This is a genomic window from Haloferax sp. Q22 (assembly GCF_001482285.1).
In the GTDB taxonomy this organism is placed as follows: domain Archaea; phylum Halobacteriota; class Halobacteria; order Halobacteriales; family Haloferacaceae; genus Haloferax.
In genome coordinates, this window is record NZ_LOEP01000007.1 from 1 (window position 1) to 54,194 (window position 54,194).

General features: G+C 66.1%; 61 protein-coding genes, 1 tRNA gene and 1 pseudogene (1 of these 63 running past the window's edge). 34 read left to right on the plus strand and 29 right to left on the minus strand.

Annotated features, from left to right (window positions below; genetic code table 11):
- The first annotated feature begins 103 nt into the window (after positions 1–103).
- A complete protein-coding gene (locus AM590_RS20310; protein ID WP_157575411.1) occupies positions 104–1,495 on the plus strand; it encodes a hypothetical protein in 1,392 nt (463 codons plus the stop codon).
- 35 nt (positions 1,496–1,530) lie between these two features.
- Positions 1,531–2,229, plus strand: coding sequence for a hypothetical protein (locus AM590_RS20315; RefSeq protein ID WP_157575412.1), 699 nt, complete (start codon positions 1,531–1,533; stop codon positions 2,227–2,229).
- 219 nt (positions 2,230–2,448) lie between these two features.
- Here the strand turns inward: AM590_RS20315 and AM590_RS20320 are convergent, their stop codons facing one another.
- Complete coding sequence (locus AM590_RS20320; RefSeq protein ID WP_157575413.1) at positions 2,449–3,219, minus strand: hypothetical protein; 771 nt, start codon at positions 3,217–3,219, stop codon at positions 2,449–2,451.
- A gap of 513 nt (positions 3,220–3,732) precedes the next feature.
- The gene (locus AM590_RS02255; RefSeq protein ID WP_058826027.1) at positions 3,733–4,431 is read right to left on the minus strand and encodes a glycosyltransferase family 2 protein; all 699 of its coding nucleotides are present in this window, start codon (positions 4,429–4,431) and stop codon (positions 3,733–3,735) included.
- Positions 4,432–4,552: 121 nt separating this feature from the next.
- Between AM590_RS02255 and hpt the strand changes: the two genes are divergently transcribed.
- The 6 genes from hpt (at position 4,553) to AM590_RS02285 (ending at position 9,736) form a co-directional block, all read left to right on the plus strand.
- A complete protein-coding gene (gene hpt / locus AM590_RS02260) occupies positions 4,553–5,098 on the plus strand; it encodes a hypoxanthine/guanine phosphoribosyltransferase (RefSeq protein ID WP_058826028.1) in 546 nt (181 codons plus the stop codon).
- A 166-nt stretch (positions 5,099–5,264) separates the two neighbouring features.
- A complete protein-coding gene (locus tag AM590_RS02265; protein ID WP_058826029.1) occupies positions 5,265–6,635 on the plus strand; it encodes a uracil-xanthine permease family protein in 1,371 nt (456 codons plus the stop codon).
- Between the two features lie 130 nt (positions 6,636–6,765).
- Entirely contained in the window at positions 6,766–7,581 is an 816-nt protein-coding gene (locus AM590_RS02270) for a hypothetical protein (protein WP_058826030.1), read from the plus strand.
- A gap of 80 nt (positions 7,582–7,661) precedes the next feature.
- Positions 7,662–8,504, plus strand: coding sequence for an ion transporter (locus AM590_RS02275; protein WP_058826031.1), 843 nt, complete (start codon positions 7,662–7,664; stop codon positions 8,502–8,504).
- Positions 8,505–8,701: 197 nt separating this feature from the next.
- Positions 8,702–8,926: a hypothetical protein gene (locus AM590_RS02280; protein WP_058826032.1), complete on the plus strand. Its 225-nt coding sequence runs from the start codon at positions 8,702–8,704 to the stop codon at positions 8,924–8,926.
- A gap of 90 nt (positions 8,927–9,016) precedes the next feature.
- Entirely contained in the window at positions 9,017–9,736 is a 720-nt protein-coding gene (locus AM590_RS02285; protein WP_058826033.1) for a fumarylacetoacetate hydrolase family protein, read from the plus strand.
- Positions 9,737–9,796: 60 nt separating this feature from the next.
- Here the strand turns inward: AM590_RS02285 and AM590_RS02290 are convergent, their stop codons facing one another.
- A complete protein-coding gene (locus AM590_RS02290; RefSeq protein ID WP_058826034.1) occupies positions 9,797–10,015 on the minus strand; it encodes a hypothetical protein in 219 nt (72 codons plus the stop codon).
- A 139-nt stretch (positions 10,016–10,154) separates the two neighbouring features.
- Between AM590_RS02290 and AM590_RS02295 the strand changes: the two genes are divergently transcribed.
- Positions 10,155–10,763, plus strand: a complete 609-nt coding sequence (locus AM590_RS02295; RefSeq protein ID WP_004975572.1) for a translation initiation factor IF-2 subunit beta — start codon at positions 10,155–10,157, stop codon at positions 10,761–10,763.
- Between the two features lie 141 nt (positions 10,764–10,904).
- Here the strand turns inward: AM590_RS02295 and AM590_RS02300 are convergent, their stop codons facing one another.
- Positions 10,905–11,138 carry a hypothetical protein gene (locus AM590_RS02300; protein WP_058826035.1) on the minus strand — a complete coding sequence of 78 codons (234 nt, stop codon included), beginning with the start codon at positions 11,136–11,138 and terminating at the stop codon, positions 10,905–10,907.
- A 167-nt stretch (positions 11,139–11,305) separates the two neighbouring features.
- Between AM590_RS02300 and AM590_RS02305 the strand changes: the two genes are divergently transcribed.
- Positions 11,306–11,917, plus strand: coding sequence for a cyclopropane-fatty-acyl-phospholipid synthase family protein (locus tag AM590_RS02305; protein WP_058826121.1), 612 nt, complete (start codon positions 11,306–11,308; stop codon positions 11,915–11,917).
- Positions 11,918–11,971: 54 nt separating this feature from the next.
- Here AM590_RS02305 and AM590_RS02310 read toward each other — a convergent pair whose 3' ends face one another.
- Complete coding sequence (locus tag AM590_RS02310; protein WP_058826036.1) at positions 11,972–12,991, minus strand: NAD-dependent epimerase/dehydratase family protein; 1,020 nt, start codon at positions 12,989–12,991, stop codon at positions 11,972–11,974.
- An 83-nt stretch (positions 12,992–13,074) separates the two neighbouring features.
- Here AM590_RS02310 and AM590_RS02315 point away from each other — a divergent pair, with 83 nt between their 5' ends.
- A complete protein-coding gene (locus AM590_RS02315) occupies positions 13,075–13,857 on the plus strand; it encodes a helix-hairpin-helix domain-containing protein (RefSeq protein WP_058826037.1) in 783 nt (260 codons plus the stop codon).
- Between the two features lie 141 nt (positions 13,858–13,998).
- Positions 13,999–14,427, plus strand: a complete 429-nt coding sequence (locus AM590_RS02320; protein WP_004975577.1) for a universal stress protein — start codon at positions 13,999–14,001, stop codon at positions 14,425–14,427.
- Between the two features lie 111 nt (positions 14,428–14,538).
- On the opposite strand, the gene AM590_RS02325 is transcribed toward AM590_RS02320, so the two are convergent.
- From AM590_RS02325 to AM590_RS02350, 6 genes are all read right to left on the minus strand, one after another.
- Positions 14,539–14,811, minus strand: coding sequence for a hypothetical protein (locus tag AM590_RS02325; RefSeq protein WP_058826038.1), 273 nt, complete (start codon positions 14,809–14,811; stop codon positions 14,539–14,541).
- Between the two features lie 330 nt (positions 14,812–15,141).
- On the minus strand, positions 15,142–15,543 hold the full coding sequence (msrB, locus tag AM590_RS02330; protein WP_058826039.1) for a peptide-methionine (R)-S-oxide reductase MsrB: 402 nt from the start codon (positions 15,541–15,543) through the stop codon (positions 15,142–15,144).
- Between the two features lie 62 nt (positions 15,544–15,605).
- On the minus strand, positions 15,606–16,022 hold the full coding sequence (locus AM590_RS02335; RefSeq protein ID WP_004975580.1) for a hypothetical protein: 417 nt from the start codon (positions 16,020–16,022) through the stop codon (positions 15,606–15,608).
- 13 nt (positions 16,023–16,035) lie between these two features.
- Positions 16,036–16,740 carry an ATPase domain-containing protein gene (locus tag AM590_RS02340; protein WP_058826040.1) on the minus strand — a complete coding sequence of 235 codons (705 nt, stop codon included), beginning with the start codon at positions 16,738–16,740 and terminating at the stop codon, positions 16,036–16,038.
- 86 nt (positions 16,741–16,826) lie between these two features.
- Positions 16,827–17,603 (minus strand): aldo/keto reductase, encoded by a 777-nt coding sequence (locus AM590_RS02345; protein ID WP_058826041.1) that lies wholly within the window; start codon positions 17,601–17,603, stop codon positions 16,827–16,829.
- Positions 17,600–18,331, minus strand: a complete 732-nt coding sequence (locus AM590_RS02350; RefSeq protein WP_058826042.1) for an HAD family hydrolase — start codon at positions 18,329–18,331, stop codon at positions 17,600–17,602. Before AM590_RS02350 ends, AM590_RS02345 begins: the two co-directional genes overlap by 4 nt.
- A 156-nt stretch (positions 18,332–18,487) precedes the next feature.
- On the opposite strand from AM590_RS02350, the gene AM590_RS02355 reads away from it, so the two are divergent.
- Positions 18,488–19,522, plus strand: a complete 1,035-nt coding sequence (locus AM590_RS02355) for an NAD(P)/FAD-dependent oxidoreductase (RefSeq protein ID WP_058826043.1) — start codon at positions 18,488–18,490, stop codon at positions 19,520–19,522.
- A gap of 63 nt (positions 19,523–19,585) precedes the next feature.
- Here the strand turns inward: AM590_RS02355 and AM590_RS02360 are convergent, their stop codons facing one another.
- Entirely contained in the window at positions 19,586–21,331 is a 1,746-nt protein-coding gene (locus AM590_RS02360) for a Rieske 2Fe-2S domain-containing protein (RefSeq protein WP_058826044.1), read from the minus strand.
- 206 nt (positions 21,332–21,537) lie between these two features.
- Here AM590_RS02360 and AM590_RS02365 point away from each other — a divergent pair, with 206 nt between their 5' ends.
- A complete protein-coding gene (locus tag AM590_RS02365) occupies positions 21,538–22,407 on the plus strand; it encodes a PHP domain-containing protein (protein WP_058826045.1) in 870 nt (289 codons plus the stop codon).
- 53 nt (positions 22,408–22,460) lie between these two features.
- Here AM590_RS02365 and AM590_RS02370 read toward each other — a convergent pair whose 3' ends face one another.
- Positions 22,461–23,504, minus strand: a complete 1,044-nt coding sequence (locus AM590_RS02370) for an Lrp/AsnC family transcriptional regulator (RefSeq protein ID WP_058826046.1) — start codon at positions 23,502–23,504, stop codon at positions 22,461–22,463.
- Positions 23,505–23,612: 108 nt separating this feature from the next.
- Between AM590_RS02370 and AM590_RS02375 the strand changes: the two genes are divergently transcribed.
- On the plus strand, positions 23,613–24,692 hold the full coding sequence (locus AM590_RS02375) for an anthranilate phosphoribosyltransferase (RefSeq protein WP_058826047.1): 1,080 nt from the start codon (positions 23,613–23,615) through the stop codon (positions 24,690–24,692).
- Positions 24,693–24,726: 34 nt separating this feature from the next.
- Here AM590_RS02375 and AM590_RS02380 read toward each other — a convergent pair whose 3' ends face one another.
- From AM590_RS02380 to AM590_RS02395, 4 genes and pseudogenes are all read right to left on the minus strand, one after another.
- A complete protein-coding gene (locus tag AM590_RS02380) occupies positions 24,727–25,083 on the minus strand; it encodes a hypothetical protein (protein WP_058826048.1) in 357 nt (118 codons plus the stop codon).
- Positions 25,084–25,122: 39 nt separating this feature from the next.
- The gene (locus AM590_RS02385; RefSeq protein ID WP_058826049.1) at positions 25,123–26,148 is read right to left on the minus strand and encodes a succinylglutamate desuccinylase/aspartoacylase family protein; all 1,026 of its coding nucleotides are present in this window, start codon (positions 26,146–26,148) and stop codon (positions 25,123–25,125) included.
- A gap of 75 nt (positions 26,149–26,223) precedes the next feature.
- Positions 26,224–26,463, minus strand: a complete 240-nt coding sequence (locus tag AM590_RS02390; RefSeq protein ID WP_058826050.1) for a DUF2892 domain-containing protein — start codon at positions 26,461–26,463, stop codon at positions 26,224–26,226.
- A 90-nt stretch (positions 26,464–26,553) separates the two neighbouring features.
- Positions 26,554–27,530: pseudogene (locus AM590_RS02395) on the minus strand (bile acid:sodium symporter family protein).
- 207 nt (positions 27,531–27,737) lie between these two features.
- On the opposite strand from AM590_RS02395, the gene AM590_RS02400 reads away from it, so the two are divergent.
- Positions 27,738–28,256: a peptidylprolyl isomerase gene (locus AM590_RS02400; protein WP_058826051.1), complete on the plus strand. Its 519-nt coding sequence runs from the start codon at positions 27,738–27,740 to the stop codon at positions 28,254–28,256.
- Between the two features lie 48 nt (positions 28,257–28,304).
- On the opposite strand, the gene AM590_RS02405 is transcribed toward AM590_RS02400, so the two are convergent.
- Positions 28,305–29,666 (minus strand): hypothetical protein, encoded by a 1,362-nt coding sequence (locus AM590_RS02405; protein ID WP_058826052.1) that lies wholly within the window; start codon positions 29,664–29,666, stop codon positions 28,305–28,307.
- Between the two features lie 116 nt (positions 29,667–29,782).
- Between AM590_RS02405 and AM590_RS02410 the strand changes: the two genes are divergently transcribed.
- Both AM590_RS02410 and AM590_RS02415 read left to right on the plus strand, forming a co-directional pair.
- A complete protein-coding gene (locus AM590_RS02410; RefSeq protein ID WP_058566604.1) occupies positions 29,783–30,127 on the plus strand; it encodes a ferredoxin in 345 nt (114 codons plus the stop codon).
- Positions 30,128–30,168: 41 nt separating this feature from the next.
- Positions 30,169–30,253: transfer RNA gene (locus AM590_RS02415), tRNA-Leu, on the plus strand.
- Between the two features lie 400 nt (positions 30,254–30,653).
- Here the strand turns inward: AM590_RS02415 and AM590_RS02420 are convergent.
- Positions 30,654–31,094: an ester cyclase gene (locus AM590_RS02420; protein WP_058826122.1), complete on the minus strand. Its 441-nt coding sequence runs from the start codon at positions 31,092–31,094 to the stop codon at positions 30,654–30,656.
- Positions 31,095–31,283: 189 nt separating this feature from the next.
- Here AM590_RS02420 and AM590_RS02425 point away from each other — a divergent pair, with 189 nt between their 5' ends.
- The 4 genes from AM590_RS02425 (at position 31,284) to AM590_RS02435 (ending at position 35,591) form a co-directional block, all read left to right on the plus strand.
- Positions 31,284–32,063: a tetratricopeptide repeat protein gene (locus AM590_RS02425; protein WP_058826053.1), complete on the plus strand. Its 780-nt coding sequence runs from the start codon at positions 31,284–31,286 to the stop codon at positions 32,061–32,063.
- A 52-nt stretch (positions 32,064–32,115) separates the two neighbouring features.
- Positions 32,116–32,292: a hypothetical protein gene (locus AM590_RS20720; RefSeq protein ID WP_172795741.1), complete on the plus strand. Its 177-nt coding sequence runs from the start codon at positions 32,116–32,118 to the stop codon at positions 32,290–32,292.
- 115 nt (positions 32,293–32,407) lie between these two features.
- Complete coding sequence (locus AM590_RS02430; protein ID WP_058826054.1) at positions 32,408–34,747, plus strand: methyl-accepting chemotaxis protein; 2,340 nt, start codon at positions 32,408–32,410, stop codon at positions 34,745–34,747.
- Positions 34,748–35,093: 346 nt separating this feature from the next.
- On the plus strand, positions 35,094–35,591 hold the full coding sequence (locus AM590_RS02435; RefSeq protein WP_058826055.1) for a DUF5813 family protein: 498 nt from the start codon (positions 35,094–35,096) through the stop codon (positions 35,589–35,591).
- A gap of 44 nt (positions 35,592–35,635) precedes the next feature.
- Here AM590_RS02435 and AM590_RS02440 read toward each other — a convergent pair whose 3' ends face one another.
- Both AM590_RS02440 and AM590_RS02445 read right to left on the minus strand, forming a co-directional pair.
- Positions 35,636–35,872 carry an Lrp/AsnC ligand binding domain-containing protein gene (locus AM590_RS02440; RefSeq protein WP_058826056.1) on the minus strand — a complete coding sequence of 79 codons (237 nt, stop codon included), beginning with the start codon at positions 35,870–35,872 and terminating at the stop codon, positions 35,636–35,638.
- A gap of 2 nt (positions 35,873–35,874) precedes the next feature.
- Positions 35,875–36,558 carry a TrkA family potassium uptake protein gene (locus AM590_RS02445; protein WP_058826057.1) on the minus strand — a complete coding sequence of 228 codons (684 nt, stop codon included), beginning with the start codon at positions 36,556–36,558 and terminating at the stop codon, positions 35,875–35,877.
- Between the two features lie 108 nt (positions 36,559–36,666).
- On the opposite strand from AM590_RS02445, the gene AM590_RS02450 reads away from it, so the two are divergent.
- Positions 36,667–36,900, plus strand: coding sequence for an Lrp/AsnC ligand binding domain-containing protein (locus AM590_RS02450; RefSeq protein WP_004975609.1), 234 nt, complete (start codon positions 36,667–36,669; stop codon positions 36,898–36,900).
- A gap of 12 nt (positions 36,901–36,912) precedes the next feature.
- On the opposite strand, the gene AM590_RS02455 is transcribed toward AM590_RS02450, so the two are convergent.
- Positions 36,913–37,959, minus strand: a complete 1,047-nt coding sequence (locus tag AM590_RS02455; RefSeq protein WP_058826058.1) for a thiamine pyrophosphate-dependent dehydrogenase E1 component subunit alpha — start codon at positions 37,957–37,959, stop codon at positions 36,913–36,915.
- A gap of 140 nt (positions 37,960–38,099) precedes the next feature.
- Here AM590_RS02455 and AM590_RS02460 point away from each other — a divergent pair, with 140 nt between their 5' ends.
- A complete protein-coding gene (locus AM590_RS02460; RefSeq protein WP_008095861.1) occupies positions 38,100–38,420 on the plus strand; it encodes a hypothetical protein in 321 nt (106 codons plus the stop codon).
- A 19-nt stretch (positions 38,421–38,439) separates the two neighbouring features.
- Here the strand turns inward: AM590_RS02460 and tmk are convergent, their stop codons facing one another.
- On the minus strand, positions 38,440–39,033 hold the full coding sequence (gene tmk, locus AM590_RS02465; RefSeq protein WP_058826059.1) for a dTMP kinase: 594 nt from the start codon (positions 39,031–39,033) through the stop codon (positions 38,440–38,442).
- Positions 39,034–39,118: 85 nt separating this feature from the next.
- Between tmk and AM590_RS02470 the strand changes: the two genes are divergently transcribed.
- The 6 genes from AM590_RS02470 to cofG all read left to right on the plus strand — a co-directional run bounded on the left by AM590_RS02470 (position 39,119) and on the right by cofG (position 44,667).
- Complete coding sequence (locus tag AM590_RS02470; protein WP_058826060.1) at positions 39,119–39,364, plus strand: hypothetical protein; 246 nt, start codon at positions 39,119–39,121, stop codon at positions 39,362–39,364.
- A gap of 141 nt (positions 39,365–39,505) precedes the next feature.
- Positions 39,506–40,411, plus strand: a complete 906-nt coding sequence (locus AM590_RS02475; RefSeq protein WP_058826061.1) for a complex I NDUFA9 subunit family protein — start codon at positions 39,506–39,508, stop codon at positions 40,409–40,411.
- A 211-nt stretch (positions 40,412–40,622) separates the two neighbouring features.
- On the plus strand, positions 40,623–41,810 hold the full coding sequence (locus tag AM590_RS02480) for a tubulin/FtsZ family protein (RefSeq protein WP_172795742.1): 1,188 nt from the start codon (positions 40,623–40,625) through the stop codon (positions 41,808–41,810).
- Positions 41,779–42,573 (plus strand): hypothetical protein, encoded by a 795-nt coding sequence (locus AM590_RS02485; RefSeq protein ID WP_058826062.1) that lies wholly within the window; start codon positions 41,779–41,781, stop codon positions 42,571–42,573. The genes AM590_RS02480 and AM590_RS02485 overlap by 32 nt, the downstream gene beginning before the upstream one ends.
- A gap of 6 nt (positions 42,574–42,579) precedes the next feature.
- Positions 42,580–43,200, plus strand: a complete 621-nt coding sequence (gene cofC, locus AM590_RS02490) for a 2-phospho-L-lactate guanylyltransferase (protein WP_058826063.1) — start codon at positions 42,580–42,582, stop codon at positions 43,198–43,200.
- 330 nt (positions 43,201–43,530) lie between these two features.
- Positions 43,531–44,667 (plus strand): 7,8-didemethyl-8-hydroxy-5-deazariboflavin synthase subunit CofG, encoded by a 1,137-nt coding sequence (gene cofG / locus AM590_RS02495; RefSeq protein WP_058826064.1) that lies wholly within the window; start codon positions 43,531–43,533, stop codon positions 44,665–44,667.
- A 39-nt stretch (positions 44,668–44,706) separates the two neighbouring features.
- Here the strand turns inward: cofG and AM590_RS02500 are convergent, their stop codons facing one another.
- From AM590_RS02500 to cofH, 3 genes are all read right to left on the minus strand, one after another.
- Positions 44,707–45,309: a hypothetical protein gene (locus AM590_RS02500; protein WP_082677633.1), complete on the minus strand. Its 603-nt coding sequence runs from the start codon at positions 45,307–45,309 to the stop codon at positions 44,707–44,709.
- 135 nt (positions 45,310–45,444) lie between these two features.
- Positions 45,445–45,993 carry a hypothetical protein gene (locus AM590_RS02505; RefSeq protein WP_058826066.1) on the minus strand — a complete coding sequence of 183 codons (549 nt, stop codon included), beginning with the start codon at positions 45,991–45,993 and terminating at the stop codon, positions 45,445–45,447.
- Position 45,994: 1 nt separating this feature from the next.
- Positions 45,995–47,365: a 7,8-didemethyl-8-hydroxy-5-deazariboflavin synthase subunit CofH gene (gene cofH / locus AM590_RS02510; RefSeq protein ID WP_058826067.1), complete on the minus strand. Its 1,371-nt coding sequence runs from the start codon at positions 47,363–47,365 to the stop codon at positions 45,995–45,997.
- 109 nt (positions 47,366–47,474) lie between these two features.
- Between cofH and AM590_RS02515 the strand changes: the two genes are divergently transcribed.
- Complete coding sequence (locus AM590_RS02515) at positions 47,475–47,891, plus strand: DUF5518 domain-containing protein (protein ID WP_058826068.1); 417 nt, start codon at positions 47,475–47,477, stop codon at positions 47,889–47,891.
- 54 nt (positions 47,892–47,945) lie between these two features.
- Here AM590_RS02515 and AM590_RS02520 read toward each other — a convergent pair whose 3' ends face one another.
- Entirely contained in the window at positions 47,946–49,970 is a 2,025-nt protein-coding gene (locus AM590_RS02520; RefSeq protein WP_058826069.1) for an ATP-binding protein, read from the minus strand.
- Positions 49,971–50,077: 107 nt separating this feature from the next.
- Between AM590_RS02520 and AM590_RS02525 the strand changes: the two genes are divergently transcribed.
- Positions 50,078–50,326: a hypothetical protein gene (locus AM590_RS02525; RefSeq protein WP_058826070.1), complete on the plus strand. Its 249-nt coding sequence runs from the start codon at positions 50,078–50,080 to the stop codon at positions 50,324–50,326.
- A 22-nt stretch (positions 50,327–50,348) separates the two neighbouring features.
- Here the strand turns inward: AM590_RS02525 and AM590_RS02530 are convergent, their stop codons facing one another.
- Entirely contained in the window at positions 50,349–51,116 is a 768-nt protein-coding gene (locus AM590_RS02530) for a Sir2 family NAD-dependent protein deacetylase (protein WP_058826071.1), read from the minus strand.
- A gap of 138 nt (positions 51,117–51,254) precedes the next feature.
- Here AM590_RS02530 and AM590_RS02535 point away from each other — a divergent pair, with 138 nt between their 5' ends.
- Positions 51,255–52,274, plus strand: coding sequence for a phosphoribosylaminoimidazolesuccinocarboxamide synthase (locus AM590_RS02535; RefSeq protein ID WP_058826072.1), 1,020 nt, complete (start codon positions 51,255–51,257; stop codon positions 52,272–52,274).
- Positions 52,275–52,367: 93 nt separating this feature from the next.
- On the plus strand, positions 52,368–54,149 hold the full coding sequence (locus tag AM590_RS02540; RefSeq protein WP_058826073.1) for a PQQ-dependent sugar dehydrogenase: 1,782 nt from the start codon (positions 52,368–52,370) through the stop codon (positions 54,147–54,149).
- 31 nt (positions 54,150–54,180) lie between these two features.
- Here the strand turns inward: AM590_RS02540 and AM590_RS02545 are convergent, their stop codons facing one another.
- Positions 54,181–54,194: the 3' portion of a VOC family protein gene (locus AM590_RS02545; RefSeq protein ID WP_058826074.1), read on the minus strand. Its footprint extends 484 nt past the window's final position; the window shows 14 of its 498 coding nt (coding positions 485–498); its start codon lies off the right edge, out of view — the gene reads right to left on this strand; the stop codon is at positions 54,181–54,183.

Below are 54,194 nucleotides of genomic sequence, written 5' to 3' on the forward strand. Positions count from 1 at the left end.
AAGCTACGTCTTGCAGGGCGTTGGAGCTGGTGGACACAGTTTCCAAACCCTGCGGCCTCCCTTGGGAGGCTTTCTATGACACGCTCCCAACTTACAAGCATTCGTGACTATTGATCGCCTATTGCAGCCCTCGGTTAACGGACTTACTGAAGATCAACTTGAGATCGCCAGGAGTCTTGAAGATTTGGGGCTACTCCGTGAAATTGAGGAACGAGAATATGTCAAATGCGTCTCGCCAGATGATCAGGATTACTTCGAAGTAAAGGAACGCGGGTGTGAAGAAGAGATATACCTCTTAGAAGAAGCAGGCGTGAACGTAACCTGCCCCGGCTGTGGTCGGAATATTGAATTATTTAAAAAGACCCCCAAGTCTCGTCTAATCACACATCGTAACGACGATGGTATCTATTCACATATTCGTGACGTAATCAAGCAGGAACTTGGTGGCAGAGCCTCAAAAATAAGTAACGGACTTCGGTTCTTAGATACGCGATTGAAACCAGCGTTCAGTGTCAGTCATGGTGCAGATCGAACCCGCGTTCTGATCCAGTTTGAGTACGTGAGCTCAGAAATACTTGATTCGATACAAGTATTTGACCAGCCATTAGTTATTGTTCTCGTTGGTAATGCAGTTCCTCAGGCGAACCAATATGAGCAGAGAGGACTCACAAGTATAGCGGCTTCTGAAATAATTGAAGCCGGGGATAGTAGCACTGATATAGAACAATTGTTTTGTTCTGCCCGGGAATCAAATATTCCTGCCAATCAACTGGCCCAGAAAGGGATTGAGCTCTACAGAGACCATCGGTCGAGATACACTTGGCGTGAATTCGAACACACCGTGCAACACTGTTTTTCAGCATCTTTCGAGACATCTCGACTACTCGGCGGTGAAGAAAGCGGAGAGCAAGTTCCTGAAGGAGTCTTATCGCTTGATTATGAAGATAGCTCACATGCGTATATCTGGGACGCAAAATATGTTCAGGAGCCAGATGAGAGTCGAAGTTTGAGTGGCGAATATGAAAACATGGCAAAGCATCTGGTCAATTTCCGCCGTGAATCGAATGTAAAGGACATCTATGATGATCTTGCAGGGTATATCATCGTCTCTCCGAGCGTTTCAGAGAGTTCAATAGTTCGGCTCGCAGAGCGAATACAGCGGCGACTAACAGAAAATGATGATGACTGGAATGGCGCCGTAACACACTTGCAGTTTGATGCGCTAATCCACATATTCCAAGCTGTACAGTCAAATCGAGATGAGGTACAAGAGAAGCCAAAGGAATTCCGTAAGCACGTTCATAGGCTATTTACAAGGGGGAACTACCATGACCCCGATCCAGACACTTACAGAGAATCTGACCAGCGAGTATTTGACGTTTCTATAGAGGATGTAGATAGGGTATTCTGGGAATTCATCGCTCCGCAAGAACCAGAATCAGATCGCGTCAATATCGAAGGGTATCTCGCAAATATCCGGAGCTTAGACTTCTAATTTACTTCCACAATCGCTACGTATTAGGTAGCGTCATGTTAGATGAGGATATGGTGACCGAGTTTCAGCTTCTTATTTCTCTTCTCGGCGGCGTAATTGGTGGATTCGGAACGAAATTCCTCTGGAATTACTACCGAAGGCCGGTTCTTGATATACGTGGAGTGAACATTCGAAAAGCAACAAATAGGGAGGGCGACATAACCAATGCTCAGTATTCTGTAGAGATATATAACCGCGGCAAGAGTGCGGCCAGTAATTGTCGCGCTCGTCTCCATCTTGAAGGAAGATTCGATCGGACAATAGACACAGCCGAGATTGAGGCACTTGGTGATCAGGAGCATGTTGCTGATGGTTACGAAGCAAGCTATAATCTACCCTGGCGAGAAGGAAGAAATTCAGAAAGCGTGACTATCAATAGAGGGGAAACAATCGAAATTGAGCTTGTCACCGTTGACGCAGGTCAGGACGGGCCAGATTCATACATCGACCTTGTATTCCCACAAGATCCGTCAAGGGCGGATGATACGGGAGCAATCCAGAAGCAAAAGTGGGGAATTGATCAAGGAGATAGTCCAGTAGTAGAGATGGTAAACCGGATTAGTAGAGAAGATTTCGAACAGATCCCTTGGCAAACAATGGTCGTGGAATTTTCAGGGGAGAGAACCTCGATGATCAGACGACAGCTCCAAATCACATGGGAGCAGAGCGTTATCCCCAATATTAATCTGAACTAAGAATTCCTTCTTCGACTACATCCGACCCCATGAGTCCAAATCATATATTGTTAAAATCAAAATTGTATTTGTTTGAGGGAATGGGAATAAAGTATCACATTCTGCCTTTCTCTACGAAACTGAACAGGTGGTATGGTAGGGATAGTGCCCCCTCAGTGTGTCAAGAATCACTTATTTGTATGAGATCAATGAAGTCGAAGCAGCTAGAGAGGCCTATGTTTACGGTTCAACAATCCATTCTACTCCACCAGGATACGAATAAATGACCGATGTTTCCTCACATCGGGACTGTATCTCTGCGATAGCTGCCCTACCACGCTTTTGATGTACTGATGTTGTGTTAACATTCCCGCAGCAGAGGAGGTCAAATGGGGAACAAATCATGAGGTATGCACTTTGGTACGTATTCACGCCAGCAAGATCCTCAAGTTCAGCAATATCGTTAGCAAGACCAAGCTTTTCTAAATTCACGGCATTTTGTAACTCATTCCTTGGAGTGTCAGCAACCACCTCTGGAGAGATCGTCAACGGCACTATCGGATCCTGTGGTCGCTTCAATTCGATTAGTGCGTCAATTGCCTCATCCTCTATCCGGATCTTACCGTTGATCAACCGAGGTGGGCGATCTATCGGCTGATTCAATACAGCGATATCTACAATATTCGCTAAATCGCCTTTGAACGCCTGTGAGATACGTACTTCCGTATGCACTCGTGACATAGGGGAATTCCCGTACGAGTTCTGAAGTCGTTCGAAGTTTTCTCTAATACGTTCATGATATGTCTCCTCTACGTAGTTCCGATTATGGCTCAACCGAATCGGATTATCCGCCCAGTATGGATCCCACTTTGCCTTCAAATTATTTTCCGCCCTAAGCTCATTCCGTAACGCCTCATAAACCCTAGCCTGAATGTCATTCTCGTTAAAGAATTCGAATGGCCTTTCACTGAATTCAAGCGACACCTCCTCTAAGACATCATCTACATTCATATCCTAACTACCGATCATATTATCACATTACTATTAACATCTTGTCTGCGCTCGTCGGTGTGTTCGTCCAAAAAGCGCGCAAATCGGGTTACTTCTATTGGGAAGCGAGGATAACGGCGAGCAGCCGAGAGAGATTCCGAAACATAGGGCACATCTCGGTGGAAATCTCTGCGCCGTCTGTCGGTTTAAGTGTGAATCCAGATTTCTTTCATAAATAGTTTTGTGAGTCGGTGATAATTACTGGTTCGAGTGCGTGTTCGTCCAAAAAGCGAGCAAATCAGTTTACTTCATCTGGGTAGCGCGGATGGTTCCCTTCAATCGAGGGGAGTTCCGCTACATAGGGCGCATTGTTTGATGTATCCCTGCGCAGTCTATCGGTTTGAGTCTGAACCGGGTTTTCTTCTATAAAAAAATTCGTAAGTCGGTAATAGTTACTGGTTCGAGTGCCGAGGCCATCTTCTCCGAAGGTCCGACGGTGGAGGAGACCGTCGAGTCCGGGCGGCTTGACCGAGTTTATTGTGAGTCGAAGTAGCGACCGCGAACCCGCTGGCCGCGGACGTAGTGGCTGACGTACGCCCGCGCGTACGTCAGGAACAGTGACAGGTATCCCTCGTCGCGCTCGCGCCGGGCGGAGGTCGCGACCTCGGTCTCCGGGTCGTAGACGACCTCGCCGCGGTCCTTCAGCCGCAAGGAGAGTTCGGTGTCCTCCATGAACGGGAGCGTCTCGTCGAAGCCGCCGTGGGCCTCGAACGCGTCGCGGCGGTAACTGCAGTTGAACGTCGGCTGTTGGACGAACCCGACGGGCCACGAGACGCGGTACCAGTAGTCCGAGAGGAGTTTGAACAGGGTGCGGTGCCGGAGGGTGTCCTCAAGCGGGCGCGCCGGGCCGCCGACGCCGACGACGTTCGAGTTGTCGTAGTGTCGCCGGTGCGTGCGGACCCACGCGGGGGGAACGACCGTGTCGGCGTCGGTAAAGAGGACGACTTCGCCGGAGGCGGCGTCGACGCCGAGGTTGCGCGCGGCACCGGGACCGCGCCCGTCGTCGCGGACAACGATATCGCAGGCGGGGTGGTCGCGAGCCACCTCCTCGGTGTGGTCCGAACCGGCGGCGACGACGACCACCTCTGCGGGCTGACCATCGAGCGCCGAGAGACATCGCTGGAGGTTCGCGGGTTCTTCGTATGCGGGGACGACAACTGATAGTGTTGTCATTGCTACATTAAAAATAACAATCTATTGAAGGTTTTTCGGATTGCCGCGAGCGCGGCGGCAGCGGTCGGGCGGCGCACGTAGAGAGCGAACCACTTTTGAGTCGATTCGTGAAACGGACCCCATGCAGCGACTCGAGGAGTCCCTACACGAAGCGCCCATCATCGACAAGGACGGCTACTCTTATCTCGTCCACCCCATCAGTAACGGCGTGCCGATGCTCGACCCCCAACTCCTGCGCGAGGTCGTCGTCGGCATCACCCGCGCCGCCGACCTCGACGTGGACAAAATCGTCGCGCCCGAGGCGATGGGCATCCACATCGCCACCGCGCTGTCCCTCCAGACGGACATCCCGCTCGTCGTCATCCGCAAGCGCGAGTACGGCCTCGACGGTGAGGTCGCGCTCCATCAGACGACCGGTTACTCCGAGTCGGAGATGTTCATCAACGACATCGAAGACGGCGACCGCGTGCTCGTCGTGGACGACCTACTTTCAACCGGCGGGACGCTCGCGGCCATCTGCGGCGCGCTCGACGACATCGGCGCGGACATCTCGGACATCGTCGTCGCCATCCGGAAGGTCGGCGAGACCGCCCTCGACGACACCGACTACGAGGCGACGAGCCTCATCGACATCAGCGTGGACGAGGACGGCGTCGAGATTCACTGAGCGGAGCCAGTTGCAGTCGGTACAGTCGGTACAGTCGGTGCGGTGTCAGTTCCCCCACTCGCCCGCCAAGTGTGCACGTCCGTGCCTAATACCACGTATCAGGTGCAGTGAAATACGCTCGAACGCGAAACTATTATTGAACGGGGGTCGCTCGTGGCGAGTACAGATGGCAGACGACAGCGGTGAACTCGGCCTCGAATACGAAATCGACGACCGGCCGCCATTGCTGGAGTCGATTCTCCTCGGAATACAGCACGTCTCGGTGATGATCGTCCCGGCGACCGCCGTGGCGTTCATCGTCGCGGGCGAAGTCGGCCTCGGCGTCGCCGACACGGCCTACGTGGTCCAGATGGTGCTCCTGTTTTCGGGGCTCGCGACCGTGGTACAGGCGTACGCCGTCGGGCCGGTCGGCTCGCGGCTCCCCATCGTGATGGGGACGAGTTTCACCTTCGTCGGCGCGGCGACGACCATCGGCGTCGATTACGGCTTGAGCGCGGTGTTCGGCGCGATTCTCGTCACCGGCTTCCTCGTCGAGGGGGTTATCGGCTGGCAGTTCGACCGAATCAAACCCTTCTTCCCGCCGCTGGTGACGGGGCTCGTCGTCGTCATCATCGGGCTCTACCTCGTCCCGGTCGGCATGGACTACGCCGCCGGCGGGGTCGGAGCCGCCGACTACGGCGCGGCGCACAACATCGGCCTCGCGGCGCTCGTCCTCGGCGTCGCCATCGCGCTCAACCTCTTCACTGACGGCATCACGCGACTCCTGAGCACGCTCGTCGGTATCGCCGTCGGCTACGCCGTCGCCGTCCCGCTCGGCGTGGTGGACTTCGCGCCCATCGGCGACGCGGCGTGGTTCGCGATTCCCCGCCCCGGCGCGTTCGGCGTCACGTTCGAACCCGTCCCCATCATCACCTTCGCGTTCCTCTTTCTCGTCTCCGCGATGGAGACGGTCGGCGACATGTCCGGCATCACCGCCGCCGAGGGGCGCAACCCGACCGACGAGGAGTTCCGCGGCGGCCTGTTCACCGACGGCTTCATGAGTTCTATCGCGTCGGTGTTCGGCGCGTTCCCGGTCACCTCGTTCTCGCAGAACGTGGGAATCGTCAACTTCACCGGCGTGATGAGTCGGTACGTCGTCGGCATCGCGGGCGTCGTCCTCGCCGTCCTCGGCCTCAGCCCGAAGGTCGGCGCGGCCGTCGCGACCATCCCGAGCGCCGTCTTCGGCGGCGCGGTCCTGCTCATGGCCGGCATGGTCGCCGCCAGCGGCGTCCGACTCGTCTTCCTCCACACGAACCTCGATCGCCGCAACATGGTCGTCGTCGCCGCCTCGCTCGGACTCGGCCTCGGCGTCGCCACGCGACCCGACGCGCTTTCGGGGCTCCCGCAGGCCGCCGCGACGTTCTTCAGTCAGCCCGTCATCGTGACCGCGCTGACGGCGCTCGTGCTCAACACGCTCGCGCCGGGCGACCAGAGCCCGCTTTTCGACGCGGCCGACGAGTCGGTCGCCGCGGACGGCCACGTGTCAACCGACGACTGACACGAACCGAGTCAGTCGTAACTGGTTCCGGGTTCAGTAGTCGGTTTATATTTCGTGTCTCGCGACTTTCGGGAAACCGTCCGGATTACCAACGAATTCATTTCTACTCGCCGCATTACATCTTCACGAGATGAGCGAGCAGCGGGTCACATTCAACGGGGATACGCGGGTGCTGTACCGGCAGGCAGTCAGAACGCCGCTGCCGGACGAGGACGCCGAACGGCTGTTCCACGAGAACATGATGAACATCGCGGACGCCCAAGAGCGGAAGGCGGACATGCTCGCCGACCCCAATATCTCCCTGCTCGAAGCCTACGAGACGCAACTCGAAGGCATTGCGAAGAGCTACAAGCGGCGCTGTCGCCACATCGCCGGCGACGATTACGAGGAGATTGCGATGGCGTACAACCGCGGCGAGCGCGACGACCGCGTCGGCGCACTCACGGCCTACTACTTCGAGGGGCTCTGGCGGATGCAACAGCGAATCACCGTCACCGACATGCTGTTTTTCCCCATCATCCTGCGGTATCCCGACTGCTTCACGGTCAACATCCGATTCGCCAGCGGCCACACGACGACGGAGTCCGTCCTCTACGAGTCGCCGGAACACTCCACGGAGGAACTCGACAACAAGTACGCCGAGCGCTACTACAACGAGAGCCTCTACTCGCAGAAGGAGGCTGCCGAGTACATCAGGGACACCGCGGAGATAATCCGCGAGGAGTTCCCCAGCCCCGACGAGTCGACGTTCGAGGAGCGACAGTACGGCGGTATCACCTCCGCCGGCGGCCGGAAGGGTCCGGTGTTCTCGTCGATGCTCAAGCGAGTCGAACCGGACCCGAACCGGTTTTCTGAACCGGTCGAGGAGCCGACGCTCGTCGAGGAAGGCGAGGAGGCGCGGCGAACCGAACGGGAGCTACTCCCCGAGGGCGCAATCGTCCTCTGAAACGGTCGCCGCCGAGTCGCCGCCGTCAGTCCACCGTCCCACGAACGACGGTATAAGTATCTCTCCGCCGAAGACGGGGTATGGACGGTCATGCGCGCGGGTCGCACCGCGAGACGCCCCGGGACGTGGTCAGGTTCTATCTGCTCGACCACCGGACCGCGATCGGCAAGGCCATCGACATCGCGCTCCTCGGGCTCAACCTCCTGTTCGTCGGGGTGTTCGTCGCCGAGACCTACCCGATTTCGGCGTCGGTCCAGTCGATGCTCTGGTCCGTCGAGGTCGCCGTCTCTCTCGTTTTTCTCGCCGAGTACCTCCTCCGTCTCTACGGCGCGCGGGACCGGACTGCCGAACTGTTCAACGTCTACTCGTTCATCGACCTGCTGGCTATCTTGCCGACGCTGGCGGTGCTCGTGTTTCCCGTCTCGTCGCTCGCCGCCAACATCGGCTTCCTGCGGGCGATTCGAGTAGTCCGTGTCCTCCGGTTCTACCGGTTCACGCGCGACGAGGAGTTCTTCTTCGGCACCGTCTCCGTCGGCACGCTCCGCGTGGTGAAACTGCTGTTGACGGTGCTCACCATCTTCTTCGTCGCCGCGGGGATGTTCTACTCGTTCGAACACCGGGTGAACCCCGAAATCGGGACGTTCGGCGACGCGTTCTACTTCGTCGTCGTCGCGCTCTCGACGGTCGGATTCGGCGACATCGTCCCGGTGACCGAGGCGGGGCGGTGGGTCACGGTCGCCGCCATCCTCGCGGGCATCATCCTCATCCCGTGGCAGGCGAGCAAAATCGTCAAGGAGTGGGGCCACCGCGACAAGGTCTCCGTCACCTGCCAGAACTGCGGGCTGGCCTACCACGACGCCGACGCCTCCCACTGCAAGTCCTGCGGCCACGTCATCTATCAGGAGTACGACTCGCGGGAGTGAGTGAGTACGACTCGCGGGAGAACGAACGTGGCTGCGACGCGGTCACAACCGCGGGTCGAACCGCGCCGCTGTTCGAACATGAATATTTATTATAGATTAGTCAGTACTGCCGGGTACAACAATGTCGGTCGTACGCGTACGTCGCTAACTCTTCTCGTCGCCGCATAGCCGTCCGACCGACCCGAACCATCAAAATCGTGAGCACAAACGCCACCCCGACCTACGAACCGACCCTGCGAACAGACCGCGACGCGACCGCCGAGGGCGAGACTCGCCCCAACGCCGACCCCACCGACCCCGCGTCGGGCGTCGCCCGGTGTCAGCGCCAGTTCGAATCGACGCGAACCGAGCGCATCCACAACCTCGTCGACCGCGAGAACCGGTCGATGCCCCGGATGAACCGGGAATCGGCGTCCGACTGAACTCGTCGACGACCCGCGCGTTATTACATAGCCCGCGTTCGGTTGCGGAGACACGTCGCTTGAAGTGAGTGGCCGACCGACGGGAGAGCGATGCGATTGGCACGGATTCGAACCGACGACGGAGTGGTGTCGGGTCGGTACGACGACGGTATCGTGGTGGCCGACGGCGAGGAGTACGAAATCGGCGTCGACGCCGAGTTGCTCGCCCCCTGCGAGCCGACCGCGCTCTACTGCGTGGGCCGGAACTACGCGGCGACGGTCGACCAGATGAACTACGATATTCCCGACCAGCCGGACTGGTTCATCAAGCCGCCGGTGTCGGTGCTCGACCCCGGTGCGGACATCGAGTACCCCGACTGGACCGACGAACTGACCTACGCCGGCGAACTGGCCGCCGTCATCGACCGCGAGTGCTCTGACGTGGCCGAGGAAGACGTGTCGGACGTGGTCCGCGGCTACACGATTCTCAACGACCTCGATGCGCTCGACCAGCCCGGCCGAACGGCTCGAAAAGCGTTCGACGGCTCCGGGCCGCTCGGCCCGTGGATAGAGACCAACGTAGAGCCCGCGAACATCGACATGACGACCCACGTCGGCGGCGAACTCCGGCAGGAAGCCAACACCGAGCTCATGCTCTTTTCGCCCGCGGAGGTCGTCTCGTTCCTCTCGGAGCGCTACACCTTCCAGCCGGGCGACGTGATTTCGTTCGGTAGCCCGGCGAACCCCGGGCTGGTCGAACCCGGTGATGACGTGGAGATCTGGTACGAGGGCGTCGGAACGCTGACGAACCGCGTCGTCGACGGCAAGTAAGGACGCGCGGGGAGACGACGAGGTGCGAGCGAACGACCGACGGTCGTCAGGTCGCCCGACTCAGTTCAGCGCCTCAACCTCGTCGGCGAGGTCACCTGGCTCGTCCACAGGACCGTTGACGAACAGGCCGTGCGCCATCACGACGGCCGCGAGGGCGCTGAAGCCGACGAGCGTCGTCTGCGGCTCCATCGAGGTGAGTCGGCCGGCGACGACGCCGGCGACGAGGCTCCCGAGGATGCCGAGGAGGACGAGGTCATAGTACTGCCACGTGTAGCCCATGGAAAGGCGTTCGAGAGCCAGCGCCGAAGGCGTGGCGCTCGATTCCGCCGACGGAGGCGGTGAAACGAACAGCGGCGCGTCGGTGTCGCGGGAAGGACGGTCACGGAACGGCTATACGTCGCCAGACACTCGAACCCCTATGGAGTATCAGACTGCGCTCGACCGAGCGCTCAACGTCCTACCGGAACGGAACGTCGAACAGGAACGCCTCAAAGTGCCGGACCCGTCCGGCGAGACCGACGGCGCGTTCACCCGCCTCACCAACCTCGGGGAAATCGCGGACGCGCTCTCGCGGACGCCCGCGCACCTCCACAGCGCCATCCAGCGCACCCTCGGGACCAGCGGTCAGCTGGAAGGCGACCGCGCCCGCTACAGCGGATCGTTCTCCATCAACGACTTCGAGGAGGCCATCGACGGCTACGTCGAGGAGTACGTCATCTGCTCGGAGTGTGGCCTGCCGGACACCCGCCTCGTCACCGAGGACGGCGTCGACATGCTTCGCTGTGAGGCCTGTGGTGCGTTCCGCCCGGTCCAGAAGCGCTCCAGCGTGAGCAACAAGCGCCAGCGCGAGGCCGTCGAAGAGGGTCGCACCTACGAGGTCGAAATCACCGGGACCGGCCGCAAGGGCGACGGCGTCGCCCAGCGCGGGAAGTACACCATCTTCGTGCCCGGCGCGCAGGAAGGACAGACCGTCCGCGTCTACATCAAGAACACGAGCGGGTCGCTCGCGTTCGCGCGACTCGCCTGAGCCGGACGCACGCGTCGCACCGACGCGGCGGAACACGAGTCGCTCGGCGACCGATTTCCGCGCACAGTCTCATATTCTCTCGCCGCGGTCGCTTCTTTCGCGGGCCGAGTCACCGGCGTCGGTGACGCCCGCGAGACGCAGTTATTCGTCTTCGTCGGCCTCGCCGTCACCGCCGTCACCGCCGCACCGACCGCGGAGGCCGAACAGCGCGACGAGGAGGAACACCGCTCCCTCGACGCGCGCCGCCGTCACCACCCACGGTTTCACCGTCATCTCGCCGCCGTCCTCGTAGGCGAGGCGCGTCATCACCGCGACCAGTTTGTCCGGGAAGAGCAGTTCCACCAGACCGAACGCCGCCAACAGGGCTCGGAGCATGTCCGAATATCGGTGCGGAATCGGTGAAAAGGCGACGCTCGTTCCTACGACGCGGGAGCGACCGTTGTTCGCGGGGCGTCGCGGGCGTCGTGGGCGTCACGGTCGCCGCGACCGTCGCGGCCGACCGAGCCACAAGTCGTATCAGGCCGCCTCGAATCGGTCACGTCATGCGATTCGAGGAGCTACAGCGGCTGTACGACGGCGCGGACTACTATTGGGGGACGGAACCGAACGAACTCGCGACCCGGACTGCGGACGCCGTCTCGCCGGAGACGCACCCCGAAGTCGTCGACCTCGGGGCGGGTGAGGGGCGCGACGCGGTCCGGTTCGCGGAGCGCGGCCACGACGTGACGGCGGTCGATATCTCGCCGAACGGTCTCGACAAGGCCGAACGACTCGCCGAAGAGCGGGGCGTCGAACTCACGACCCGGTGCGCCGACGTGAACGACCTCGCGTTCGAGTCGCGCTGGGACGTGGTCTACTCCATCGGGACACTCCAGTACGTCCGCCCGGAGAACCGCGAGTCGCAGTTCCGACGGTTCCGCGAGGCGACGCGCCCCGGCGGCGTTCACGCGGTGTGGGCCTTCGTCGACCACCCGGAGGTCGCGCCGGCACCCGATTGGGGTGAAAACGAACACCTCTACGACCCCGGCGAACTGGCAGGCTACTACGACGGTTGGGAAGTCCGCCACAGCGACGAGTATGTCTTTGACGACGACTCCGCGGGCGAATCGCACCGGCACGCCTGTGAGGAGTTGATTCTGCAGAAGCCGGAGTGAGTTCAGGGGACGACTGGTTTCGACTCGGCCGGTTCGGTCACCGCCTCAGGGCGTTCATTCGCCCGACTCGAACCCCGCGACGAACGCGTCGGTCGCGTCCCGCCACGCGGCCGCGAGGTCGTCCGAAAGCGGGTCGGCGTCCCACGGCTCGACCGCGTCGTGGTCGTCCAGCCACGACACTACCCCGCGGACGCCTTCTTCGAACTCGACCGTGTAGCGGAATCCGAGGTCGGCCTTCGCCCGGCTGTTGTCGAAGACGGTGCTGTACCGGAAGTGGTCTCGGAGCATCCGCGTCCGGTCGGGCGCGACCGCGCGAAGCACCTCGGTCGGGACGTGAACGAGGTCGGGGGCAGGCGCGTCGAGCGCGGCCGCGACGCGCTCGTGGTACTGGTTCCACGTCATCGTCTCCTCGCTCGTGACGTTGTAGGCGCGGCCGCCGACGCCCGGGCGCTCGACCGCGCCGACGAACGCCCGCGCCACGTCGTCGCGGTGGCACGGCCCCCACAGCGAGGTGCCGTCCCCGTGGACGACGATTGGCTTCCCCTCGCGGATTCGGTCGATGTACGACGAGTCCGTGCCGAGCGTGTGGACGAGCGTTCCGCCCTCGCCGTAGGTGTTCCACGGGCGGAGGACGACCACTTCGAACTCGTCGGGGTCGTGCGCGTCGAAAAACGCGTCTTCGGCGGCGATTTTCCCGGCCGCGTAGTCGCTGACCGGCGGGTTCCGCGGGCTCGATTCGGTGACGGGATTCTTCGGCGGTGGTCGGTAGTACACGTCGATGGTGCTGCAGAAGACGTAGCGGTCGGCGACGGGCCGGCAGATTTCGACCGCCTCACGGGCGGTCTCGGCGTCGAAACACGCCATGTCGACGACGACCTCGGGGCTCGCGTCCCGAATCGCGCCGCGAAGCACCGAGGGGTCACCGCGGTCACCGGTGACCCGCTCGACGCCTGTTGGGAGGTCGTCGTCGGTCTCGCCCCGCTGGAGGCTGGTCACGTCGTGGTCCGCGGCGAGGAGTCGCCGAACGATTCCCGTGCCGAGCAGTCCGGTGCCGCCGATGACGAACACGTCCATGCGTCGTGAGGCGCTGCGAGCGATGATAAACCCCCGACAGCGGAGCGACAACACTCATCCTGTCCTAAAACCAATAATTGAATATGAAGGTGTATCTCACGGACGGAACCAGCTTCGAGTGCGGCGGTTACAAGGCGCTCGACTCTGGCGGAGTCGTCCTCACCGCCGACAAGAAGCGCAAACAGGTCATCGGGTACGTACCGCGGGAGTCGCTGGTGTACGTCCTCCCCGACGACGTGGCACCGGGCGATTCGCTCGCCGAGGAAGACGGCGGAGACGACGCGGGCGACGTATCCGAAGGCGACGAGGCCGAAGGCGACGAAGACGGAGACGAACACGAGACTGGCGAGAGCGGGACCGACGACCGCGACGACGACACTGACCCGGCCACCGCCGAAGCCGAGGTCGACCCGGACGTTGCGGGCGTAACCACCGTCGCCGACGGGGAGACCGAACACACCCACGAAAACCTCGCGGCGCGCATCGACGAGGTTGAAGGCCGAGTAGACGGCCTCGACGGTCGCGTGGATGCGATGACCGAACAGTTGGCGACAGTCGTCTCGGCGGGCGGCGTCGGTGCCGAGGCGGAACGACACCCCGAGGACCCGCGGAACATCCGCGGCATCGGCGAGGCGTACGCGACCCGGCTCCGAGCGGCGGGCATCGACACCGTGTCGGCGCTCCGCGAAGCGTCCGACGAGGAACTCGCCGCCGCCGCGGACGTGTCGGCGCAGCGGGTCACCGACTGGAAACGGCGAGCCGAGCGGTACGCCGAGCAACAGGCCGCGGACGGTGATACCGAACCGGAGAGCGACGCGGACACCGAAAACGAGACCGACACCGACGACGCGACCGGTGACGGGTAGTCGTGCGCATCGTCGTCGCCTCTGTTGTGGACCTGGGAACGGACTCCCGCGCAGCGGCCGTTCTGCGCACCGCATCTCGTAGTTCCCATCACGCGGGAACTGGCGAAGAGGGTGATACTGTCCCCGCCCAACTCCCAGTTGATGTACGACACAATCCTCGTGCCGATAGACGGGAGCGACTCGATGCAGCCGGTCGTCGAAGATGCCGCGGAACTCGCCGCAGAGCGCGACGCCGCCGTCTCCCTGCTCTACGTCGTCGACGAACGCGCCTTCCTGACGCTCGCCGACGAGCGCGTCGACGAGGTGTACGAGGAACTCAGGTCACAAGGCGAAGCCGCGCTCGCTGAGGCCGCCGAGACGATGGCCGAGTACGGCGTCGACGCCGCCACCGAACTCCGTCGCGGCGACCCGGCCGAGGAGATTCTCGCGTTCGCCGAGGAGATAGACGCGGCGCTCATCTCGATGGGTACCCACGCGCGCTTCGAGGACAACATCCTCGGAAGCGTCTCGCGGTCGGTCGTCGTCCAGTCGAAGATACCCGTCCTCGCCACCCCCATCGAGCGGCGATAACCCGCCCGCGCCGGGCGAGCGAACACGTCACAACACCGAAACGGGGTCCGAGGTCCTGTGTCTCGCGTATTTTTCCGATTCTCGCGGCGTTCACGGAGCCATCCCGCCGATTCAGAGCCGAAGCAGCAACAGGAGGACGCCGAAGAACGTCGATGCGGCGCTGATGAGGAGCAGACCGCCGCTGATGACGAGCGTCCCGCCGTCGAACGTCGGCGTGGCCCCGCCGGCGGCGACGTTCATCACCGACATGCCCGCCGAGAGGTCGGCGACGGGGGCGAGAACGGCGATACAGAACGTCACGAGGCCGGCGACGACGAGGGCGTACGGCGTGAACGGCGGTGTCCGCCGGGTCGGGTGGCGGCGGACCGGATAGCTGCGAGACATACAGCACGTACGTCACCACCCTAATTTGGTACGTGTCGGCTACTCACCGGAGACGGACGTTAGACCCGTCCTACCGCCGCGACACCGGGATTATCGGCGAGGCGATCGCACCGTCGGATAGCCCCCGTCGGGCGAACGTTTTTCGACCTAGGTCGAGCCTAACACCGAGCGGATGCACCGCAAAGTCGTGCTTGTGGGCGCGTTCGGGTTCGAAAAGGGCTTTTCCCCCGTGCGACGGGAAAAACAGAAACGGACCCCAACAGACGCACATCGGCGGTCGGCGTGGGGTGGGTGACGGGTGGCCTCGGTCCGGTCACCGAACTCCGGGTCCTACTGTTCGTCCGCCTCGAAGTCGAGCGCGACCGAGTTGATACAGAATCGCTTGCCGGTCGGCTCCGGGCCGTCGTCGAAGACGTGGCCGAGGTGGCCGCCGCAGGTCGAACAGACGACCTCGGTGCGGTCCATCCCGTGGCTCAGGTCGCGCCGAAGCTCGATGTTCGAGTCCTCGGCGGCGTAGAAGCTCGGCCACCCGCAGTTCGAGTCGTACTTCGTCTCCGAGTCGAACAGCTCGGTCCCACAGCCGGCACAGCGGTAGACGCCGTCGTCGCTCCGGTCGACGTGTTCGCCGGAGAACCGCGGCTCGGTCCCCTGTTCGCGGAGGACGCGGTAGGCGTCCTCCGAGAGTCGCTCGCGCCACTCGGACTCGGAGAGGCTGAAGTCGCTGTCACTCATGCGTCCAGAGAGGGTTCGGACGCCCAAAGGCTCGTCGGCTACTCGCGTCGGAGGTCGGCCGGCTACCCGCGTCGGAGGAACTCCGGCAGCCGTATCCGAGAGAAGTCGTCGCCGCCGCCGTCGAGGACGGACGCTCGGCCGACGGCTTTGGGAATGCCCTGTTTGTCCGTCGGCTTCTGCATCGTCACGTCGGCGCGCCCCGCCGTAGAGGGCGATGTCTCCTCGTCGACGAGCGCCTCCCAGACGTCCTGTTTCGAGTCGTACTCCGACTCGTTGCGGGCGACCCGCTGTTTCCCCTCCTCGAAGGCGAGTTGGAGGACGCTCCGGCCGTAGGCGGTCCCGGCCTGCCGGCGGATGCGCTCGAACTCGCCGCGGTTCGGGTGGCCGAGCGCGCTGGAGACGCCGAGGGCGTACATCCGGCGGATGGCCTCCTCGTCCGAAATCGTCCGCCAGTCCGTTCCGAAGACCCGTTCGTACATTGTTGTGGTCACCTCAGAGGTCGACCTTCGAGCGGGGGTCGACGACTAGTCCGTTGTCGGTGAACTCGAGCGACCGGATGTCGCAGTCGATGTTCGTCCCGCGCATCTTGATGACCTGAATGCCGCGCGTCATGCCCGTCGCCTCCAGATAGTTGTGGAAGAACACCACGCCGTGGGCGAGGAAGTGCTCGTCGGAGTACGACGAGGGGTCGGTCATCTCGGAGATGAGAAGCGTCGTGGCGTCGCCCTGCTTGAGCGCCGTCAGAAACCGCGTCATCTCCTCGGAGCCGTTGGCGAAAAACAGCCGGAGCAACATCGTCGAGTCGATAACGAGGCGGTCGACCTGCCGGGAGTTGACGAACGCGACGATTTTGTCGGTGAGGCTCTGGACGCTCGACGACCCCCCGCTCTGGGAGAACTTGTTGAGAATGTGTTTCCCCTTCGGGCTCACGAGGTTGATGAATCGAAAGCCCTCGGAGCTGGCGAGCGTCTCGAAGCCGAAGTCGAAACTCGACATGTCGTTTATCAGCTCGTCTTCGGTCTCGTGCATGGTGATGTACATGCACTTCTCGCCGTTACGAAGCCCCTCGGCCATGAACTGCGACGTGAACGTCGTCTTCCCGCTGCCCGGCGGCCCGCTCAGTACGTACAGTCGGCGCGGGAGGAAACCCCCCTGGATGAGTTCGTCGAACCCGCTTACCCCACTCGGAATCCGCATGGTCGGACACTCGCCCGTCTTATTATAATCGTTCCGGGACTAGTATCGAAATTGAGACTTCGAGACGGCACCGAGCGCCTGACTCGTCACTCGGGGAACAGTTCGACCTCAGATTCGATACTGTCGATAGTCGCCACGTCGCCCGCGTCGAGTTCCAGCGAGACGGCGTCGAGATTCGCCCGGAGGTGACGCTCGCTCGACGCCTTCGGGATGGGACACAGCCCCTTCGCGGCCAGCCACGCGAGGCTCACCGCTTCGGGCGTCGCGTCGTGTTTCTCCGCGACTGCGACGACCTCGTCCACGTCGCGGACGCGGCCTCCCGAAAGCGGCGAGTACGCGACCACGTCGTAGCCGTGTTCCTCGGCGTGGTCGAGGAGTTCGGGGCGCTGGAACAGCGGGTGGTACTCCGTCTGGTGAGCGACGAGCGGCGCGTCGAGCAGGTCGAGCGCCTCGTCCAACTCGGCGACGGTGAAGTTGCTCACGCCGACCCCGCGGGCGAGGCCGTCGTCGACGAGTTCGTCGAAGGCCGCAAGCGTCGCCTCGGGGTCGTAGGTGTCGATGGGGCGGTGGACGTACAGGAGGTCGACGGAGTCCACGCCGAGCTTTTCGAGGCTCTCGCGGGTCGTCCGGCGCACGTCGGCGGGCGCGAGGCTGTCCGCCCAGACCTTGGTGGCGAGCGTCACGTCCTCGCGGGGGACGTCGGCGGCCGCGAGCGCGTCGCCGACGACCGCCTCGTTCCCGTAAATCTGTGCGGTGTCGACGTGTCGGTAGCCCAACTCCAGCGCCGTCGTCACGGCGGCGGCCTCGTCGGGCGTGTCGAGGCCCATCGTCCCGAGACCGACTCGGGGGAGGGAGTGGGTCATCGAGACGACGCACCGCCCTCGCGGCCGCCGTCGGCCGCGGGGCCAGACGCGGCGGACGCGTCGCCGACGACGGGGACGCCGTCGAGTTCGAGCAGATCGTCGAGGCCGGCGATTTCGTGGGTCGGGTCGGGCGTCGGCGTGTGGTCGGCGCGGTGGCCGCGGCGGATGAACGCCGAGTCGACGCCCGCGGCCTCGGCGGCGGCGATGTCGCTGTCGCTGTCGCCGACGAACAGCGGCGAGTCGACGCCGAGGTCGGCCATGGCGCGTTCGAGGTAGTAGGGTTCGGGCTTCTTGCGGTGGAGGCTCGTCATCGAGGGCTCGCGGCCGTAGGCGGTACCGAACAGGTCCGCGGCGTCGAGGTGGTCGACGACGAAGTCGATGGTGGCCTGCTGGTTGCTGGAGACGATGCCCATCGGGGCGTCGATGCGGCGGAGCGCGTCGAAGTCGTCGTAGGGGACTTTCCGGCCGTCGGCGATGGCCCGCTGTTGGGCGGCCGACTGGCGTTCGTCGCGGACGCGGAACAGCGTCTCGGGGTCGAGGTCGTAGGGCTCGGCGGCGGCGCGCACGTCCTCGGGAGAGACGTGGATGACCACCTGCTCGACGTGGTCCGGGTCGGGGTCGGCGACGCCGAGTTCGGCGAAGGCGTCCCACGTCGCGTCGCGGAGGGGCGAGAGTTCGACGAGCGTGGTCAACACGCCGTCGTGGTCGAAGATGACCGAGTCGTACATACCCGGACTCCGGCGGCGCGACGTGAATCATTTTCGCCTCCGGCCGCGGCCGCGAGCACGAACACGGTCCCCAATCCCGCCGCGTTGCGAGTCTTTTAGCGCCTCGAAGCCTCACGTCTGACCAATGCTGGCTGGACTCACACGCGGGGTGGCGAGATGACTCGCGACGTGTGCATCGTCGGAGCCGGGGCCGCTGGGGCTGGCGCGGCCTACGCGCTCCGCGAGGCGAACGCGAACGTCACGATTCTCGAGAAGAGCCGCGGCGTGTGCGGGCGCGCCGCGACGCGCCGCCGACACGGCTGTCGGTACGACCATGGCGCGAACTACGTGAAAGACTACGACCGCCGAACGGCGCAGCTCGTCCGCGGACTGGGCGCGGACGGGTTGGTCAACATCGACGAGCCAGTCTGGACGTTCGACGGCGACGGCGTCATCTCGGAAGGCGACAACCGGGACCAACACAAGTGGACGTGGACCGAGGGCATCACGCAACTGGCGAAGCGCCTGCTCGCGGAGACCGAGGCGACCGTCGAGCGCGAGACGCGCGTGGCCGCCATCGACCACAACCCCGACAGCGGCTACTGGTCCGTCGTCGACGAGGCGGGGACGCGACACGGTCCGTTCGACTCGGTGCTCCTGACGCCGCCGGCCCCGCAGACGGCCGGGATTCTCACCGAGATGGGCTGGGGCGACCAGTGCATGGTCGCGCTCCGTGAGGCCATCGGGAGCGTCGAGTACCGGACGGTTCGAACCGTCGTCCTCCACTACCCCTTCGAGCGCGAGGAGCCGTGGTACGCCCTCGTCAACCCCGACAAGACCCACCCGGTCGGCTGGGTCGCCCGCGAGGAGTGCAAGGAGGGCCACGTCCCCGACGGCGAGAGCCTGCTCGTCGTCCAACCGAGCCCCGAGTGGTCCGAAGCGCACTACGACGACCCCCTCGACGACGCGGCCGACGAGGTCGCCGGAATGGTCGCCGAACTCCTCGACGACGAGCGCCTACGCGACCCCGACTGGGTGGACGACCAGGGCTGGCGGTACGCCCTCCCCGACGGCGTCGCCGACCGCGAGATACTCCGCCGCGGGGAGTCACACGGCCTCTACTTCGCTGGCGACTGGACGGTCGGCGAGGGCCGAGTCCACGCCGCGCTCTGGAGCGGCGTCGACGCGGGCGAGCGAATCGCCGAGCAGTAGACGAAAAGAGCCGACGGCGACGACAATAGCCTCAAGGGTCGATGCGACGACCTCGACGCGGCCTCAGATGTCGGCGTCTTCGCCGTACACCGACTCGCCGCGCTGGAGTCGCGCGGCGATGCCGAACGTCTGTTCTCGCTCCCGGCGCGTCGGCGAGTGCGCCGCGAGGTAGCGCGCGACGCCGACGAGGAGGGTCCGCGCCTCCTCGGGCGGCCGCGTCGCCGCCTGTCTGAACCCGGCTTCGAGCGCCTGATAGGTGTGGAAGCCGGCGTCTTCGCGGAGCAGCGCGCCACCGAGTTCGCGGCGGAGCCTCGCCGGGTCGCCGCCGCCGTCGAGGAACCCCGCAGCCGCCCGGCCGGCGTCGTTCACCCGCCCTTCGGCGTCGAACGCCGCGGACAGCGTTTCGAGTGCTTCCGCGGGGTCGGCGTCGGGGGCCGGGTCGGGAAGCGGTGCCGGCGGCGTGTTCAGGAACCGGTCGAGGTAGACGTTGATGGCGGCGTCGAACGCGCCCCGATAGAGCTCTTTCGCGCCCGTCCGCTCGGCGAGTCGGTGGACCGCGTTGGCGTAGGTGAACGTGTGGTGGACCGTGTTCCAGTCGCCGAACTCGTTGGTGGTCGAGAACCGCGCGACGCGGGTCCCGGCGGCGAAGGCGACGACATCGGCGAGTTGGGCGGGCGTCGCACCGCTCCGAATCGCCTCGGTCAGCGCGTCGACGACGGCGTGCTGGTCGTCGCCGAGGAGGGTATCGAGCAGGTCGTCCGGGGAGGACCACGTCTCGTCCGCACCGGCTGCGACGTGGTCGTCGAGGTCGGCGAACACGTCGTCGAGCGCGTCCGCGAGGTCGATTGGGCGACGCCACTCGGCGGACTCCTCGGCGCGGTCGGCGCGGGCGAGTCCGCGGACGAGGCTCGGGAGAACCTCGTCGGCGCGGTCCCAGCCGACGTGGTCGAGCGCCTCGCAGGCCTTGTTCACGAAGTCGAGGACGTGTCCCGTGTCGAGGTAGCGGTGGTCGGTGGCCGCGGCGGCGACCATGCCGGCGAGTTCGGCGTCGTCGTGAGCGGCCGCGATTGCGGTCCGGAGGACGCGCTCCGCGCCGTCGGGATCACGGACCTCGACGTTCTCGCGGAACCACGACCGAAGGCGGTCGAAGTCGGTGTCGGTCGCGCCGAGGGCGTCCTGTTCGAACCGCGGCGGCTCGTCGGAGACGTCGCCCGCGACGTGGACGAGCCCCTGATAGAGCGCACGCTTCCGGTCGTCGGGATCGAGGTCGGGGAGGACGTTCGCCATCGCAGTCAGGATGGTGAGGCCCGACCCCCAGCCGTCGCGCCGGTAGCGACAGCCGAATCGGACGCCGGTCGAAAGCGGCTCCGTCGGCTCGACACCGGCGTCGAGGAGGCCGATGACGGACTTCGCGACGACCAGTCGGAGGTTCTGTTCGAGGCCGTCTTCCAGCCGGTTCGACCAGCGGACCGCCGGCGGGTCGTCCGGGTCGGGGTTCGGGTCGACGTAGACTGTCCCGTCGCGCACCTCCACGGGGTAGGTCCGCACGTCGTCGGCCCACGGGTCGAAGGTGTCGCCGCAGGAGAGTTCGAACCGAGCGTGGTGCCAGTGACAGGTCAGCACGCCCTCGTCAACGGTGCCGCGGGCGAGGGGGAAACCCATGTGCGGACAAGCATTATCTGTGGCCCTGACGGACCCCTCGTGGTCGAAGAGGACGATAGAGCGTCCGTCCAGCGAGACCAGCTCGCGGCCGGACTCTCGGAGGTCCGCGAGGTCGACGGCGGGGCGAAAGCGGTCTTCGGATGCCATGTGCACACGTTCGACACGATGATTCCTAAAGATTCGCTGAAGCGAATTTACGTCAGCGATGTGATGTGTTCCAGAATACTCCGTTTCCGAGGCCTCACACGGCTGGTTTCGAATGGGATCGGTGTTCACCGACCGGCGGACCGCAGTGCCGCGAGCTAGCACGATTCGGGCGTGTCTTTTTCGTTACCGAAGCCTAACGAGGAAGCGTGTCCGCGCTGACCGTCCGCATCGACCCCCACGTGCACTCGGAAGGCTCGTACGACGCGCACGACCCGGTGGAGCTCATCTTGGAGCAGGCCGCCGAAATCGGGTTGGACGCCGTCGTCATCACCGACCACGACGTCATCGACGAGTCGCTCCGAGCGGCGCAACTCGCACCGATGTACGGCCTCGTCGGCATCCCCGGCGTGGAAGTCTCGACGGCCGACGGCCACCTCCTCGCGCTCGGCGTGGAGGAGCTTCCGCCGCGGCGTCGCCCGCTGGACGAGACGGCCCGCTGGGTGCGCGAGCGCGGCGGCGTCGCCATCGTTCCGCACCCCTTCCAGCGGAGCCGACACGGCATCGGTCGCCGTCGGCTCGGCCGGTATCACGACGCCGCGGGCGGCGACGCCTTCGACGCCATCGAGACGTACAACTCGTGGCTCTTCACGGGTTACAAGAACCGCCGTGCCCGCCGGTTCGCCGCGAAGCGCCAGTACCCCGGCGTCGCCGGGAGCGACGCCCACAAGGTCGGGTACGTCGGCCGCGCCTACACCGAAATCGACATCCCCGACGTGTCCCGCGCCTCCCTCGCCGCCGACGACATCTTGGACGCCATCCGCAACGGTTCGACCGAGGTGCAGGGCCGCCGGACGCCGATTCCGACGAGCACGAAACACTACGCCGGCGCGGCCGGCCGGAAGTCCGCGTACTACGCCAAGCGCGGGGCGCTCGGGAGCGCGCTGCTCGCCAAGAAGGGCGCGTTCAAATCCGGCTACTACGCGAAACTCGGCGCGCTCAAGAGCGGGTCGCTGGCGAAGACCGGCGTCGCGCAGGCCGCGCGGATGCTCTACCGGATGTCGCCGCTCTCACGGTAGCGGGCAGTAGCGCGGACGCCGGCGCGAGCGTCGAAAAAGCGTTTGTTCTGTCCTCAGTCGTCCGAACTCACGAGTTCCTCGTACTGCGCGCCGGTCTGCTTCAGTTTCGCCGTCGAGTAGAGTCGCTCGTGGTCGAACGGCAGGTGGTCGGCGGCGAGTTCATCTATCTTCTCGTCGACGGCGTCGGCGTCCCGGCCGTGAATCATGGTAAAGAGGTTGTACTCCCAGCCCTGTTCGGGGCGGCGCGGTCGGTGGTAACAGAGCGTGACGTACGGGAGGCTCCCGACGGCCTCGCCGCGGGCGTCGAGGTCGTCGTCGGGGACGTTCCAGACGACCATGCAGTTGTTCCGAAAGCCCGTGACGATGTGGTTGACGACGCAGCCGATGCGCTTGATACAGCCGTCGGCGAGCAGGTGCTCGACGGCGACGAGCACGTCGTCGACCTCGGCGTCGAGGGCGTCGGCCACGTCCCGGTAGGGGGTCTTCGACAGCGGGAAGCCGCCCTGAATCTCCACGAGCAGGCGTGCTTCGAGCGACGAGAGGTCGCCGGTGGCGTCCTCGGAGATGCGGGTGGCACTCACGTCGGTCGCGCCGAGGCTCTCGCGGGCGAAGCGATCGTCGTTGACGATGGGGAATTCGAGGTCGATGTAGTAGTCGGTGAGCATCGGGAGGTTCAGCACCTCACAGCCGGTTCGCTCCTCGATTTCGGCGAGAATGCGGTCGCGCGTCTCGCGGGAGCCGGCGGTGACGACGAACCACATGTTCCACTCGTGGGCGCGGCGGTAGTTGTGGTTCACCTGCCGGTAGCCGTTGATGAGTTCGGCGACCTCCTCGAAGCGCTCCTCGGGCGCGGAGACGGCCGCGAGGGTCGAACTACCGATGACCGGCGGGTTGAGGACCGGCCCGAACCGCCGGAAGATACCGTCGTCGCGGAGCCGACGGACGCGGTCGAGGGCGTCGTCCTCGTCGATGCCTAGCTCCTCGGCGACGGCGCGGAACGGCCGCTGTTCGACCGGGAAGCCGCTCTGGTAGCCGTCGATAAGCGCCGCATCGACCTCGTCGATGCCGTCCCGCCAATCATCCGACAACGCGCTCATTACCCGGCGTTAGGAGTCGGGAAGCCTATCGCTTTCGGACGGCGACGTCGCTCCCGCGCGACGGGACCGAACGGGACGTTTTTTGACCGCTCGCCCGAACACAGGAGCATGTCAGTAGTCGAAAGCGAGTTCGGGGAATGGCCGCTGAAGCGTCTGATGACGGAAGTCGTCGGCACGGGCACGAAGTCCGCCGAGGACATGAGCCGCGAGCAGGCGTCCGAGGCGATGCGCCGCATCCTCGCCGGCGAACCGGACCACACGACGCTCGGCGCGTTCTGGCTCGCCAACCGCTGGAAGCACAACAACGCGGAGGAACTCGCCGCCTACACCGACGTAATGGCCGAAGGCGTCGAGTACGCCGAACCCGAGGTCGACCCGGTCGACTGCGGCGCGAACTACGACGGCAAGGGCAAGACCGCCATCCTCGGCGTCGCCGCCGGCGTCGTCGCCGCCGCGGCCGGCACGCCCGTCGTCGTCCACTCCGGCGACCGCGTCCCGACACAGAAGCAGGACGCCTACAAGCACGTCCTCGACGAACTCGGCGTCCGGACGGAACTCGACCCCGCGGAGTCCGCCGACATGGTCGACGACACCGGCTTCGGCTTCTACTACCAGCCGCGGTTTAACCCCGCCATCCACGCGCTCTGGGAGCGCCGCGACAACATGGGCGTCCGGACGTTCGTCAACACCATCGAGACCATCGCCAACCCCGCGAACGCCTCGGTCCACCTCGGGTCGTTCTACCACCTCGCGTTCGCCAAGAAGATGGTCGACACCTTCGAGGCGAGCGAGCACCACGACCTCGACCGCGTCCTCATGTTCCAGGGCATGGAGGGCTACGACGACATCCGCCCCGGCTACACGAAGGTCGCCGAGTGGACCGCCGGCGACGACGGCGAGGCCACCTTCGACGACTTCGACATCGAGACCGCCGAGTACGGCATGGACTTCGAGTACGACGACCTCGGCGTCGACGAGGACGACGTGGCCGGCGACTCCGCCGAAATCACGGAAGCCGTGCTCGCCGGCGGCGAGGACCGCTTCGCCGACGCCGTCGCCCTCAACGCGGCGCTCCGCATCTACGCCCGCGAAGACGCGGAAACCATCGACGAGGGGCTCGACATGGCCCGCGACGCCATCACCTCCGGCGACGCGGAAGCCGTGCTCGAAGACCTGCGCGAGTTCTGAACTCGCAGTCGCAGCCGACTCGAACGCTCTCGGTTCAACACGTCGGCCCTACCGACTCACCGCCGACGTACCGAACCGACTCCACGCCAACGACGTAGACCGATTCTGACGACCCGTCGGCGTGCGACCGGTTCGTGCTGTACCAGTACGGGTGCGAGACGCGGACCGTCCAGCCGTCGAGGCTTCGGCCGACGACCGACGCCGATTCGTCGCTGACGGTCGCCGACGTGCCGTAGGTTGTGATGCACTCGTTGGCCGCCAGTTCGGTCTGGAGGCGCGTTTCTTCCGCCGCTATCGCCCGCCGTTGGGCCTCCCTGTCGAGGACGAAGACGGTGCCCGCCGCGACGACAAGGAGAACCAAGAGAAGCGAGAACGCGGCGCGGCGGTCCATACGAACTTGACCGTCGAGTGCGGATAAATGTTTTCTGCCCTATATGTCGAGGTCGCCGTCGGCCTCGTCGAAGGGGTCGCCGCCTTCGGTGTCGCCCTCGCCGTCGTCCAGCGGGAGCGCAATGCCGACGAGCGTCTCGCCGCCCGTGACGGTCGCCTCGCGGGCGATGGAGTAGACGAGACCCGCGCGCTCGGCTTCGACCTCCTGCAGCACCTCGTAGGTGGTCGGGTCGTACACCCAGCCGAGGTGGTCGCCGGGGCGGACCTCGCGGGCGAGTTCCACGTCCTCGCGGGCGACGAACAGCCCCGAGGCGGCGGCTTGCACGCGGCCGAGGTGGTTGCGATAGGTGCGGCCGTCCCACGGTTCGACCGCGCCGGAGAGGATGCCCATGTCGCGGCAGACGTTGAGGACGCCCTCGACGCCGGCGACGATAGCCGGCTCGACGAGCTGTTTGTTGTGGGCGAGTTCCGGGGTGATGGAGGGGATGCCCGCGTTCGTGGCCGCGACGCGGAGTTTGCCGTCGAAGCTCCGTTCGGTCCACTCGTCGTCGGCGTCCTCCCCGGCGGCCTCCGCGAGGAGGATGTCGACGCCGAACGCCCGCGCGAGGTCGCGGGAAGCCTCGTCGCCCCGGAGGTAGACGGTGTGAGTGAGCATGTCCGGGCTCCCGGTGTGGAGGTCGATGATGGCGTCGGACTCGCTGATGTACTCCCAGAGCTTCGCGGCCATGCGCTGGTGGAGCGACCCGTTGGCGTCGCCCGGCCAGACGCGGTTCATGTTGGAGTTGACGGAGTCGAGCACCTCGGGGGTGACGTAGGAGACGCGGTCGAACGTCAGCGGGTCGGCGACGGGGACGGCGACGACGCGGCCCGAAAGCTCCGCGCGTTCGAGGCGGCCGTGCAGTCGGCGGAGCACTTCGGTGCCGTTGATTTCACGCCCGTGTTGGGCGGCCTGCACGTAGAGCGTCGGGCCGTCCGTCCCGTCGGCTGGCTCGTAGGTGTGAACCGTCGTCTGTACCGGGACGCCGGAGGGGAGGCGAGTGAGCGTCACGGTCTCCGCGGTGTGCATATCCGACGCATCGCGGTGGGGTGTCTTGTAGTTAGGGGAGCGAGAAAGGCGGACGGTTCGGGGCGATACCGGGCGTCAGTTCCGGTCGTTCGAGGTGTCGATGCCGAACGGCAGATAGAGCGGACACGTCCGGCGGAATCCGGTCACGAGCAGGATGACGCCGACGGCCGCGACGAACACGGAACCGAGCGCCGCGGGCACCGGATCGAACCCGAGCGAGAACAGCCCCGCGTAGCTCCCGACGCCGCCGACGACGAGGAGCGCGCCGAGCGCGAGGCGAACAGTCCGGTCGAGCGTGCCGACGTTTCGTACCATATAGTAGTGCTTATTCTCCACAATACATTAATCCAGCGCAGGTTCCGAGCCGACGGGAGTGATTGAAACGGAATGTCTGTTGCGGGCGAGTCAGTCGTCAGCCGGCGCTCCACCGGAGGATTCGGTCGCTGACCGGGAGAAGTAGCTCGCGAGGAGCGGCCCGGTGATGTTGTGCCAGACGCTGAACAGCGCCGGCGGAAGTGCGGCGGCGGGTGAGAAGAACGACAGCGCGAGGGCCGCCGCGAGCCCGCTGTTCTGGAGGCCGACCTCGAACGTCGTCGTCCGGACGCGGTCCTCGGACATCCCGGCGAGGCGGCCGGTGCCGTAGCCGGTGCCGAGGCCGATGGCGTTGTGGAGGACGACGGCCCCGATGGCGGCCGCGCCCGCGCCGAGGATGGTATCGACGTTGAGGCCGACAACGGCCGCGACGATGGCGACGATGCTCAGGACCGAGACGAGCGGGAACACGTCGAGGCCGACTTCGGCGACCTCGGGCGCGTTGCGGTCGAGCACGACGCGGAGCGCGAAGCCGAGGACGACCGGGATGAAGACGATTTGGACGATATTGACAAACAGGTCCATGAAGCCGACCTGCAGCTGTTCGCCGGCGAGCGCGACGACCCACGCGGGCATGACCAGCGGCGCGGCCAGCGTGGTGACGGTCGTGATGGCGACCGAGAGCGCCACGTCGCCTTTCCCGAGGTAGGCCATGACGTTCGAGGCGGTGCCGCCGGGGGCCGCGCCGACGAGGATGACGCCGACGGCGAGTTCCGGCGGGAGCGAGAGGACCACCGTGAGCGCGTAGGCGGCGGTCGGCATGATGAGCCATTGGCGAGCGCGCCGATGGCCACGTCTCGCGGGCGCTCCGCGAGCCGGCGGAAGTCAACGGGTTGGAGCGTCAGCCCCATCCCGAGCATGATGAGCCCGAGGAGCGGCGAGATGTAGGGCGCAATCCACGTGAACAGGTCCGGTTGCGCCAACGCGGCGGCCGATGCGAGGAGCACGAGGCCGACGAAGTAGGTGTTGGCGAGTTCCGACAGGCGTTCGAGGGTCGCGCGGGCGTTCATTCTGACCGCCCTCCGTCAAATTGTGATGTCATCTCACACCACTCGGTCGCGGGGGAGAAAAACGTCTGTCGGTGTGACAGTCAGCGGAACCGACCGGAAGACGCGGGCCGAACGGGGTCGTGTCACCGACGGAGAACCGGAGAGCCGCGTCACCGGCGACGAACCGGAGGCGGCACGGTTTTCACTCGCCCGCCCGACGGGTCGAGTATGAGCGACAACCCAACGGCCACGCTCCACACGAACAAGGGCGACATCACGGTCGAACTCTTCGAGGACAAGGTCCCGAACACGGTCGAGAACTTCGTCGGCCTCGCGACGGGCGAGAAGACGTGGGTCCACCCCGAGACGGACGAGACGATGGAGGGTGAGCCCCTCTACGAGGACATCCTCTTCCACCGCATCATCTCGGACTTCATGATTCAGGGCGGCGACCCGACAGGGACCGGCCGCGGCGGCCCCGGCTACACCTTCGACGACGAGTTCCACTCGAACCTCAGCCACGACGGCCCCGGCGTGCTCTCGATGGCGAACCGCGGCCCCAACACGAACGGCTCGCAGTTCTTCATCACGCTCGACGCCCAGCCCCACCTCGACGGCAAGCACGCCGTCTTCGGGAAGGTCACGGACGGCATGGACGTCGTCGAGGACATCGGCTCGGTCCCGACCGACCGCAACGACAAGCCGGTGTCCGACGTGGTCCTCGAATCGGTCGACGTCGAGCAGTAAACGCCGCGAACCTCGGGACGGCCGCGAACGGCGGTACCTGCCCGGACGCTATCCGCTCGTGTTCGTCGCGGGGACGACGGTCCGGCCGCCGCTCGAACCGTCGGCGCGGTCGAGCCACGCCGGTCGCGTGACCGTCGTCTCGCCGACCGCGTCGTACGCGAACCAGACCTCGACGCCGAGGCCGTCGCGGGTCTCGTAGGTGACGCGCATCGAACGGACGAACCCGCCTTCTTCGACGACTGCTTCGACCCGATAGCCGCGCGACCGCGGGAAGTCGGTGCCGCGGCCCTCGATTCGGTACAGCGCCACCTCGTTTTCGACGCTCGCGTTCGCCGGGGTCGTCACGCGTGCCACGCTCGTCTCGTCCGTCGAGAGGTACCAGTCGAGATAGCGGGCAGCGCGCGAGGCCTGTCGCCCCGTTCCGTCCCGCACGTCTGGATCGAGGACGCGGGCGGCGACGCCGTCCGGCTCGGTGGGTCGGCGGGCGTATCGCGTGGTCCCGTCTGCGTAGGCGTCCTCCGAGGCGGTCGGGCGCGGGAACGCCCTGAGTCGCCCGGCGCGCTGCACCTCGGAGACGTAGACGTGCGGGGCCTCGACGTGAACGACCTCGACTTCGCGGCCCGTCTCGTCGCCGGCGATGGACTCGCGGTAGCCGAGCGTCCAGCGGTACGACCGATTCGCCGCGGCCCGGCGGTGGGCCGCCGCGAGGAGCGTCGCGTTCTCGACGCCGGCGGTGGTCACGCCGGGGGCGACCGTTCGCGGTTCGGGCGTCGGCGTCGGCTCGGGTGTCGTCGCCGCGGCCGGCGTCGGGGACGACGGCTGTTGCCCGCCCAGCGCGTCACCGAGCACCGGCACGCCGCCCGAACCGGCGGTCACGACGACCGCCGCGAGGAGGAGCGCGACGAAGAGAAGCGGCGCGACCGGGAGCGACAAGAGCGCAGGAGGGAGCAGAGATGCGAACGGCCCGGTCCGCGCGCCGCCTGCGTCCTCGGCCCCTCCTGCACCCCCAGCCCCACCATCGGCCGGCAAGTCGGCGAGGCGGACGCCGAAGTGGTCGGCAACGAGGTCGTCGCCGCGGCCGTCGGGGAGGCCGTATCGAACGAGTTCGTAGAGGTCGTCGAGCGAGAGGACGCGGGTGTCGTCGGGAGTTGCGCGTCGGATTCGCTCGGGGTCGCCCAGTGCGACGACGACTGTCGCCTCGTCGGGAACCGACGGCGACAGGGAAAACCGAGGACGGGAGCCGATCGCGAGTCGCTCGGTTCGGTCGCCTCGGCGGGCGACGACGAGGCGGTCTTCGACGGTCGTCTCCCACCCGCGGGCGGTCCAGAGGTCGGCGAGGAACCGGCGGCGGTCGCTGGGGCCGGCGGCGCGAATCAGGTCGCTGAAGCGCGAGCGACGGAACTGCCGCATCGCTCGGAATTAGGGCTCGATGGCGAAAGCATCACCGGGCACGGACCGAGGTTTGGTTTGGTTTCTGCCGCCGCGCGACCGACAGCGCAAAGACCACCGCGTGGCAAGGGCCGACGATGAGCGAGGAGTCCGAGCGTCCGAAGCCGAGCGACTTCGGAACCGACGAGAACGCCCCGCCGGTCGACGAAAAGCCCTACAAGATAATCTTCGAGGCGAACAAGTGCTTCGGGGCCGGCCGGTGCGCCGAGGTCGCCGACAACTGGGAGATGGACCTCGAAACCGGCCTCGCCCGCGCGAAGTCGTATTTCGTCGGCGAGGACGAACTCGACGAGAACATCGAGGCGGCGGAGGTCTGCCCGGCGAAGAAGGGCCGCGGCGTCATCCACGTCATCGACCGCCGAACCGACGAGGAGCTATCGCCCGACCCCGACGGCGACGGGACGCTCTCGGTCGACTGGTAAAGCGAAAGCACTTTTCACCCCCTCGGAGAACGGGAGAGTGCGCGGGGGTGGCTGAGCTAGGCCAAAAGCGGCGGACTTAAGATCCGCTCCCGTAGGGGTTCGCGAGTTCAAATCTCGTCCCCCGCACTTGTACCGAGGAACTACGTGACGAGTGTCAAGTGCGGCCAGAGAGATTTGAACCCGACGAGTCGCAGCACCCGAGCGACAGCGAGGGTGACCGTCTCGGCACGGTTCACAATCTCGTCCCCCGCACTTGTTCCGAGGAACTACGTGACGAGTGCCGAGTGCGAACAGAGTGATTTGAACCCGACGAGTCGCAGCGTCCGAGCGGAGCGCGAACGACCGTCTCGAATCGATTCAACACCCGCCCAGTCGTCCCACACGTCTCAGAATCTGATTGCCTTCCACTACTCTAGTTCCCCGTCTCTCGCCGTCTACTGCTCTCGCCACCCGTCGGGGAGACGCCGAGGATTCGGTCGCACACATCGCAAAAAATCTGCGTCGGTATTGCGTCGCGACGGCGCTTTTACGCCGGGAGTTCGACGCCGAGTTGCGAGAACAGCGTCGCCATGCTCGCGGCGTCTTTCACTTCGACGATGGTTCCCTCGTCGATGCGGCGGTAGCTGAACCCGTCGACTTCGACCTGCGAGCCCGTCGGCTCGATGCCGCGGAACGTCCCGAGATGCGTGCCACGAAGGGTCCACCAGACCATCACGGCGTCGCCCTCGGCGACGATCGCGTTGATTTCGGTCATCGCGTCCGGGAACGCGCCGTCCCACTCGCTGTGCAGTTCCTTGATGTCTTCGCGCGTGACGAGCACCTCGTCGGACCCGCTTCGCGTCGTGGCGATGCGGACGGTGTCGGCGTACAGTTCGTCGAGCGCGTCGAGTTCGTCGCGGTTCCACGCCCGGTCGAACTCGGTTCGAATCAGGGCGCGGTTCTCCTCTGTGACCGTTCGTGTCGACATGCGTACCCACCCGGCGTCGCCGCGGCGACCAGTCCGGCCTCGCACCGACGCCATCGTGGAGTACGACCCGCGAAGAGATAGTGTAGTGCTACCAGATAGCACCCACCGAGGATGGATGGCGAGCGGGAAGGCGGGCGAACGACAGCGACCGGCGACCACGTTATCTCGGTTCCCCGCCAACGTGTAGGAATGGCTTCGACGCGTAGATACCGCTACTCGGATGGACAGGGGTTCGGCGACCCCTACGAAGGGTTCGATCTCGACCCGCCGACGTACCGGGTGAACGGACGGCTCGTCGACCCCGCGGACGACCACGCCCTCGCCGAGCTGGTGGACGAGGCGGGAATCGACCCCGAGGCGGTCGACGCGGCGGCGCTCGTCGAGGTCGGACTGGCCTACGTCGCCATCGAGGAGTACGAACAGGCCGTCGACAGTTTCAGTCGGGCAGTCGCCTACGCCGGCGAGGACTCGCCGACGGCGTGCGAGGCGTGGGTGAACAAGGGCGTCGCCCACGCGCAACTCGGCGAGTACGACGAAGCAATCGGCGCGTACCGCGAGGCGCTCCGCATCGACAACGACGGCGAGCACGCCGCGGCCGCGGAGACGAACCTCGCGTACGCGTTGTGGGAACTCGGCGACTCGTCGGGGCCGCTCGACCGCGCCGAGCGCGCCGTCGAACTCGACCCGCGGCTCCCGCAGGCGTGGTACAACCGCGGCTTCTTCCTCGCCGAACGCGGCCTCCACGAAGAGGCCGTCCGCTGTTTCGACACCGCCATCTCACTCGGACTGCGCGATAGCTCGGTGCGGGGCGAGCGCGACCGGTCCCTCGCGTTCCTCGAAGACGCCGTGGGGGGCGAGACCGAAGCGTCGGTGGACTCGACGCCGCACCGCGTCCGTAACCCCGGAGCCGCCGTGGACTCGGACCCCGACGACGCGACTGACCCGGACGTGAGAGAGCGAGGCGAGTAGGACCGCTCCCACAAACATTTTGACAGTTCGGCTAATGAGATGTAATTAGACCGTGTCACCCGGACTCCTCGTCACGCGATTCGACGCCGCGCTCTTCGGGATGGCCGTCTTCCTCCTCATCGGGGCGGTTATCGGCGTCGTGTCCGCCCTCCCCACGCCGCTGGCCACGGGTGGCGGCGCGACCGGAGCCGCTGCCCTCGCGTTCGGCGTCACCGTGAGCGAACTGTAGCCGATTCTCGGAACCCGTAATTCGGTGAGAGCGAAGGCTCCCGATCTTTCAGCTAATATCATACTTGATAGCTAGCGGGACAACGCTTTACGTCGCTCTCTTGCTACCAAGTGGCATGAAGCTCGCCACGCTGGTTCCGACGGTGCTCAGGCGGAGCTACCTTCGGAAGTTTCTGTTCGTTATCCTCCTCGTGGCCGCGGTGATGGGCGGGTTCGGCCTGTACGTCTCGGACGCGGTCGGAACCGAGGTCAGAGCCGACACCCACAGCGACCTCGAGATGGTCGCCACGTTGGAGGCCGAGGGGCTGTCGAGTTGGATGGACGGCTACGCCCGGACCACCCGGATGCTCTCGGAGTACGAGACCGTCCAGACGGGCGACCCAGACACCATCGACGAGACGTTCGAACGCGAGAAGGATACGCTCCCCGACGAGGTGATGGCTATCCACTACGTGAAGCCCTCGAACCGCGACATCGTCCGCAGCACCGACGGCGTGATAGAGGCCAAGTCGGTCTCCGACCTCGGCCTGTCGTGGACGACCGGGTCGCTGACGATGTACGACCCCGACGCGGTCGCCATCTCCGAGGTCTACCGCTACGCCGGGAGCGAGCGCCTTGCCTTCCTCAGTCCGGTGGCGGGCCGGGACGGGGCGGTGATGGTCGTCGTCGACGCGACGAAGCACGCCGAACTGTTGAGCGAACCGGTCGAGGGGTCGCAGACCCGCGTGGTGACTGAGGGGGGTGTCATCGCCTTCGACAAGTACGGCAAGAACGTCCTCACGACATACCGTGAGGGCGCGGCGACGCCGGCGCTCGACGCCGCGCTCGGCGGCGAGACCGGGGTCGTCGAACGCGAGGGCGAAGGCGGCACGGGCGACGAAGTCGTCGCCTACGCGCCCTTCTCGGGGACGAACTGGGCGGTTCTCGTGGAAGCGCCCCAGCGCAACGCCTACGCGGTCGCGCGGGTCGTCGAGCGCGACGTCGCCGTCCTCATCGGCGTGGGCCTCGCCGGCCTCGCGCTGGTCGGGGTCGTCATCGGCCGCAACACGGTGCTGTCCCTCCGGCGGCTCCGGACCAAGGCGGAAGCGCTCGCCGGCGGCGACCTCGACGTGGACCTCGAAACCCGCAGAGTCGACGAGTTCGGGGCGCTGACGAACGCGTTCGCCGAGATGCGCGACGGACTACGCGAGCGCATCGAAGCCGCCGAAGACGCGCGCCGCGACCTCGCGAGCGCCGCGGACGACTACCGCGAGACGATGGACGCCGCGGCGACGGGTGACCTGACGGTGCGCACGTCGGTCGAACCGGACGATGAGGCGATGGCGGCCGTCGGCGACGGCATCGACGCGATGCTCGCCGACCTCGAAGCGACTATCGGACGGGTCGCGGCGTTCGCGGCGACCGTCGACGCGGCGGGCGAGCGCGTCACCGCCGGCACCGAGGAGGTCAGCGCCGCGTCCGAGCGGGTCGAACTGGCGACGGCCGACATCTCCGACGGCGCGGCCGAGCAGGCGTCGCTCCTCTCCGAGGTCTCCTCGGAGATGCAGGACCTCTCGGCGACGGTCGAGGAGGTCGCCGCCTCCGCCGACGAACTCGCTGACCTCGCGGGTGACGCCGCGGAGCGCGGCGAGGCCGGCCGGGACGCGAGCGCCGCCGTCCACGACGAGATGGCGAACATCGACGCACGCGTCGCGGCCGCGGCCGAGGGCGTCGAAGCGCTCCGCGATGAGGTGGCCGACATCGGCGAGGTAGTCGACCTCATCGAAGACATCGCCGACCAGACGAACCTGCTCGCACTCAACGCCTCCATCGAGACTGCCCGCGCCGGCGACGCGGGCGCGGGCTTCGCCGTCGTCGCGGACAGCGTGAAGGCGCTCGCCGGCGAGACCGCCGACGCGACGACCGAAATCGCGTCGTCCATCGAGTCAGTCGAGGAGACGGCCGACGAGACGGTCGATGCGGTCAAGGCCGCCCGAGAGCGCGTCTCGCGAGGGTCCGAGACGGTCGAAACCAGCGTTACGGCCATCGACGAGGCGGTCGACCGACTGGAGGAAGTCGACCATGGTGTCGCCGCCATCGACGAGGCAACCGCCTCGCAGGCGTCGGCCGCGCAGTCGGTCGCGCGCCTCGCAGACGAGGCCGCCGAAATCGCCGACGAGACACGGACCGAGGCGGCCGACGTGGCCGGCGCGGCCCACGAGCAGAACGACGCGATGGTCACCGTCGCCGGACAGATGCAGGAGCTATCGTCGACGACCGACGAGTTGCGGGCGCTCGCCGACCGGTTCGAGGTGCGCGAAACGGCGGAGCGAGACGGCGACGCCGACGCCGACGCGGGCGAGTCCGGAGCCGAGGGCGATGCAACTGCGACGGCGGACGAGACGGGTTCCGAACCGATTTCGTCGCCGACGATGGCCGAGGCGTTCGAGACGACCGACGGCTTGGGCGAGGACTGACGCGGCCGCGTCGCTGGCGGATTGTTACTGCTTAGACATCGCTGGGGTTGGACATCGCTCGGGTCAGTCTGTTCGATTTCGAGCGCGCGCGACACGGACCGGCGGCTCTCGGATGTGAGTTTCGTGAGAAAGGGATAGGCAGCCGCACGGGAGCGGCCCGCGCGGCAAATGCCGCCCTAGATTGGTCCCCGCTGACGCTTCGGCCCTCCAAAGCGAAGCGTCACCTGAATGGAGTGCGGCGAGATACTTAAACGTGCCGCCATTCGTCCAAAACCGCCGCAGGCGGGCGATTCGAGGGCGCTCGCGACGCAACGGGCTTTTCTCCCGTCGGGACCTTCGTCCGGTCATGAGCGAAGACGACATCCCCGGTCGGGTCCGCCGCGCGTTCGGCGACCACGGGTCGTTCGAACCGGTCGACGACCGCACCTTCGAGTCCGTGACGACGCCGTTCGACGGCACCGTCAGCGTCGCGGCGCAGGAGAGCGGCCACGTCAAGTTCGGCGTGGAGGTCCGCGTCCCGATGCTCTCGGCGGTCGCCGACGACGTGGCACCCGTCGTCGAAGACGGCTGGTACGAGACGTTCGAACTCCGCCTCGAAGACGTGAACGGCGTCGTCGCCGGCGACCACGACCTCGAACCCGACGTGACTCGCGCGGGCGACGAGGCGGTCGTCCGGGCGAGTTTCGCCGACATCAACGAGCGCCGCGGCGTCGACGACGCCGGCGCGGTCATCGACTACGTCGAAGGCACGTTCGTCGAGGGAATCATCCCCGGCTACGACTACGGCGAACCGGTGACGAGTCTCATCCAGAGCGCGCGGGACACCGCTGGCGCGGGCTTCTGAGGAACAGCCGTTTAGGTTTAGAGACGCGCGGACTGCGCGCCGCCTCAGTCCATCGCGATGTACGTCTGGGTGTCTTCGATGCCCGACACCGACTGGATGCCGCCCGCGATGTCCTTCACGTCGGCGGGGGTGTCCACCTCGACTTTCACGATGAAGTCCACGTCGCCGGCGACAATGTGGGCGCTGACGATGCCGTCCGAGACGGCCAACAGCTCCTGTTTCAGCTGGTCGATGCCGTCCGAGACGGGCGCGGCCTTGACCATGATGTAGGCGTAGACCATCGTCACGCACCTCCCGCCGCGGTGACGACCTCGTCGCCGACGAGCAGCTGTCGCACGTCGTTGAGCACGTCGAAGTCCGCGAGGACGGCCACGCGGTCGCCCGTCTCCAGCGAGTCGTCGGAAAGCGGGATTCCCATCGGACCGTCTTTCTTCCCGAACGCGAGGACGCGGGCGTTCGCTGGGAGCGCAACCTCCTCGATACTGTAGCCGTTCATCGGCGACTCCTCCGTCACCGTTACGAGGATGACCTGCAGGTGTTGAGCGATGTCGGCGATGGCGCGGATAGACCCGCCGAGCAGCGCGTTCTTCGCGCCGATAGCGCCGAGGCGCTCGGGGTAGACGATTTCGTCTACCTCCTTCGCGTACTTCTGGTACACCTCCTCGCGGTAGTCCTCGTCGACCCGGAGCACCGTCCGACAGCCGAAGTGCTTGCCGATCATGCAGGCCGCGAAGTTCACGTTGAGGTCGGCGGTGAGCGCGCCGAGGGCGTCGGCCGCCTCGATACCGGCGTCGACGAGCACCTCCTCGCGGGAGCCGTCGCCTTCGACCACGTCGAAGTCTGCTTCGCGGGCCCGTTTGACCCGGTCGCGGTCCAACTCCACCAGGACGATGTCGTGGCCCTCCTCGCGGAGGACGCGAGCGGTGCGCAGCCCAACCCGTCCAGCACCAATGATAACGAACCGCATGATAGAGTGGTATGTCGGCGGAGGCAAATAACCTTCCCCCGATTCGACCGAAGGGGCCGCGCTCGGTCGAAGCAAGGCTTTTGACGACCGTGGTAGAATATATCACGCATGGTTCACGCGTTCATCATGGTGAAGACCGGAGCCGGCGAGTCGGAACAGCTTCTCGGTCCTATCCGCGACTTCGAGACGGTGACGGAGGCGCACATCGTCGCGGGCGCGTACGACATCATCGCCGAGGTCGACACCGACGCGGTCTACGAAGTGCTGAAGACGGCGTCGAGCCGCGTCCAGAGCTTAGAGGGCGTCGCCGACACGAAGACGTACATCTCGCTGGACGACTGAGGGACTGCGCGCTCAGCGCTCGATGTCGAACGGCCCGTTGCGCTCGACGAACGCGACGTGTTCCTCGCGCTGGCGGGCGAGCTCCGGCGGCAGTTCCTCGTAGACGTTGTCGAACAGTTCGTCGGTCCCCGGTTCGGGCGTCGCCTCGGCGCGCTCAACGGCCTCGCGCAGTTCCTCGTCGGCGTCGTCACGCATGGCGTCGAGCGCCGCGTCGTCGACGACCTCCTGCTCGCGGCAGAACGACTCGAAGCGGTCGAGGGGGTCGCGCGTCCGCCACTCGGGGAGTTCCGGGTCGTCGTCGCGGTAGCGTGAGGGGTCGTCGGCGGTCGTGTGTGGGCCCTGTCGGTAGGTGAGGCTCTCGATGAGCACCGGCTCGCCGGCGCGGGCCTTCTCGAAGCCGCGCTCGACGGCCTCCCTGACGGCGAGGGGGTCGTTGCCATCGACCTGCATGCCGTCCATCCCATAGGCGTCGGCCTTCGCCGCGATGGACTCACTGGCGGTCTGGCGCTCGCGGGGGAGCGAAATCGCCCAGCCGTTGTTCTCGCAGAAGAAGACGACCGGCGCGTCGAAGACGCCCGCGAAGTTCAGCCCCTCGTGGAAGTCGCCCTCGGAGGTCGCGCCGTCGCCGAAGCAGACCAGCGCCCCGTAGTCGTCGCCGCGGTAGTTCGCGGCCATGCCGACGCCGGCGGCGTGGGGAATCTGGCTTCCGATGGGGACCGCCTGCGGGAACACTGGCACGTCGTGGTCCGAGTCGTACTCGGCGTGACCGCGCCGAAAGAGGAGGATGTCGCTCGGCGGCACGCCGCGGGCGAGTTGGAGGGCGTTCGACCGGTAGGTCGGCAGCAACACGTCGTCGTCGCGCATGGCGTGGGCGGCCCCGATTTGAGAGGCCTCCTGTCCGCGGAACGGCGGGTAGCCGCTCATCCATCCGCGTCGCTGGAGGGCGAGTGCACGCTCGTCGAACCGTCGCGCTCGAATCATGTCGCGGAGGGCGGCGCGGGCGTCGTCTGCGGTGAAACCCGTGTCGTCCAGCCCGCGCTCTGCGATGAGTCGGTGCATGGCGGTGAGTCACGGTCCTTCGTGATAAACGTCACCCGTCCGCGGGGTCGCCCCCGGCGGGCGGTTCGACCGACTGCGGCGTGGGTCGAGCGGGTCGCCGAGAGCGACAGGCCAAAGACCACCGCCTCCATAGGTCGGCTATGGTCTCGGTGGTCAACCTCGTGCTCATGGGCGCGGTCATCGCCCTCCACACGCTCATCGCGGCGGTTATGACCCGCTTTTTCCGCCTTCGACTGAAGACGCAGTGGGGCTACATCCTGTACGCCCTGTTTCTGATTCCGCTCGTGCTGTTCGTCTCGACGCTGGTGTTCTCCGGCGTGTTCGGCATCGGCGTTGACCTCGGCAGCCCCACCGCGGCACTCGGCGTCATGATAGGGATGCCGCTGGCGCTCGGGTTCACTATCGACACGCTCTACGTCCCGCCACCGGAGGAGTACGAGAACCTCCCGAACTCGCGGTGAGGCGTGAGCCGTTCGGTGCCTAGTTCTCCGCGAGAATCGCTTCGAGCGCCGCCTCGACGGCGTCGAGCACGTCCTCGGGCGACTGCGTCGCGTCGACGCGGACGAACCGCTCCGGTTCGGCTTCGATGAGTCGCTCGTAGTTGGCGCGCACGTCCGCGAGATACGCCGCCTGTTCGAACTTGTTCGTCGCACCGCTGCGCGCGGCGGCCGTCTCGGGGTCTACGTCGAGGTAGATAGTCTTGTCCGGCGGCCGAGTGAACGCCGTGTGGATTCCTCTGATGTATTCCATCGGGCGTCTGAGGTCGCTGTCGCGGAGCGAGGCGGCCTGATAGGCGTACCGCGAGTCGGAGTAGCGGTCGGAGATGATGAGGTCGCCGTCGGCGAGGGCCGGACGGACGACCCGCGAGAGGTGGTCCGCGTGGTCGGCGGTGAAGAGGAACAGCGTGGCGAGCGGGTCGGCGTCGTCGTCGGCGATAGCGCGGTTGACGGCCTCTCCGTACCACGAATCCGATGTGGGCTCGCGCGTGAAGACGGCGTCGGGGTACGCGTCGTGCAGCGCCTCCCAGACGGTCGTCTTTCCGCTCCCGTCGAGCCCTTCGAGCGTGACGAGCATACCCTACCAACTCGGCGCTCCGGAAAAAGCGCGCCGAAGCGAGCCGCCACAATGATAATGTCAACGCAAACCGATACGTGTACTAGTGCCTCCCACCTGCGAGTGGTGGGACGACCTCCTTCCGAACGAAAAGCAGTACAGCGTCGTCCGATTCGACGAGCGCGTTTCCCCGACCGACGCGTCGTTCGCGACGAAGCAGCACGAGGTCGACCACCCGAGCGATGCTCCCGACGAGTGCCCCGAGGCGGCCGAAGAGCTCGTCGTCTACGACCGAGTCGGTCGGATGGTAAAGCGCACCGACGGCTCGGTCGCGCCCTCGGTTCTCTTCTGAGCGGGTCGGGAAGCCGTCGCCGCGGGCCGGATAGTCGAACACGCCCGTTCGACCGGAACGTCGTTCCCATCGGAGCGTTCCCCGGCGAAATCGACCTCTATCCCCCGTTAGCTTTACCCTCATTCCGCCGAATATTACGCCATGAAAGTCCTTGTCCTCGGCGGAACCGGTTTCGTCGGTACCAACCTCTGCCGCGAGCTGCAGTCGCGGGGACACAGCGTGACCGCGATGTCGCGGAGTCCGAACAGCGAGGACCTCCCCGACGGCGTCGAGAAGGCGATGGGGGACGTGACGGACTACGACTCCATCGCGGGCGCGTTCGAGGGGAAAGACGCTGTCGTGAACCTCGTCGCGCTCTCACCGCTTTTCAAACCGGACGGCGGCTACCGGATGCACGACATCGTCAACTGGCAGGGCACCGAAAACGTCGTAAAGGCCGCCGAATCGCACGGCGTGTCGCGACTCGTTCAGATGAGCGCCCTCGACGCGGACCCCGACGCCGATACGGCGTACATCCGCTCGAAAGGCAAGGCCGAGAACGCGGTGAAGTCGTCGTCGCTGGACTGGACGATTTTCCGGCCGTCGATTATCTTCGGCGACGGCGCGGAGATTATCTCGTTCACGAAGCGGCTCAAGGGAATGTTCGCGCCCGGCGTCCCCCTGTATCCACTTCCGGGGAACGGGAAGACGCGCTTCCAGCCCATCTGGATCGACGACCTGACCCCGATGTTCGGTCAGGCGCTCGAAGACGACAGACACATCGGAGAGACCTACGAAATCGGCGGCCCCGAGGTGATTACGCTCCGCGAGCTGACCGAGATGGTCTACGAGTCGGAGGGCAAGTCCATCACCATCGTCCCACTCCCGATGCCGCTGGCCCAAGTCGGACTCACCGTTCTCGGGGCGGTCCCGGGGTTCCCGATGGGCGCAGACCAGTATCGGTCGCTCAAGATTGACAGCACGGTCCGAGACAACGATGCGGGGGCCTTCGGCGTCGACACGTCGTCGATGAAAACGTTCGAACGCTACCTCGCCGAACGAAACTGACGGAGAGTTAACCGTTCATCGAGGTTAGGAGGGTATGAACCGCGGCTCATTTCGCCGGTTTCAGGGGCTATCACGCTATAATGACTGATTAACACCTGTTCTGAGTCGCCGTTTTTCGGCGATAATCTGACGCTGGGAATACACTTCCTCATCACAACGCTTATGTCTGCGTTCGTACTGCAATTCACGCAATGGCGAGGGGACCGAACCTATGAAGCTCGCAATGATCGGATTCGGGCAAGCCGGGGGAAAAGTAGTCGACAAGTTCGTCGAGTACGACCGGGAACGCAACGCTGGAATCGTCCGCGCTGCGGTCGCTGTAAACTCCGCGAAAGCTGACTTGCTCGGACTGAAGAACATCCCGAAGGACCAGCGCGTCCTCATCGGCCAGTCCCGCGTGAAGGGACATGGCGTCGGTGCGGACAACGAACTCGGTGCCGAAATCGCCGAGGAGGACATCGACGAGGTACAGGGTGCCATCGACAGCATCCCTGTCCACGAAGTCGACGCCTTCCTCGTCGTGTCCGGGCTCGGTGGCGGCACCGGCTCCGGCGGCGCGCCGGTCCTCGCGAAACACCTCAAGCGCATCTACACCGAACCCGTCTACGGCATCGGCATCCTGCCGGGGTCCGACGAGGGTGGCATCTACACGCTCAACGCCGCGCGCTCCTTCCAGACGTTCGTCCGCGAGGTCGACAACCTCCTCGTGTTCGACAACGACGCCTGGCGGAAAACCGGCGAGTCGGTACAGGGGGGGTACGACGAGATCAACGAGGAGATCGTCAACCGATTCGGCGTGCTCTTCGGCGCCGGCGAGGTCAAAGACGGACAAGAGGTCGCGGAGTCCGTCGTCGACTCGTCGGAGATTATCAACACGCTCGCCGGCGGCGGCGTCTCGACGGTCGGCTACGCCTCCGAGGGCGTCGAACCGCGGAAGAACAAGGGCGGCGGCCTCCTGTCCCGGCTGACGGGTGGCGACGAGCCCGACGACAACCTCGACACCGCACACACAACCAACCGAATCACGAGCCTCGTTCGCAAGGCCGCGCTCGGTCGACTCACGCTCCCGTGTGAGATCGAAGGCGCGGAGCGCGCGCTGCTCGTTCTCGCTGGTCCGCCGGAGCATCTGAACCGGAAAGGCATAGAGCGCGGGCGGAAGTGGATCGAGGAGCAGACCGGTTCCATGGAAGTTCGCGGCGGCGACTACCCGATTCCGGGCGCGGGGAAGGTGGCGAGTGTCATCCTCCTGTCGGGCGTGACGAACGTCCCGCGCATCAAGGAGCTGCAGCAGGTCGCCATCGAAGCGCAGGATAACATCGAAGAGATCCGTCAAGAGAGCGATTCGAATCTGGAGAACCTCATAAACGATGACGAAGACGAACTGGAGTCGCTTTTCTAAGCTGGCGCTCGCGCTCGTCGTGCTCCTGTCGGCCCTCGCGGGCCCGGCGGGGGCGGTGAGCGTCGCGTCCGAGGACGTTCCCAACGAGGCGCAGGTCGGTTCACAGGTGACCGCGGCGGCCACCCTCGATGAACTGTACAGGAACCCGCAACTCGAATCGTGGACGCTCGCGGGCGAGACCGACCTGGAAGACGTGACGTGGACCGTCACGTACTACGACCAGACGGGCGCGAAAGTCGACCAGCAGTCCTTCGACGGGCAGAACTTCAGCGGCGCGCAAGTCGCCGCTGGCGACGGCACGAGCGAAGTGGAAATCTCCGTGACGGGGACCGTCCCCGAGGTCGAGGCGTACTCCTACGACCCCGCGCAGACGTTCACGCTCATCTCGCTCGACCAGACCCGCGAAGGTGGCTCCAGTAACGATATCGACACGTGGACGGCCCACCACTACACCGAAGACAGCGCCGCCGCGCGCGCCGAACTCGATAGCGCACAGGCCGCGATTCAGAGTGCGAGTGGGGCCAACACGCAACAAGCCCAGCAGACGTTCAACAACGCTGTCGAAGCGTTCAACGGCGAAGAGTTCAACCTCGCGACGAACCTCGCCAACGAGGCCGAGACCAGCGCGAACCAGGCACAGCAGTCGAGTCAGACGACCCAACTGCTCATCTACGCCGCGGGCGGCCTGCTCGTCGTCGCGCTCATCGCCGGTGGCTTCCTCTACTGGCGGTCCCAGCAGACGACCTACGACAAACTGGGCTGATTCTCAGTGCGAGTCGTCGTTCCCTTCGGGGGACGAACGCCGAAGACCCGACTCGCGCCGTTTTTCGACGCTGACGAGCGACGCGAGTTCGCCGTCTCGATGCTCCGCGACGTGCTCGACGCGATCCGCGCGGCCGACAGTGACCCGAGCGTCGTCGCTGACGCGCCCGTGTCGGTCGATGCGCCAGTCACTGTCGACGACCGGCCGCTCACTGAGGTCGTCGGCGACGAACTCGATGAACTCGGCGGCGACCCGGTCGCGGTCGTCATGGCCGACCTCGCGCTCGCGACACCCGCCGCGCTCGCGCGACTGTTCGAGACCGACGGCGACGTGGTCGCCGCGCCCGGCCTCGGCGGCGGAACGAACGCGCTCGTCGTCCGTCATCCCGACTTCTCGGTCGACTACCACGGCGCGTCCATCCTCGACCACCGGCGCATCGCCCGCGACGCCGGCTGTTCGTTCACGGAGGTGGATTCGATGCGACTCGCCGTCGACGTGGACGAGCCGTCCGACCTCGTCGAAGTACTCGTCCACGGCGAGGGCCGCGCCCGCGAGTGGCTGGTCGACGCCGGCGTCCGACTCGAACGCGGGTCGGGCAGAGTCGAGGCCGTCCGCGAGCGCCGATAAGACCTTAATGGTCCACGATAAACATTGACTGGCGCGGTTGTCCGTCTGCCCGGCGGGAACTGAGGCAACGTGCGCCGCGCGCTTCCGCGTCGCGAAGACGACGTGGAAGTCGAAGTGGAGTCCGAACGTCGCGACGACGACGCGAGTCACACTCGCAACCAACTCGGGGCGAGCGCCTGACGGCGCCTCGGACGGGCCGGAGACGTGTCTGGCACCAACTATCCGGTCCCGAGCTCGACTTCCGTTTTCCTGTCTCTCCGTGCGACCCGACCCGCTGCCGTATCGGCCGCGAGTGACACGCTTTTAGTGGCTCGTCACGCACCGGGAGATATGTTCGCGGGTGCCGACGAGTACGGAGTCGACCTGACTATCGACGACGCCGACGTGGAGCGACTGCTCGCCGTCACCCCCGACGACGCCGACGCGCCGGCGGCGCTTTCGTTCTCGCGGAACGTATTCATCCCGCTGACGACCGCCTGCCGGTACACCTGCACCTACTGTACCTACTACGACGTACCCGGCGAGGCGACGCTCATGTCCCTCGACGAGGTCCGCGAGACGGTCCGCACGGGCGCTGACGCGGGCTGTACGGAGGCGCTGTTTACCTTCGGCGACGCCCCCGACGAGCGCTACACGGAGATTCACCGCCAGCTCGACGAGTGGGGCTACGACGATATCCTCGATTACCTCGCGGCGGCCTGCGAGGTCGCGCTCGACGAGGGCCTGCTCCCGCACTCGAACCCCGGCGACCTGACCCGCGAGGAGTTCGCCGACCTCGCGCCCCTGAACGCCAGCATGGGCGTGATGCTGGAGACGACCGCCGACGTGGCCGCCCACTCGGGCAACCGGCGGAAGACGCCGGGCCAGCGGCTCAACACCATCCGCGCCGCGGGCGAAGTGGGCGTTCCCTTCACGACGGGCATCCTCGTCGGCATCGGCGAGACGTGGCGCGACCGGGCCGAGAGCCTGCTCGCCATCCGCGCGCTCCACGAGCGCTACGGCCACGTACAGGAGGTCATTGTCCAGAACGTCGTCCCAAATGAGCGGTCGAACTACGAGCGCCCGTCGCTCGACACGATGCGCCGGGTCGTCGCGATGGCGCGGGTCGCGCTCCCCGAGGAGGTGTCGGTGCAGGTGCCGCCGAACCTCTCGGCGGCGGCCGACCTCGTTCCCTGCGGCGTCGACGACCTCGGCGGCGTCTCGCCGGTCACGGACGACTACGTCAACCCCGACTACGAGTGGCCGGCGCTCCGGGAACTCGCCGACATCGCCGACGAGGCAGGCGTCCCGCTCCGCGAGCGACTGCCGGTCTACGAGCGGTTCCTCCCCGACGGCGCGCGCGGAACCGAGCGGGACCGCGAGTGGCTCCGCGACCCGATTACCGACCGGCTCAGCGCCGACGACGTTCACGGGCGACGGTTCCGGAACGTCGCGCGCGGCGACGGTCCGCTGTCGGTTCCGCGGTGAGAGCCGCCCTGCTACCGGTCGGCCGTTCGGTGTCGCGTTCTACCGACGCCGAACGAGAACAGAGTAGAGCGCGACGAGCGCGGCGGTCACCGCGGGCGCGCGCCCCGAGAGCTGCGGCACGCGTTTTCTGACGAGTGTGTAACCGACGCCGACGGCGAGGCTGGCGAGGAGAACCCCTCGCGGGCCGTCGCCGAGCGTCAGGAGGCCCGGAACCGAGAGCGCCGCGGCGAGCGCGAGGTCGCCGGGCGAGCCGTCGTAGGCGGCAAGGCGGCGGGGTTCGACCCAGCGGCCGAGACTGCGGACGTAGACGCCCCGGTCGCTCCGCGCCTCCCACGGGCGGGCCTCGCTGCTGCCGCCGAGGTAGTCGGCCGCGCAGTGGAGCGCCGCCGCAACGAACCCGGTCGCCGCGGCCGCGGCCAGCGGGTCGCCCGTGACGAGCGCGACCGCGCCGAACCCGACCGAACCGACGACGAACGCCTCGACCTGATGGAGCGTCTTGCGGTGGACGCCGACGACCATATCGAGGTCGGGGAAGACGCCGCCGACGAGCGCCGCCACGACGACGAGAGGCACGGCCGCGGGGGCGACGACCGCGACGGCGGCGGCGAGCGCGAGGCTCATCGCCACGTGTGTCGGGGCCATCACGGGGCGAACACCTCCAGCACCGGTCGGCGTCGTCGAGTCGTCATCGCTTCGCCTACTCGGCGACCGAGACGTATGAGTTTCGTGGTCGGAACGAGCGCTCGCGGGCGCGGTCACCACCTCAGATATCGCACCTCAGATGCCGAACCACTCGGGCATCCGCTTTCTGAACCCCGTGTAGAACAGCGCGATGGCCACGCCGACCGCGACGGCGACCCGGACGCCACCGGAGAAGACGAGGAAGCCGGGGACGGCGAACAGGAGCGTCAGCGCGAGGTCTTCGGGCGCGCCGTCGTAGCGGACGAGATAGCGGGGCCGGAGCCACCGGCGCGCCGGGTGGACGTACACCGCGCGGTCGGAGGTGCGGTCCCACGGCCGGAGTTCATCGCCCGCGCCGAGCCAGTCGGACGCGGAGTGAAGCCCCGCCGAGAGGAAGAAAAAGGCGACCCCGACGCTGAGCGCCGACGGCGAGACGACGGCGACAGCGCCGAAAACGGCGGCCGCGACGCTGTAGTAGACGGGGAAGTGCAGCGTCTTGCGGTGGACGCCGACGAAGAGGTCCACGTCGGGGAAGACGCCGCCGACGAGCGCGCCGACGGCCGCCGCGGTCGCGAGTTCGGGAGCGACCCAGACCAGCGGCGCGGCGAGGGTCAGCCCCACGGCCGCGTGGGTGGTCGCCATCATCTCAGTCGTCTGCGGTCGCCGGGTCGCGGCGGCCGTCGAGCAGGGGCGTCCCGTCCGCGCGGGGGCCGAGCATCGGGCCGTGCGGGCCGTCGTCGGGGTCGATGGGCCGGCGGGTCCGGTAGTCCGTCGAGCGCTCGACCGGCCGGCGACCGATGGCGGTTATCATGTCGACGTAGTCGTCGAACGAGCGGAACTCGCCGAAGCCGCCGCCGGCGCGCTTCGTTATCTCCTCGGAGAGAATCGTGCCCATGAGGTCGTCCGCGCCGCAGTTGAGGAGCTTCAGCGCCTTCGCGTTCCCGAACTTCACCCACGACGACTGGATGTGGTCGACGTTGTCGAGATAGAGTCGCGCGACGGCGACCATCAGTTCGTCCTCGTCGTCGGACGCGCCGCCGGTCACGAGGCCGCGGTCGTACAGCGGCGTGTTCTGGTGGATGAACGACAGCGGGACGAACTCGGTGATGCCGCCGTAACGTTCCTGGAGGTCCCGAATCACGTCGAGGTGGAGCACGCGGTGTTTCTCGGTCTCGACGTGGCCGTACATGATGGTCGCCGTCACGTCGAGGCCGGCTTCCATCGCGCCCTCCATCCCGGCGACCCACTCGTCGGTGCCGATTTTGCCGGGGCAGATGACCTCGCGCACCTCGGGGACGAGAATCTCCGCGGCGGTGCCGGGCGCGCTGTCGAGACCCGCGTCGGCGAGGCGGCGGTAGACCTCCTCGTAGCTCCAGTCGGTGCCGCGCTTGGCGTGGTAGGCCTCCTCGGGCGTCATCGAGTGGACGTGCGCGCCGTCGACCGACATCGCCGAGAGCTGTTCGGCGTAGCTCGCGGGGTCGATGTCGTACGCCTCGGGCGGCTTGTAGTTCACCTCGGCGGCGGGATTGTCGTAAGATTCGAGAATCTCGCGGTGTTCCTCGTCGAGCACGAGAGCGGGGTGGAGGCCGGAGACGGACGTGACCTCGTAGATGCCCATCTCGACCGCGTCGGCGACGATGTCGCGGGACTCGGCGGGCGTCTTCGTGAAGCCGCCGTGATCGGCGTCCGAATCGGTCTCGAACAGGTGGGCGGTGTTCTTGAAGTTGCAGAACAGACAGCCGGTGTTGCAGGCCGTCGTCACGTTGTTGTTGAGGTTGGCGACGAACGTCACGTCGTCGCCGACCATCTCGGCGCGCCGCCGGTCGGCGGCTTCGAGCACGAGTTCCTTGCGTTCGGGGTCGATTCCCTCGCGGTCGGTGCCCGTCGTGATGAGTTCGACGCCGTCGTCGACCGTGAGGCGCTCGCCCGCTCGCGCCTTCGCCAAGGCGTTCTCGAACGACTGGTCTGTCTCCGGGACGTGGTCGAACCCGAAGTCGTCGTGGGCGGCACCGGTCATGCTCGTTTGAAACGCGCCACGGTCCTAAAAACGGGGCGGTACCGGAACACCGACCGCGGGACGCCGCGGCGGAGAAAGCGTTAGGACGCCCCGTCGTGTTGTGTCGGGCATGGAACACTCCCCGTCTTCGGAGACCGAATCCTCCCACGGCGACGACCGCGAGAGCCTGCTGTTTTCGGCGCTCGTCGGCGCGGTCGCCAGCGTTGTCCTCTCGCCGCTCCCGGGGTCAACCGTCCTCGGCGGCGCGGTCGCCGGCTACCTAACCGGGAGCGACCGCGAACTCGGCGTGAAGTCCGGTGCGGTCTCCGGACTGTTCGTCAGCCTCGTCGGCGTCGTTCTCGGTATCGTCGTCTTCGGCTTCTTCAGCATCTTCGCCATCGGCGTCGGCCCGCGCGGGTTCGGTCTCGGCATCCTCGGCATCGCCATCGTCGCGCTGTTCGGCCTCGCCTTGCTCCTCGTCTACACCGTCGGCCTCGGCGCGCTCGGCGGCTACCTCGGCGCGTACCTCCACGAGGAGTTCGCCTGAGCGCGCCCCACGCGGACCCGCTTACTCTCTTGCCGACCCGTCTCGCCCCGGTGCTCAGGACTCGGTTTCGACGCCGGTGAACTCGAAACGAGCGCCGCCGGCGTCGCTCTCTCCGACCGAGACCGTCCAGCCGTGGGCGTCGGCGACGTTCGAGATGATGGTCAGTCCGAAGCCGATGCCGGCGGTGCCGGTCGAAAAGCCGCTGTCGAAGATACGCGAGCGGAGTTCGGGCGGAACGCCCGCGCCGTCGTCTTCGACGTAGAAACCGTCGTCGAGCGCGCCGACGGTGACGGTGACGCGGTCCTGCCCGCTGTCGTCGGACCCCGAGTCACACGGTGAGCCGTGCTCGACGGCGTCACCGGACACAGTCCGGTTGCCTGTGGAACCGTGTTCTACAGAGTTCCGCATCAGGTTCTCGAACAGTTGGTGGAGCCGGCCCGCGTCGGCGGCCACGGTCCGGTCGGACGCGACGACGAGCGTCGCGTCCCCTGTTTCGACGTTCTCCCAGCACCGCTCTGCGGTTTCGGCGAGGGAGACTGGCGTCGTGGCGAACGCGTCGGTTCCCTGCCGCGCGAGGACGAGCAGTTCCTCGGTCAGTGCGTTCATCCGGTCGTGCGCCCGCGCCACCGCCGCGAGGTGGTCGTTGTCGACCGCTTCCCGGGCGAGGTCGAGGTGTCCCGTGGCGACCGAAAGCGGGTTGCGGAGGTCGTGGGAGACGACGCTCGTGAACTCGTCGAGCCGACGGTTCTGGGCTTCGACCTCGCGTTCGACGTCTCGGCGCGCCGTGATGTCCGTGTAGACCGCGTATATGGTGTTCTCGCCGACCGGGACCGACCGGAGGAGGAAGTCCTTCTCGCCGTCGGCGGTTCGCCTGCGCACCTCCGTCTGGACGAAATCGCCGGCGCGGACCATCTCCGTGAGCTTTGCGGCCTCGTCGAGACGGTCGTCCGGCGCGACCACGTCGTCGATGGCGCGGCCGACGACCTCGGATTCGTCGTAGCCGAACGTGGCCTCGAACGCCGGGTTGACCGCGCGGATGACGGACTCGCCGTCGACGAACTCCGAGTCGATGATGCAGTCGGCGCTGTTCTCGAACAGGGCGGCGTACTGGTCGCGTTCGACCCGAAGCCGGCGCTCGAAGCTGAGCCGCTGGAGCGCCGCGTTCGTGTGGGCGACGAGCAGTTCTGCGAGTTCGAGGTCGATTTCGTCGAACGCGCCGGTCTGCTCGGAGACCGCCTGAAACACGCCGAACGAGCCGATGGCGACGCTGAGCCCGGAGCGGTAGTCGCCGAACTCGGGGCGGCCGAACGCGTGGAGTTCCATGTCGACCGCGCGGTGGGACTCGCCGGTGCGGAACGTCTCGCCCATCGCGCCCGCGTCCTTCGGGACCGGTCGGAGTTCGCGGTCGGTCGGCGTCGACGACTGCGCCCGGGGGACGAACCGGTCCGCCTCGGCCTCGAAGGCGAAACAGATGTCGAGGTTCAGGATTCGCTCCGCCGCCTCGACGGTCTCCTCGTAGATATCGTCGGCGTCGGAGGCCGACGCGAGCCGCATGGCGACGCCGTGGAGCGACGTTATCTTCCGCTCGGTGCGCTGGATTCGGCGTTCGAGCCGGGAGACGATGTCGCGTTCGGTGCGCTGGGCCTGCGAGCTACGGTAGCGGGCGACCGCCGCTCGGACGCGGTCGGCGAGGCGGTCATAGGAGATGGAGTCGACGTCATCAGAAACGCGGTGGACGGTCGGGTCGGCGGCGAACGGGTCGGTGCCGCCACCCTCGTCGCCGTCATCCGACTGGCCGGGACCGAGGAGGACAACCGGGACGTCGGGATGGCGGTCGCGGACGAGCGCGACGACGTCGGCGGCGGTGTGTTCGCCGAACTGCCGGGGGACCAAGAGGCAGTCGACCGTCCGGTCGTCGATGCGGGCGAGCGCGGCACCGAGGTCGAATTCGACGGTGACGGACACGTCGTGGCGGTCGAGCGCGGCCGCGACGGCGTCCGCCCGTGTGCGGTCGGGTGCGACGAAGAGAACGGACGGTGCCGTCCCCGCCGAGGCCCCCGGCGAGGGAGACCGAGTCATGCACCGACATGACGGGGAGAGAGCATCAATTGATTGGTGAGTGTAACCGGGCGCTCGTGCACTCGGCCACCACCTATTTGCCGCGGGCAACGTGAACTAGTGGCCCGATGTCCGACGACACCGAAGCGGACGTGACCGACCGCGAACCGAGCGTCGAAGACGACGACGGCCACGGCGTCACGGTCGACGGCGGCGGCGACGCCGGCGCGTCGTCGCCAGAGGAGTCCGAGGAGGTCGACGCCGAGCGACCGGACGATGCCGAGGAACCGGACGCCGAAGACGAGATGAGAGAACAGGAAGCAGCCGAGACGGAGAACGTCGACAACCACCGCGACGACGAGCCGTTCGACTCCTGACGGGGCGGCAACGCGGTCACGCTCAGACTCGTCTGACTCGTTTTTCGACTTCGGGGAGGAACGCCGCGAGGTCCCCGCGGACGACCCGGTCGGCGCGGTCGTCGTACTGCGTCGCGTCGAAGTTGACGACGACTAGCGAGCCGCCCTCGGCGGCCCGGCCGGCGAGGCCAGCCGCGGGGTGGACCGTCAGCGACGACCCGAGCGACAGGAACACGTCGGCGTCGCCGGCGAGGCGGTTGGCCTCGCTGTAGGCGACGCGGGGGAGGCGCTCGCCGAACAGGACGACGCCGGGCTTGAGCAGGCCGCCGCAGTCGTCGCACGTCGGCGGCGCGTCGCCGGCGCGGACCGTCTCGAACGCGGGGCCGGCGTCGGTTCGCGCGCCGCAGTCCTCGCAGACGACCTCCGCGGCGTTGCCGTGGAGTTCGACGACGCGGTCCGAACCGGCCTCGCGGTGGAGGCCGTCGGTGTTCTGCGTCACGACTGCGTCGAGGACGCCGCGCGATTCGAGGGCTGAAAGCGCGTCGTGACCGGGGTTCGGCTCGACGCCGTCGGGAAACATGCGCTCTTGGAGGCGGACGCGGTCGCGCCAGAAGCCCGCGGGGTCGTTGACGAAGCGGTCGCGGTGGAACGACGCTGGGTCGAACTCGGTCTCCCAGATGCCGTCGTCGCCGCGGAAGTCGGGGATGCCCGAGGCCGTGCTCATCCCCGCGCCGGTGAAGGCGACGGCCGTGTCGGCCTCGCGGAGTCGCCGGGCGACCCACGCGGCGTCTGATTCGAGGGCAGCGTCCATAGCCGAACGGAGGGCACAGCCGCGAAAAAGCGATACGATTCGTTCGGTGCGCTCGTTCGTGCATAGATTCGTCTCGTCTCCGACCGAGATACGCACGGAAGTGGAAGCTTCTTAGTGGGATGAGTCCAGAGGACGACCATGACCAGCGTGAAGGACTTCCGCGTCGAGGAGGAGCCGACGGCGACCGACCTCGGGCGGGGCCGCTTCGTCTTTTCGGACCGCTACTCGGTGTTCGACTGGGGCGAGATGCCCGACCACGTCCCGAACAAGGGCGCGAGTCTCTGTCTCATGGGCGCGTACAACTTCGAACTGCTCGACGTGAACCACGTCCCGACTCACTACCTCGGCGTCGTCGAGGACGGCGAAGTCAAGGAACTCGGCGAGTGCGAGTCGCCGCCGACGGAGATGGCCATCGAACTCACGCAGGTGCCCGACCTCCCCCACGAGGACGGCGCGTACGACTACGACGCCTACCACGAGGCCGCCGGCGACAACTACCTCATCCCGCTGGAAATCGTCTTCCGCAACACCGTCCCCGTGGGGTCGAGCCTCCGGCGTCGCGGCGAGCCCGCCGACTACGGCCTCGACGCCGACGAGTGGCCCGACGAGGCCGTCTCCCTTCCCGAGCCGGTCGTGGAGTTCTCCACGAAGTACGAAGAACAGGACCGCTATCTCTCCCGCGAGGAGGCCGACGACATCGCCGGAAAGGTCGACCTCGACCGCCTCGAAGAGCTCGCGCTCGCCGTGAATCACGTGCTGACCGAGCGCGCCGAGACGGCCGGCTTCGACCACGAGGACGGCAAAATCGAGTGTCTCTACCACGACGGCACCGTCAAGGTCGGCGACGTGGTCGGCACCTTCGACGAGAACCGGTTTTCCTACGGCGGCCAGCAGGTCTCGAAAGAGGTCGTCCGCCAGTACTACAAGCGCGTCCAGCCCGAGTGGGTCGAGGCCGTGAAAGACGCGAAGGCCGAGGCCATCGAGACGGGCGAGCCGAACTGGCGCGAGAACTGCGCGGTCGAGCCCGACCACTTGCCCGCCGACATCGTCGAGGCGCTGTCGGACCTCTACTGCGCCGGCACCAACGCCTACGTCGACCACGACTGGTTCGACGCGCCGGCCATCGAAGACGCCGTGGCTCGCGTTCGGGACTTATAACCGGCCGAACGGCGGCTTTTTTCGCATTAACGGACTATTTTTGTCGAGTGTTAGCAAGTAACAAAGCAAGCGGCCAGTGTCCGTCTAGTAGGCATGAAGTCACTAGACGTGGCGAGACGACGGTTTCTCGCTTTACTCGGGGTGGGGGGAGCACTGGTCACTGGTGTCGGGACGGTCGGGGCGACCCAGCCGACACGACTCGAAGATCCGATTCCGGAGCCCATCGAGGCGGGGCCGCAGACCGTGCGCCTCGAAATGGTGGCATCCGGGCTCACGGCACCGAACTGGGGGACTGCGGTTCCGGGGTGCGACGGCCTCGACAACCGACTCGTCCTCACTGACCAGACCGGTATCCTCTGGTCGGTGGACACCGAGACGGGAGAGAAGTCCGTCTTCGCAGACCTGAGCGAGCTGCTCGTCTCGCTCGGGGTCGGCGGCCCGGAGACGTTCGACGAACGCGGTCTCCTCGGCGTCGCGTTCCACCCGGAGTACGCCACGAACGGCTTCCTGTACACGTACACGTCGGAACCGGTGGGCGGGAGCGCGGACTTCTCGACGATGCCGGCGGGCGAGTCACCGAACCACCAGAGCGTCGTTCGCGAGTGGCAGGTTCCCGAACCCTGCAACCCTGACGCCGTCGTCGACCCGACGACCGCCCGTGAAGTGCTCCACGTCGACGAACCGCAGTTCAATCACAACGCCGGATGCCTGAACTTCGGTCCCGACGAGAAGTTGTACATCTCACTCGGAGACGGTGGCGCAGCGGACGACCAAGGGGTCGGACACGTCCCCGGCGGGAACGGACAGGACCCGGGGAACGTCCTCGGGACAATTCTCCGAATCGACCCCCGTGGCACCGACGCCGCCAACGGCGAGTACGGCGTTCCGGCGGACAACCCGTTCGTCGACCGCGACGGGTTCGTCGACGAAATCTACGCGTACGGCTTCCGGAACCCATTCCGGTTCTCCTTCGACGCGCGGACGGGCGAGTTGTACGCCGCCGACGTGGGACAAAACGACGTCGAGGAGGTCGATATCGTCGTCGCAGGCGGGAACTACGGCTGGCGCGAAAAGGAGGGACCGCTCTGTTTCGACCCGAACGGGGCCGAGCCCGGGTTCGTCTTCGAGTGCGAGTCAGGGGACGCGCCGGCGGACGTTATCGACCCGGTTGCCGCGTACGACCACGACGAGGGAATCGCCGTCGTCGGCGGGTTCGTCTCCCGTGGCGACGAACTCCCGGCGCTTCGGGGCCGCTACATCTTCGGCGACTACTTCCATCCCGCCTCGGGAGGCGGCCGCCTCTTCTATCTCGAACGGAACGACCGGATTCGGGAGTTCCGGCTCGCCGGGTTGGACGCGCTCGGGTTTGCGGTCCTCGGCTTCGGCCAAGACGCCGGTGGCGACCTCTACGTCCTCGGCAACCAGACCGGTGTTCCGTTCGGCGACACCGGGTTCGTCATGCGAATCGCCTCGGCTACCGGAGCGCGACAGTTCCGAGCGCACCTCAGCGGTGACGAAGAAGTGCCGCCGGTCGAGACGAACGCGCAGGGACAGGCGACCGTCGCGTTCGACGACGACCGAACCGAGTTCGACTACACCCTGCTCGTCGCCAACGTTGACGACGTGGTGGCGGCACACATCCACTGCGCGCCCGACGGCGTCAACGGGCCGGTTGGGGTGACGCTCTTCGAGGGCGGTCCCGTCTCGCCAGACGGCGTCCTCGCGGAAGCGACGGTGACCGAACCGGACGCGGACAATGGCTGTGGATGGGAGTCGATAGCCGACGTGTACGACGCCGTCCAGCGCGGCGAGGCGTACGTCAACGTCCACACCCTCGGAACTCCCTCCGGCGAGATTCGAGGGCAGTTACGGTGAACTCCGCAGTGACCTCGCTCCCGTAGCACGCTCACGGCTCGATTC

Coding starts and splice junctions, on each gene's coding strand:
- AM590_RS20315 (WP_157575412.1), top strand. CDS start 1,531: ATGTTAGATGAGGATATGGTGACCGAGTTTCAGCTTCTTATTTCTCTT.
- AM590_RS20320 (WP_157575413.1), bottom strand. CDS start 3,219: ATGAATGTAGATGATGTCTTAGAGGAGGTGTCGCTTGAATTCAGTGAA.
- AM590_RS02255 (WP_058826027.1), bottom strand. CDS start 4,431: ATGACAACACTATCAGTTGTCGTCCCCGCATACGAAGAACCCGCGAAC.
- hpt (WP_058826028.1), top strand. CDS start 4,553: ATGCAGCGACTCGAGGAGTCCCTACACGAAGCGCCCATCATCGACAAG.
- AM590_RS02265 (WP_058826029.1), top strand. CDS start 5,265: ATGGCAGACGACAGCGGTGAACTCGGCCTCGAATACGAAATCGACGAC.
- AM590_RS02270 (WP_058826030.1), top strand. CDS start 6,766: ATGAGCGAGCAGCGGGTCACATTCAACGGGGATACGCGGGTGCTGTAC.
- AM590_RS02275 (WP_058826031.1), top strand. CDS start 7,662: ATGGACGGTCATGCGCGCGGGTCGCACCGCGAGACGCCCCGGGACGTG.
- AM590_RS02285 (WP_058826033.1), top strand. CDS start 9,017: ATGCGATTGGCACGGATTCGAACCGACGACGGAGTGGTGTCGGGTCGG.
- AM590_RS02290 (WP_058826034.1), bottom strand. CDS start 10,015: ATGGGCTACACGTGGCAGTACTATGACCTCGTCCTCCTCGGCATCCTC.
- AM590_RS02295 (WP_004975572.1), top strand. CDS start 10,155: ATGGAGTATCAGACTGCGCTCGACCGAGCGCTCAACGTCCTACCGGAA.
- AM590_RS02300 (WP_058826035.1), bottom strand. CDS start 11,138: ATGCTCCGAGCCCTGTTGGCGGCGTTCGGTCTGGTGGAACTGCTCTTC.
- AM590_RS02305 (WP_058826121.1), top strand. CDS start 11,306: ATGCGATTCGAGGAGCTACAGCGGCTGTACGACGGCGCGGACTACTAT.
- AM590_RS02310 (WP_058826036.1), bottom strand. CDS start 12,991: ATGGACGTGTTCGTCATCGGCGGCACCGGACTGCTCGGCACGGGAATC.
- AM590_RS02315 (WP_058826037.1), top strand. CDS start 13,075: ATGAAGGTGTATCTCACGGACGGAACCAGCTTCGAGTGCGGCGGTTAC.
- AM590_RS02320 (WP_004975577.1), top strand. CDS start 13,999: ATGTACGACACAATCCTCGTGCCGATAGACGGGAGCGACTCGATGCAG.
- AM590_RS02325 (WP_058826038.1), bottom strand. CDS start 14,811: ATGTCTCGCAGCTATCCGGTCCGCCGCCACCCGACCCGGCGGACACCG.
- msrB (WP_058826039.1), bottom strand. CDS start 15,543: ATGAGTGACAGCGACTTCAGCCTCTCCGAGTCCGAGTGGCGCGAGCGA.
- AM590_RS02335 (WP_004975580.1), bottom strand. CDS start 16,022: ATGTACGAACGGGTCTTCGGAACGGACTGGCGGACGATTTCGGACGAG.
- AM590_RS02340 (WP_058826040.1), bottom strand. CDS start 16,740: ATGCGGATTCCGAGTGGGGTAAGCGGGTTCGACGAACTCATCCAGGGG.
- AM590_RS02345 (WP_058826041.1), bottom strand. CDS start 17,603: ATGACCCACTCCCTCCCCCGAGTCGGTCTCGGGACGATGGGCCTCGAC.
- AM590_RS02350 (WP_058826042.1), bottom strand. CDS start 18,331: ATGTACGACTCGGTCATCTTCGACCACGACGGCGTGTTGACCACGCTC.
- AM590_RS02355 (WP_058826043.1), top strand. CDS start 18,488: ATGACTCGCGACGTGTGCATCGTCGGAGCCGGGGCCGCTGGGGCTGGC.
- AM590_RS02360 (WP_058826044.1), bottom strand. CDS start 21,331: ATGGCATCCGAAGACCGCTTTCGCCCCGCCGTCGACCTCGCGGACCTC.
- AM590_RS02370 (WP_058826046.1), bottom strand. CDS start 23,504: ATGAGCGCGTTGTCGGATGATTGGCGGGACGGCATCGACGAGGTCGAT.
- AM590_RS02375 (WP_058826047.1), top strand. CDS start 23,613: ATGTCAGTAGTCGAAAGCGAGTTCGGGGAATGGCCGCTGAAGCGTCTG.
- AM590_RS02380 (WP_058826048.1), bottom strand. CDS start 25,083: ATGGACCGCCGCGCCGCGTTCTCGCTTCTCTTGGTTCTCCTTGTCGTC.
- AM590_RS02385 (WP_058826049.1), bottom strand. CDS start 26,148: ATGCACACCGCGGAGACCGTGACGCTCACTCGCCTCCCCTCCGGCGTC.
- AM590_RS02390 (WP_058826050.1), bottom strand. CDS start 26,463: ATGGTACGAAACGTCGGCACGCTCGACCGGACTGTTCGCCTCGCGCTC.
- AM590_RS02400 (WP_058826051.1), top strand. CDS start 27,738: ATGAGCGACAACCCAACGGCCACGCTCCACACGAACAAGGGCGACATC.
- AM590_RS02405 (WP_058826052.1), bottom strand. CDS start 29,666: ATGCGGCAGTTCCGTCGCTCGCGCTTCAGCGACCTGATTCGCGCCGCC.
- AM590_RS02410 (WP_058566604.1), top strand. CDS start 29,783: ATGAGCGAGGAGTCCGAGCGTCCGAAGCCGAGCGACTTCGGAACCGAC.
- AM590_RS02420 (WP_058826122.1), bottom strand. CDS start 31,094: ATGTCGACACGAACGGTCACAGAGGAGAACCGCGCCCTGATTCGAACC.
- AM590_RS02425 (WP_058826053.1), top strand. CDS start 31,284: ATGGCTTCGACGCGTAGATACCGCTACTCGGATGGACAGGGGTTCGGC.
- AM590_RS02430 (WP_058826054.1), top strand. CDS start 32,408: ATGAAGCTCGCCACGCTGGTTCCGACGGTGCTCAGGCGGAGCTACCTT.
- AM590_RS02435 (WP_058826055.1), top strand. CDS start 35,094: ATGAGCGAAGACGACATCCCCGGTCGGGTCCGCCGCGCGTTCGGCGAC.
- AM590_RS02440 (WP_058826056.1), bottom strand. CDS start 35,872: ATGGTCTACGCCTACATCATGGTCAAGGCCGCGCCCGTCTCGGACGGC.
- AM590_RS02445 (WP_058826057.1), bottom strand. CDS start 36,558: ATGCGGTTCGTTATCATTGGTGCTGGACGGGTTGGGCTGCGCACCGCT.
- AM590_RS02450 (WP_004975609.1), top strand. CDS start 36,667: ATGGTTCACGCGTTCATCATGGTGAAGACCGGAGCCGGCGAGTCGGAA.
- AM590_RS02455 (WP_058826058.1), bottom strand. CDS start 37,959: ATGCACCGACTCATCGCAGAGCGCGGGCTGGACGACACGGGTTTCACC.
- AM590_RS02460 (WP_008095861.1), top strand. CDS start 38,100: ATGGTCTCGGTGGTCAACCTCGTGCTCATGGGCGCGGTCATCGCCCTC.
- tmk (WP_058826059.1), bottom strand. CDS start 39,033: ATGCTCGTCACGCTCGAAGGGCTCGACGGGAGCGGAAAGACGACCGTC.
- AM590_RS02475 (WP_058826061.1), top strand. CDS start 39,506: ATGAAAGTCCTTGTCCTCGGCGGAACCGGTTTCGTCGGTACCAACCTC.
- AM590_RS02480 (WP_172795742.1), top strand. CDS start 40,623: ATGAAGCTCGCAATGATCGGATTCGGGCAAGCCGGGGGAAAAGTAGTC.
- AM590_RS02485 (WP_058826062.1), top strand. CDS start 41,779: ATGACGAAGACGAACTGGAGTCGCTTTTCTAAGCTGGCGCTCGCGCTC.
- cofG (WP_058826064.1), top strand. CDS start 43,531: ATGTTCGCGGGTGCCGACGAGTACGGAGTCGACCTGACTATCGACGAC.
- AM590_RS02500 (WP_082677633.1), bottom strand. CDS start 45,309: ATGGCCCCGACACACGTGGCGATGAGCCTCGCGCTCGCCGCCGCCGTC.
- AM590_RS02505 (WP_058826066.1), bottom strand. CDS start 45,993: ATGATGGCGACCACCCACGCGGCCGTGGGGCTGACCCTCGCCGCGCCG.
- cofH (WP_058826067.1), bottom strand. CDS start 47,365: ATGACCGGTGCCGCCCACGACGACTTCGGGTTCGACCACGTCCCGGAG.
- AM590_RS02515 (WP_058826068.1), top strand. CDS start 47,475: ATGGAACACTCCCCGTCTTCGGAGACCGAATCCTCCCACGGCGACGAC.
- AM590_RS02520 (WP_058826069.1), bottom strand. CDS start 49,970: ATGACTCGGTCTCCCTCGCCGGGGGCCTCGGCGGGGACGGCACCGTCC.
- AM590_RS02525 (WP_058826070.1), top strand. CDS start 50,078: ATGTCCGACGACACCGAAGCGGACGTGACCGACCGCGAACCGAGCGTC.
- AM590_RS02530 (WP_058826071.1), bottom strand. CDS start 51,116: ATGGACGCTGCCCTCGAATCAGACGCCGCGTGGGTCGCCCGGCGACTC.
- AM590_RS02535 (WP_058826072.1), top strand. CDS start 51,255: ATGACCAGCGTGAAGGACTTCCGCGTCGAGGAGGAGCCGACGGCGACC.
- AM590_RS02540 (WP_058826073.1), top strand. CDS start 52,368: ATGAAGTCACTAGACGTGGCGAGACGACGGTTTCTCGCTTTACTCGGG.